General features: G+C 65.3%; 52 protein-coding genes (2 of these 52 only partly in view). 40 read left to right on the forward strand and 12 right to left on the reverse strand.

Annotated features, from left to right (window positions below; genetic code table 11):
* The 4 genes from AABA86_RS14055 to AABA86_RS14070 all read left to right on the forward strand — a co-directional run.
* On the forward strand, positions 1-56 hold the end of the coding sequence (locus AABA86_RS14055) for an alpha/beta fold hydrolase (protein WP_338307240.1). The gene continues 709 nt to the left of window position 1, outside the view; the window shows 56 of its 765 coding nt (coding positions 710-765); its start codon lies off the left edge, out of view; it ends in the stop codon at positions 54-56.
* Positions 57-76: 20 nt separating this feature from the next.
* Positions 77-418: a hypothetical protein gene (locus AABA86_RS14060; protein ID WP_338307241.1), complete on the forward strand. Its 342-nt coding sequence runs from the start codon at positions 77-79 to the stop codon at positions 416-418.
* 143 nt (positions 419-561) lie between these two features.
* Positions 562-1,233 carry a dienelactone hydrolase family protein gene (locus tag AABA86_RS14065; RefSeq protein WP_212243590.1) on the forward strand — a complete coding sequence of 224 codons (672 nt, stop codon included), beginning with the start codon at positions 562-564 and terminating at the stop codon, positions 1,231-1,233.
* Positions 1,234-1,459: 226 nt separating this feature from the next.
* A complete protein-coding gene (locus AABA86_RS14070) occupies positions 1,460-1,942 on the forward strand; it encodes a hypothetical protein (RefSeq protein ID WP_338307242.1) in 483 nt (160 codons plus the stop codon).
* 1 nt (position 1,943) lies between these two features.
* On the opposite strand, the gene AABA86_RS14075 is transcribed toward AABA86_RS14070, so the two are convergent.
* From AABA86_RS14075 to AABA86_RS14085, 3 genes are all read right to left on the reverse strand, one after another.
* On the reverse strand, positions 1,944-2,690 hold the full coding sequence (locus AABA86_RS14075) for a polysaccharide biosynthesis/export family protein (protein WP_212243588.1): 747 nt from the start codon (positions 2,688-2,690) through the stop codon (positions 1,944-1,946).
* Between the two features lie 247 nt (positions 2,691-2,937).
* Positions 2,938-3,594 (reverse strand): peptide-methionine (S)-S-oxide reductase MsrA, encoded by a 657-nt coding sequence (msrA, locus tag AABA86_RS14080; protein ID WP_212243585.1) that lies wholly within the window; start codon positions 3,592-3,594, stop codon positions 2,938-2,940.
* 174 nt (positions 3,595-3,768) lie between these two features.
* Complete coding sequence (locus AABA86_RS14085) at positions 3,769-4,086, reverse strand: hypothetical protein (RefSeq protein ID WP_338307243.1); 318 nt, start codon at positions 4,084-4,086, stop codon at positions 3,769-3,771.
* Between the two features lie 378 nt (positions 4,087-4,464).
* On the opposite strand from AABA86_RS14085, the gene rpsT reads away from it, so the two are divergent.
* The 13 genes from rpsT to AABA86_RS14150 all read left to right on the forward strand — a co-directional run bounded on the left by rpsT (position 4,465) and on the right by AABA86_RS14150 (position 21,660).
* Positions 4,465-4,731 carry a 30S ribosomal protein S20 gene (rpsT, locus tag AABA86_RS14090; protein ID WP_018319466.1) on the forward strand — a complete coding sequence of 89 codons (267 nt, stop codon included), beginning with the start codon at positions 4,465-4,467 and terminating at the stop codon, positions 4,729-4,731.
* 1,249 nt (positions 4,732-5,980) lie between these two features.
* Positions 5,981-7,390 carry a chromosomal replication initiator protein DnaA gene (gene dnaA, locus AABA86_RS14095; RefSeq protein ID WP_212243580.1) on the forward strand — a complete coding sequence of 470 codons (1,410 nt, stop codon included), beginning with the start codon at positions 5,981-5,983 and terminating at the stop codon, positions 7,388-7,390.
* A 257-nt stretch (positions 7,391-7,647) separates the two neighbouring features.
* Positions 7,648-8,766: a DNA polymerase III subunit beta gene (gene dnaN / locus AABA86_RS14100; protein WP_018319464.1), complete on the forward strand. Its 1,119-nt coding sequence runs from the start codon at positions 7,648-7,650 to the stop codon at positions 8,764-8,766.
* A 124-nt stretch (positions 8,767-8,890) separates the two neighbouring features.
* Positions 8,891-10,027 carry a DNA replication/repair protein RecF gene (gene recF, locus AABA86_RS14105; RefSeq protein ID WP_212243578.1) on the forward strand — a complete coding sequence of 379 codons (1,137 nt, stop codon included), beginning with the start codon at positions 8,891-8,893 and terminating at the stop codon, positions 10,025-10,027.
* 118 nt (positions 10,028-10,145) lie between these two features.
* On the forward strand, positions 10,146-10,889 hold the full coding sequence (locus AABA86_RS14110) for a hypothetical protein (protein WP_212243575.1): 744 nt from the start codon (positions 10,146-10,148) through the stop codon (positions 10,887-10,889).
* Between the two features lie 140 nt (positions 10,890-11,029).
* Positions 11,030-13,186, forward strand: coding sequence for a hypothetical protein (locus AABA86_RS14115; RefSeq protein WP_338307244.1), 2,157 nt, complete (start codon positions 11,030-11,032; stop codon positions 13,184-13,186).
* Positions 13,187-13,201: 15 nt separating this feature from the next.
* Entirely contained in the window at positions 13,202-13,960 is a 759-nt protein-coding gene (locus AABA86_RS14120) for a hypothetical protein (RefSeq protein WP_445083466.1), read from the forward strand.
* Between the two features lie 283 nt (positions 13,961-14,243).
* Positions 14,244-16,679, forward strand: a complete 2,436-nt coding sequence (gyrB, locus tag AABA86_RS14125) for a DNA topoisomerase (ATP-hydrolyzing) subunit B (protein ID WP_338307245.1) — start codon at positions 14,244-14,246, stop codon at positions 16,677-16,679.
* 273 nt (positions 16,680-16,952) lie between these two features.
* Entirely contained in the window at positions 16,953-17,420 is a 468-nt protein-coding gene (locus tag AABA86_RS14130) for a hypothetical protein (RefSeq protein WP_212243568.1), read from the forward strand.
* A gap of 140 nt (positions 17,421-17,560) precedes the next feature.
* Positions 17,561-18,856: a UDP-N-acetylglucosamine 1-carboxyvinyltransferase gene (gene murA, locus AABA86_RS14135; protein WP_212243565.1), complete on the forward strand. Its 1,296-nt coding sequence runs from the start codon at positions 17,561-17,563 to the stop codon at positions 18,854-18,856.
* A 262-nt stretch (positions 18,857-19,118) separates the two neighbouring features.
* Positions 19,119-20,513, forward strand: a complete 1,395-nt coding sequence (locus AABA86_RS14140) for an MATE family efflux transporter (protein ID WP_338307246.1) — start codon at positions 19,119-19,121, stop codon at positions 20,511-20,513.
* Positions 20,510-20,998 (forward strand): DUF2867 domain-containing protein, encoded by a 489-nt coding sequence (locus tag AABA86_RS14145; protein WP_212243559.1) that lies wholly within the window; start codon positions 20,510-20,512, stop codon positions 20,996-20,998. Before AABA86_RS14140 ends, AABA86_RS14145 begins: the two co-directional genes overlap by 4 nt.
* Entirely contained in the window at positions 20,995-21,660 is a 666-nt protein-coding gene (locus AABA86_RS14150) for a 2-hydroxychromene-2-carboxylate isomerase (protein WP_338307247.1), read from the forward strand. The genes AABA86_RS14145 and AABA86_RS14150 overlap by 4 nt, the downstream gene beginning before the upstream one ends.
* A 13-nt stretch (positions 21,661-21,673) precedes the next feature.
* Here AABA86_RS14150 and AABA86_RS14155 read toward each other — a convergent pair whose 3' ends face one another.
* Both AABA86_RS14155 and AABA86_RS14160 read right to left on the reverse strand, forming a co-directional pair.
* Positions 21,674-22,168, reverse strand: coding sequence for a septal ring lytic transglycosylase RlpA family protein (locus AABA86_RS14155; protein ID WP_212243556.1), 495 nt, complete (start codon positions 22,166-22,168; stop codon positions 21,674-21,676).
* A gap of 307 nt (positions 22,169-22,475) precedes the next feature.
* The gene (locus tag AABA86_RS14160) at positions 22,476-23,591 is read right to left on the reverse strand and encodes an FUSC family protein (RefSeq protein ID WP_212243555.1); all 1,116 of its coding nucleotides are present in this window, start codon (positions 23,589-23,591) and stop codon (positions 22,476-22,478) included.
* Positions 23,592-23,738: 147 nt separating this feature from the next.
* Here AABA86_RS14160 and AABA86_RS14165 point away from each other — a divergent pair, with 147 nt between their 5' ends.
* A complete protein-coding gene (locus AABA86_RS14165) occupies positions 23,739-25,106 on the forward strand; it encodes an MmgE/PrpD family protein (RefSeq protein WP_212243553.1) in 1,368 nt (455 codons plus the stop codon).
* A gap of 63 nt (positions 25,107-25,169) precedes the next feature.
* Here the strand turns inward: AABA86_RS14165 and AABA86_RS14170 are convergent, their stop codons facing one another.
* On the reverse strand, positions 25,170-26,597 hold the full coding sequence (locus AABA86_RS14170; protein WP_338307248.1) for a serine hydrolase domain-containing protein: 1,428 nt from the start codon (positions 26,595-26,597) through the stop codon (positions 25,170-25,172).
* Between the two features lie 144 nt (positions 26,598-26,741).
* On the reverse strand, positions 26,742-27,803 hold the full coding sequence (locus AABA86_RS14175) for an AraC family transcriptional regulator (protein ID WP_338307249.1): 1,062 nt from the start codon (positions 27,801-27,803) through the stop codon (positions 26,742-26,744).
* Positions 27,804-28,129: 326 nt separating this feature from the next.
* Between AABA86_RS14175 and AABA86_RS14180 the strand changes: the two genes are divergently transcribed.
* The 3 genes from AABA86_RS14180 (at position 28,130) to AABA86_RS14190 (ending at position 32,593) form a co-directional block, all read left to right on the forward strand.
* Positions 28,130-29,047, forward strand: coding sequence for a pirin family protein (locus tag AABA86_RS14180; RefSeq protein ID WP_338307250.1), 918 nt, complete (start codon positions 28,130-28,132; stop codon positions 29,045-29,047).
* A gap of 77 nt (positions 29,048-29,124) precedes the next feature.
* Positions 29,125-30,039 (forward strand): phosphoribosylaminoimidazolesuccinocarboxamide synthase, encoded by a 915-nt coding sequence (locus AABA86_RS14185; protein ID WP_338307251.1) that lies wholly within the window; start codon positions 29,125-29,127, stop codon positions 30,037-30,039.
* A gap of 337 nt (positions 30,040-30,376) precedes the next feature.
* A complete protein-coding gene (locus AABA86_RS14190) occupies positions 30,377-32,593 on the forward strand; it encodes an SLC26A/SulP transporter family protein (RefSeq protein ID WP_338307252.1) in 2,217 nt (738 codons plus the stop codon).
* A 61-nt stretch (positions 32,594-32,654) separates the two neighbouring features.
* On the opposite strand, the gene AABA86_RS14195 is transcribed toward AABA86_RS14190, so the two are convergent.
* The 3 genes from AABA86_RS14195 to AABA86_RS14205 all read right to left on the reverse strand — a co-directional run bounded on the left by AABA86_RS14195 (position 32,655) and on the right by AABA86_RS14205 (position 35,767).
* Entirely contained in the window at positions 32,655-33,740 is a 1,086-nt protein-coding gene (locus AABA86_RS14195) for an SbmA/BacA-like family transporter (RefSeq protein ID WP_338307253.1), read from the reverse strand.
* Positions 33,741-33,845: 105 nt separating this feature from the next.
* Positions 33,846-35,339 carry an NAD-dependent succinate-semialdehyde dehydrogenase gene (locus AABA86_RS14200; protein WP_338307254.1) on the reverse strand — a complete coding sequence of 498 codons (1,494 nt, stop codon included), beginning with the start codon at positions 35,337-35,339 and terminating at the stop codon, positions 33,846-33,848.
* A 107-nt stretch (positions 35,340-35,446) separates the two neighbouring features.
* Positions 35,447-35,767, reverse strand: a complete 321-nt coding sequence (locus AABA86_RS14205; protein ID WP_212243538.1) for a hypothetical protein — start codon at positions 35,765-35,767, stop codon at positions 35,447-35,449.
* 347 nt (positions 35,768-36,114) lie between these two features.
* Between AABA86_RS14205 and AABA86_RS14210 the strand changes: the two genes are divergently transcribed.
* On the forward strand, positions 36,115-37,308 hold the full coding sequence (locus AABA86_RS14210; protein WP_212243535.1) for a serine hydrolase domain-containing protein: 1,194 nt from the start codon (positions 36,115-36,117) through the stop codon (positions 37,306-37,308).
* A gap of 115 nt (positions 37,309-37,423) precedes the next feature.
* Positions 37,424-39,118 carry an AMP-binding protein gene (locus AABA86_RS14215; RefSeq protein ID WP_338307255.1) on the forward strand — a complete coding sequence of 565 codons (1,695 nt, stop codon included), beginning with the start codon at positions 37,424-37,426 and terminating at the stop codon, positions 39,116-39,118.
* A gap of 150 nt (positions 39,119-39,268) precedes the next feature.
* Here AABA86_RS14215 and AABA86_RS14220 read toward each other — a convergent pair whose 3' ends face one another.
* Positions 39,269-40,270: an adenosine kinase gene (locus tag AABA86_RS14220; RefSeq protein WP_212243531.1), complete on the reverse strand. Its 1,002-nt coding sequence runs from the start codon at positions 40,268-40,270 to the stop codon at positions 39,269-39,271.
* Between the two features lie 125 nt (positions 40,271-40,395).
* Between AABA86_RS14220 and murJ the strand changes: the two genes are divergently transcribed.
* From murJ to trmB, 16 genes are all read left to right on the forward strand, one after another.
* Positions 40,396-41,928, forward strand: a complete 1,533-nt coding sequence (gene murJ / locus AABA86_RS14225; protein WP_338307256.1) for a murein biosynthesis integral membrane protein MurJ — start codon at positions 40,396-40,398, stop codon at positions 41,926-41,928.
* Between the two features lie 93 nt (positions 41,929-42,021).
* Entirely contained in the window at positions 42,022-43,074 is a 1,053-nt protein-coding gene (gene trpS, locus AABA86_RS14230; protein WP_212243528.1) for a tryptophan--tRNA ligase, read from the forward strand.
* A gap of 92 nt (positions 43,075-43,166) precedes the next feature.
* Complete coding sequence (locus tag AABA86_RS14235; protein ID WP_212243527.1) at positions 43,167-43,661, forward strand: universal stress protein; 495 nt, start codon at positions 43,167-43,169, stop codon at positions 43,659-43,661.
* A gap of 291 nt (positions 43,662-43,952) precedes the next feature.
* Positions 43,953-44,522 (forward strand): NifU family protein, encoded by a 570-nt coding sequence (locus AABA86_RS14240; RefSeq protein ID WP_212243526.1) that lies wholly within the window; start codon positions 43,953-43,955, stop codon positions 44,520-44,522.
* A 158-nt stretch (positions 44,523-44,680) separates the two neighbouring features.
* On the forward strand, positions 44,681-45,376 hold the full coding sequence (gene tsaB, locus AABA86_RS14245; RefSeq protein ID WP_212243524.1) for a tRNA (adenosine(37)-N6)-threonylcarbamoyltransferase complex dimerization subunit type 1 TsaB: 696 nt from the start codon (positions 44,681-44,683) through the stop codon (positions 45,374-45,376).
* Positions 45,373-45,858: a ribosomal protein S18-alanine N-acetyltransferase gene (gene rimI / locus AABA86_RS14250; RefSeq protein WP_212243522.1), complete on the forward strand. Its 486-nt coding sequence runs from the start codon at positions 45,373-45,375 to the stop codon at positions 45,856-45,858. Before tsaB ends, rimI begins: the two co-directional genes overlap by 4 nt.
* A 39-nt stretch (positions 45,859-45,897) precedes the next feature.
* On the forward strand, positions 45,898-46,353 hold the full coding sequence (locus AABA86_RS14255) for a Fur family transcriptional regulator (RefSeq protein ID WP_018319430.1): 456 nt from the start codon (positions 45,898-45,900) through the stop codon (positions 46,351-46,353).
* Positions 46,354-46,357: 4 nt separating this feature from the next.
* On the forward strand, positions 46,358-47,038 hold the full coding sequence (locus AABA86_RS14260; RefSeq protein WP_212243520.1) for an HAD family hydrolase: 681 nt from the start codon (positions 46,358-46,360) through the stop codon (positions 47,036-47,038).
* Between the two features lie 139 nt (positions 47,039-47,177).
* Positions 47,178-48,572: a tRNA (N6-isopentenyl adenosine(37)-C2)-methylthiotransferase MiaB gene (gene miaB, locus AABA86_RS14265; RefSeq protein WP_212243517.1), complete on the forward strand. Its 1,395-nt coding sequence runs from the start codon at positions 47,178-47,180 to the stop codon at positions 48,570-48,572.
* 64 nt (positions 48,573-48,636) lie between these two features.
* A complete protein-coding gene (locus AABA86_RS14270; RefSeq protein WP_212243516.1) occupies positions 48,637-49,632 on the forward strand; it encodes a PhoH family protein in 996 nt (331 codons plus the stop codon).
* Between the two features lie 62 nt (positions 49,633-49,694).
* Positions 49,695-50,204: an rRNA maturation RNase YbeY gene (gene ybeY, locus AABA86_RS14275; RefSeq protein ID WP_338307257.1), complete on the forward strand. Its 510-nt coding sequence runs from the start codon at positions 49,695-49,697 to the stop codon at positions 50,202-50,204.
* A 1-nt stretch (position 50,205) separates the two neighbouring features.
* On the forward strand, positions 50,206-51,324 hold the full coding sequence (locus AABA86_RS14280; RefSeq protein WP_246549918.1) for a hemolysin family protein: 1,119 nt from the start codon (positions 50,206-50,208) through the stop codon (positions 51,322-51,324).
* Positions 51,321-52,934, forward strand: a complete 1,614-nt coding sequence (gene lnt, locus AABA86_RS14285) for an apolipoprotein N-acyltransferase (protein WP_338307258.1) — start codon at positions 51,321-51,323, stop codon at positions 52,932-52,934. The genes AABA86_RS14280 and lnt overlap by 4 nt, the downstream gene beginning before the upstream one ends.
* Positions 52,935-53,156: 222 nt before the next feature.
* The gene (locus tag AABA86_RS14290) at positions 53,157-53,570 is read left to right on the forward strand and encodes a helix-turn-helix domain-containing protein (protein WP_008131807.1); all 414 of its coding nucleotides are present in this window, start codon (positions 53,157-53,159) and stop codon (positions 53,568-53,570) included.
* A gap of 84 nt (positions 53,571-53,654) precedes the next feature.
* Positions 53,655-54,812 carry a M20 family metallopeptidase gene (locus tag AABA86_RS14295; protein WP_338307259.1) on the forward strand — a complete coding sequence of 386 codons (1,158 nt, stop codon included), beginning with the start codon at positions 53,655-53,657 and terminating at the stop codon, positions 54,810-54,812.
* Positions 54,809-55,519, forward strand: a complete 711-nt coding sequence (trmB, locus tag AABA86_RS14300; protein WP_338307260.1) for a tRNA (guanosine(46)-N7)-methyltransferase TrmB — start codon at positions 54,809-54,811, stop codon at positions 55,517-55,519. Before AABA86_RS14295 ends, trmB begins: the two co-directional genes overlap by 4 nt.
* Here trmB and AABA86_RS14305 read toward each other — a convergent pair.
* Positions 55,516-56,598: a DUF2336 domain-containing protein gene (locus AABA86_RS14305; RefSeq protein ID WP_212243500.1), complete on the reverse strand. Its 1,083-nt coding sequence runs from the start codon at positions 56,596-56,598 to the stop codon at positions 55,516-55,518. The genes trmB and AABA86_RS14305 overlap by 4 nt on opposite strands.
* 374 nt (positions 56,599-56,972) lie before the next feature.
* On the opposite strand from AABA86_RS14305, the gene rimP reads away from it, so the two are divergent.
* Positions 56,973-57,671 carry the 5' portion of a ribosome maturation factor RimP gene (gene rimP, locus AABA86_RS14310; RefSeq protein WP_212243499.1) on the forward strand. 60 nt of this gene lie beyond the right edge of the window, so the window shows 699 of its 759 coding nt (coding positions 1-699); the start codon lies at positions 56,973-56,975; the stop codon falls past the right edge of the window.

Raw genomic sequence — 57,671 nt, forward strand, 5'->3', positions numbered from 1 at the left:
AGCCCAAGGCTTTTGTTGACGCCGTCGCGCCTTTCCTGAAGAACTTGCCGGCATAGGCAATCAGGGACGCAAGACCATGATGCGAGCGATCTTCGCGGTGGGCGCAATCGCGGCGCTGCTGTCGTCGGCGGCGCAGGCCGAGCCATTCGGAGCGGTGCCGCCGCGCCAGCCCTTCGTCACGACCTTGTCGAACAACACGCCGCTCGCCTTCGGCATGGACGCCGAGCAGACCGCCCGTGCCCTCGGGCAGCCGCTGCAATATGTGCGGGGGCGGCCCGGCAACGAGATCTATCTCGCGCTGCGCAACATCGGCGGCAGCGGCTTGATCCCCTACCGCCACCGCCTGTTCCTGCAATTCCGTCACGGACGGCTGGCAGGATGGAAGGAGGATTACGGCGAGAACTGGATGTGGGAGTGAGGGATGCCGCTCACGGCCTCAGGCCACGGCGCATGACGAGCGGAGATTTACGCTGAAGTTTCGGCTTCGTCATGGCCGGGCATGACGAGATTGTGGAACGAGCGAATTTCCGCATCGACGACCAACCAAGAAGGACAACCCGCGTGGGACAAGACATCAAGCTGACGGCGTCCGACAACTTCCAGTTCGGCGCCTATCGCGCCGACCCCAGTGGCACGCCGAAGGGCGCGGTGGTGGTGATCCAGGAGATCTTTGGCGTCAATCACCACATCCGCTCGGTCTGCGACCGCCTCGCCGGGGAAGGCTACGTCGCGATCGCGCCGTCGATCTTCGACCGCACCACGCCGGGCTTCCAGTCGGGCTATTCGCCCGATGAGATCGCCGAAGCGCGCAAGTTCGTCGCCAGCCCCGATTGGGCCGCGATGCTGCGCGACACCCAGGCCGCAATCGATGCGGTGAAGAGCGTGGGTCCGGTCGGCATCATCGGCTTTTGCCTGGGGGGCAGCATCGCCTTTGTCGCGGCGACGCGGCTATCGGGATTGAAGGCTGCGATCGGCTATTACGGCGGCGCGGTCGTGCGCTTCGCCGAGGAGACGCCGAAGGTGCCGACGCAACTGCATTTCGGCGAGAAGGACGCGGGCATCCCGCTGACCGACGTCGAGACCATCAAGTCGAAGCGGCCGGAGGTGGAGGTGTTCGTCTATCCCGGCGCACAGCACGGCTTCCATTGCGACGAACGCGCCAGCTACGACAAGACCAGCGCCGACATCGCCTGGCCGCGCAGCATGGCCTTCTTCGCGGCGCATTTGAAATAGGGCGCGTCTCTTTCGTCTGTCATTCCGGGGCGACGCGTCAGCATCGAACCCGGAATCCATCGGGCGTCAGCGATGGTGGCGCGATGGATTCCGGGCTCGCGCTATCGCGCGCCCCGGAATGACAAGAGGAGAGAGTTGCGCCATCTCGAAGCAGGAATCGGGTGGCCGCATCCCGGCGCGCGGCGATAGAGCTGGCTGGTCAAGCCAACTCACGCCGGAGCTCGCCATGCAACAGGCCATCACGCACCTCGTCATTCGCAATCCGTTCGGAACCATGGATGTTCCCGCGCCCGATGATTCCGAAGTGATGGATTATGCCGCGACGGCCACGCTGCCCGGCGATGCCGCGGACGGCAATGCGGCGGCGTGGGCAGCGATCGCCGCGCCATCCGATCCGCTCGAAGGCATCTGGGCGAGCCGCTGGAATGGCGGCGCCGATCCGACCATTGCCGGCGATACGCCGGACAAGTGGAAGGAAGGGCGCGCGGAAATGCGCATCGCGGGCAGCCGGATCTATCTGCGCTTCGACTGGGACAACGGCCGCCGCCACGGCCTGATCGAGGCCGCGCGCGACGGCGCGGATCGGCTGGTCGGAAAATACATCAACCTGACCACGCCAGCGATCACGCGGCCATGGATCGGACACGTGGTCGACACGATGCGGATCGACGGATGTTTTCCGGACGGACGGCTGGATTTCAGACGGTGAGCTAGAACCAGCGCTCGCCGACAAACACGGTGTCGCCGGGGCTCAAGGGGGTGCCGAGCGGCACCACGGCGCGCATGGAGCCGCCGTTCTCGGTGTGCGTGATGGTGACCACGTCGCGCTTGGCACGGGGCGAGAAGCCGCCGGCGATCGCGACGGCGCTCTCGACCGTCATGTTCGGCACGTAAGGATATTGGCCGGGCGCCGTGACTTCGCCGAGGATGAAGAACGGGCGATAGGCCTCGATCTCGACGGCGACCGAGGGCTCGCGGATATAGCCATTGCGCAGGCGCGCGGCGATTTCACCGGCGAGTCCCGCTGGGGTGCGGCCGCGGGCCGGCACGCCACCGATCAGCGGCATGGTGATGGAGCCGCCGGCATCGATGGCGTAGCTGTTGGTGAGGCCTTCCTGGCCGTAGACCACGACGCGCAGCTTGTCGCCGGCATCGAGATGATAGGAGGAGTCGTAGCGGACGGGAGCCGCCATCGGCGCGGCGTAGCCGACCGGCATGGGCGCGGGCGAAGAGGCAAAGGAATTGCGCAGCGCGCCGATGGCGCCGCCGCCGTCAGCGACGACGACCGGCTGCGGCGCACTGTAGGGCTGGCCATAGGCCATGGAATCGAGATCCGCGCGCGGCTGCATCACCGCGACGGGGCCGGCGGTCTGCATGCAGCCGCCAAGGGCAAGCGCGGCGGACGCTGCCAGGGACGCTGCCAAGATCGACCATCGAAACGCGCGTGCAACCGGCACCGGACCAATCCCTCGAAACGAGACGGCTTAAGTGATGCACCGGTTATGGTTAATAAAGCGTTGAGCGGGGGGGGGGTGCGCTGCGGGCGCGGTGCGCGCCCTCTCCCGCTTGCGGGAGAGGGCGGGGGAGAGGGTGTCTCCACAACGGGACAATCCCCCAGAGGAAAGAGCCCTCACCCGCATTGCATCTGCGATGCAATGCGACCTCTCCCGCAAGCGGGAGAGGTGCACCACCTTCGTGGCTGGCTTACGCGCTCACACCGACGCCGATCGGGCAGGACACGCCGGTGCCGCCGAGGCCGCAATAGCCGGCGGGGTTCTTCGCCAGATATTGCTGATGATAGTCCTCGGCGAAATAGAATTCGCCGGCCGGCGCGATCTCGGTGGTGATGGCACCGAGGCCCTTGGCTGCGAGCGCCTTCTGATAGAGCGCCTTCGACTCGTCGGCCGCCTTCTTCTGCGCATCTGAATAGGTGTAGATCGCGCTTCGGTACTGCGTGCCGACATCGTTGCCCTGACGCATGCCCTGCGTCGGGTTGTGGCTCTCCCAGAACGTCTTCAGGAGCTTCCCGTAAGACACCTTCTTCGGATCGAACACGACCAGCACAACTTCGGTGTGACCGGTGCGGCCCGAGCAGGTCTCTTCATAGGTGGGGTTCGGCGTGTGGCCGCCGGCGTAGCCCACGGCCGTCGCATAGATGCCGTCGCCGAGCTCCCAGAACTTGCGCTCGGCGCCCCAGAAGCAGCCCAGCCCGAACACGGCCTGCTCGAGGCCGGCGGGATAAGGCGGCTGCAGCTTCGCGCCGTTGACGAAATGGATGGTCGCGGTCGGAATGGCTTGCGCACGGCCCGGCAGCGCCTCAGTTGCGCTCGGCAATGCGGTGGTCTTGCGCATGAACAGCATGATTGCATCTCCGCGGACGAGCTGTCGTCGCCCGAGCCAGATACTCAGGCGGCGTGCTCGCGATCAGGTGGGAATATAGGGATCTACGCTGGCGTGGGCAGCCTTGTTACGCCGCACGCCTCGTGAGCGCTCAATCCGGGGAATTGAGGATCAATCCCGGCGGGAATTGAAAGATCAATCCCGGGAATAGCCGATCAGCGGTTTCCGCGGACGGAACAGGAGCATCAGCAGGATGCCGAGAATGCCGAGGACGGCGAACACCGGCTGATCCAGCAGCAGGCGGATCACCGAGGTCCAGAGCCAGGGCGCCTTGGCCTCGACCCAGGTGCGGAAAGCCGACTGGCTGGCCTGGTTGATGTCGTTCCAGAACTGGCCGAACCGGGTGAACCGCAGGGTCTGGTCGGCCACCCAGCGGGCGCCGTCATAGACCATGAAGATGAACCCGCCGGCGAGCAGCAACAGCCCAATCAGTCGGAAAAAGCCGCGGATCATGCCTCACCTTATATGGTCGTCCGATCGGAGGAGCTGACAAAACGCCGCCAGCCAATAGCCGGGAGACGGCAGAAATTCAACCTCTTCAGGGCGTTACGATGCCCCCTGGAGGGCCCCAAGGCCGCTTTTCCGGCCTGGAAAGCGTTGACGGTGCCGAAGACCCTCTCTATAAGGGCGCCAACTGGCGGCGGGCGCAATCCTGCCGCCGCTGTTCTTTGAGCAGTTGCAGGCTCCTTGAGCTTAGAGCTCCTTGAGGCCTCATGTTCCGGGGACAGCCCAGCAACCGAACACCCTAAATCCGAGCGTCGATTACGCGGTCAAGCAAGCCGGCGCTACCCGACCAAGACGCGACCGGTACCCGCAAAGGACATTGAGACCATGGCCAATACCACTTCCGCCAAGAAAGCGACGCGCAAGATCGCCCGCCGCACCGCCGTCAACAAGTCGCGCCGCACCCAGATGCGCGGTGCCGTGCGTAACGTCGAAGAAGCCATCGCGACCGGCGACCGCGCCGCTGCCGTGAAGGCGCTGGCGAATGCCGAGCCCGCCTTGATGCGCGCCGCCCAGCGCAACATCATTCACAAGAACAACGCCAGCCGCAAAGTCTCGCGGCTCACCGCGCAGATCGCCAAGCTCGCCAAGTAACGAGCCAGGTAACGGCGAACCAATCGGTCGGCGATCCGATCGAACATCGCACGCGTCAAACAGCCCGGCATCGCGCCGGGCTTTTTTGTTGCCCGTCATATTCACGCAAGCGGTCACGCCACAGTCGACCATCGATCGGAAGGTTTGTACTGCCTGCGCTATTCTTCGTTCCGTAGTTCTACCTGCCGATGTCTTGCAACAGTGGAAACTTTCACCGCGTTGCAAAAACCCCTGTGCTGCCGGGCTAAGATGAATTCGCGCACGCAAGAGTTCTGCACACCGTAGATTCACCGGAACGCGCGCGGCGGTGGAGTTACCCTGTGAAACGAGACTCAAAAAACGATGTCTCGCTAATCACTTATCGACATAGCGACCGCAAGCATTTGGAAAATTCGCCAGCGCGTCCGATGCGTGACGAATTTGTAAAAATTTTTTGGCGGTGACTGAGAATTGTCACATGATGCCCGGCATTCTCGATTCTGTGCACGAATCCAAAAACTTGCTTCCGAGCCTGTGAACAACTCGCGCGCGGCGTTAACCGAGGTCAAGTTTTTTGACGCCTCAAGTGTGAATCAATTTCGTTGCGAGTCTTTCCGCATAGTGTATTCCTTAAGTCGTCAGCGGCGCCCACGATCTTCAGACCAGCGCGGTTTAGGAAACGGGGCGAGCGTGCAAATCGGCGGCGATGTGCACGTAGGCGACGCTTCAAAAAGCGATTGTCGGATCAAAAACCCATAGCAATATGGGAAGGGTAGCTCTTTGCCTGAATGTCTCCAAGCGGGATCTTGCGTATCCCGCACGCATGAGGCGCACAGGCATCGCAAAGCCACCCCGACACAAGCGACGGCGAAGCCGAGCGGACGACACGTATAGACGGGCGGGACATTCGCGACTGGAGCGTTTCAGGAGCGGCTGTCTTTCACACGCAGGACCTTGTCGTGAGCAATCACGGCGGGACGGGGAGGTATCATGTCCTACGGATTCAACGCGGTATTGACACAAGTTCCATCGTTCACCGATGCCGTCTCCGATCCGTCCAGCGTTCAGCCTCCGACATGCGAGGGCGCGTCGAGTACGCGCTGACCTCGCGAACTCTCCATCTCCGACATCGCTGATCTGACCCGCGGCGCATTCGCCGAACGGTCGAGCTGTGCCTGACGATGGACTCGCTTGAGGTCGCGCCATGACCAGGGAACCCCTGCATGGCGCTCACAACGCAACCTTATCTCTCAAGAGAAGTTTTTTGACGATGACAATGGAACAGGATCGCTGGTCACGCGTGAAGGGTCGGCTGCGCTCGACCGTTGGCGAAGACGTTTACACGAGCTGGTTTGCGCGCATGGATCTGGAAGGCGTGCAGGATGAGAGCGTGCGCCTCTCGGTGCCGACCCGGTTCCTGAAGAGCTGGATTCAGGCCCATTATGCCGAGCGCGTGCTGTCGTGCTGGCAGGCCGAGATGCCGGAAGTGCATCGCATCGACCTCACGGTGCGTTCGGCCGTGCGCCCGGTCGTGCAGCCGAAGGAAGCCCCCGCGCCAATCGAGACGCGACGCACGCCCACACCGGAGCTGCGCTCGACCGCGACCGCGCCGGTCTCGGCCAATCATGACGCGCTCGGCGGCTCGCCGCTCGATCCGCGCCTGACTTTCGCGAGCTTCGTGGTCGGCCGTTCCAACACGCTGGCGCATGCGGCCGCGCGTCAGGTCGCCGAGGGCCGCCGCGGCGATCCTGTGATGTTCAATCCGCTCTACATCCATGCTGGTGTCGGCCTCGGCAAGACGCATCTGCTCCAGGCGGTGACCTGGGCCGGCAATTCCGGCAACGAGCGCAAGGTGCTGTACCTCACGGCAGAAAAATTCATGTACGGCTTCGTCGCCGCGCTGAAGACGCAGACGGCGCTGGCGTTCAAGGAAGCGCTGCGCGGCATCGACGTGCTGGTGATCGACGATCTCCAGTTCCTGCAGGGCAAGTCGACGCAAGCCGAGTTCTGTCACACGCTGAACGCGCTGATCGATGCCGGCCGCCAGGTCGTGATCGCGGCCGACCGTCCGCCGTCCGATCTCGAAAGTCTCGATGACCGCGTCCGCTCGCGGCTCGCCGGCGGCCTCGTGGTCGAGATGGGCTCGCTCGGGGAAGAGCTGCGCCACGGCATCCTCAAGTCGCGCGTCGCCGCGGCCCGCGCCCATCACGCGACCTTCGAGGTGCCGGAGGAGGTGCTGCATTATCTGGCGCGCACCATCACCCATAACGGCCGCGACCTCGAAGGCGCGATCAACCGCCTGCTGGCGCACTCGAAGCTCAACAACCGGCCGGTGACGCTGGAGATGGCCGAGCACGAGGTGCGCGACCTGGTTCGGCCGCAGGAGCCCAAGCGGATCAAGATCGAGGACATCCAGCGCGTGGTGGCGCGGCAGTATAATGTCAGCCGCTCCGACCTGCTCTCCTCGCGCCGCACCGCCAACGTGGTGCGCCCGCGCCAGGTGGCGATGTATCTCGCCAAGACGCTGACCCTGCGCTCGCTCCCCGAGATCGGCCGCCGCTTCGGCGGGCGCGACCACACCACGGTGCTGCACGCCGTGCGCAAGATCGAGGCCCTGGTCTCCAAGGACACCGCACTGTCCGAGGAAGTGGAGTCGCTGAAGCGCCAGCTTCAGGAATAAACGCCTAGACCTCCCGCCATTCTGCCGCCGCCCCGGCCATGCCTGGGCGGCGGCTCCGTTTTTGCCTGTAAATCGTGGGGAACTGCCCGGCAATCCCTTGAAACGGATGGTTTTCCGCGCCACCTTGCGCGACCCTGACGGCTTTGGTCATATCGGCTGGATGATCCGGCTTTCCGGGGTCTTCGGTGCCGTGGCGCGCGTCCCGCCGCCCGGCTTTTCCAACGTTGTGTTTCCTTGGGGATCGGGCGAGTAGTGCAATGAAGGTTACGGTCGAACGCGCGCAACTCCTGAAGTCGCTGGGCCATGTCCACCGCGTGGTCGAGCGGCGCAACACGATTCCGATCCTCGGCAACGTGCTGGTCCGCGCCGAGAACGCAAAGCTGTCGCTGAAGGCGACCGACCTCGACCTCGAGGTGACGGAGACGCTGCCGGCGGAAACCGCGACCGCGGGCTCCACCACCGTGCCGGCGCACATGTTCTACGACATCGTGCGCAAGCTGCCTGATGGTTCGCAGATCGTGCTCGAGGCCGACGGCGACCGCGCCGTGCTGGCGATCCGCGCCGGCCGCTCGCGCTTCACGCTGCAGACCCTGCCGGAGAATGATTTCCCGGATCTGGCCGCCGGCGACATGTCGCACTCGTTCTCGCTCGCCGCCAAGGACGTCAAGCGGCTGATCGACCGCACCCAGTTCGCGATCTCCACCGAGGAGACCCGCTATTACCTCAACGGCATCTACCTGCACGCCGCCGGCACGCCCAAGGCCGCCACCCTGCGCGGCGTCGCCACCGACGGTCACCGCCTCGCCCAGCTCGACCTGGTGCAGCCCAAGGGCGCCGAGGGCATGCCCGGCGTGATCGTGCCGCGCAAGACCGTCGGCGAGGTGCAGCGCCTGATCGAGGATACCGACGCCGAGATGACGATCGAGCTGTCGCAGGCCAAGATCCGCTTTACGATCGGTAACGTCGTGCTGACCTCGAAACTGATCGACGGCACCTTCCCCGACTACGGCCGCGTCATTCCGCAGGGCAACGACAAGGAGCTCGTGGTCGACAAGAAGGACTTCGAGAACGCCGTCGACCGCGTCTCGACGATCTCCAGCGAGCGCGGCCGGGCGGTGAAGCTGTCGCTGTCGCCGGGCAAGCTGGTGTTGTCGGTAACCAATCCGGATTCCGGCAGCGCGACCGAAGAGCTGGAGGTCGAATACGCCTCCGACGCCCTCGATATCGGCTTCAACTCCCGCTATTTGCTCGACATCGCCGCCCAGATCGAAGGCGACGTCGCAACGCTCCGGCTCGCCGATCCCGGCTCCCCGACCCTGGTGCAAGACCGCGACGACAAGAGCGCGCTGTATGTGCTGATGCCGATGCGGGTGTGAGACTTACCGGCATCCATACCTGTCACTACATCGTCATGGCCGGGCTCGTCCCGGCCATCCACGTCTTCGGAGCAAAGAACGTGGATGCCCGGCACAAGGCCGGGCATGACGGAAAACGGACCTCATGACCCCCTCCCGCATTCATCGCCTGACGCTGACGCATTTTCGCAATTATCGGGCGGCGGGGCTCGAGACGGCGGCTGACATGGTGGCGCTGGTCGGGCCGAACGGGGCGGGCAAGACCAATTGCATCGAGGCGATCTCGTTTCTGTCGCCGGGCCGGGGCTTGCGGCGGGCGACGCTGGAAGACGTCGCCGACAACCAGGGCGACGGGTCCTGGGCCGTCTCCGCGCAGGTCGAGGGCGCACTGGGGCTGGCCACGCTCGGCACCGGCATTGATGCGCCGCGCGCTGACGCCGCCGTAAGCCGGCGCTGCCGCATCGACCGCGAGCCGGTGGGGTCGGCGGCCGCCTTCGGCGACCATATCCGCATGGTGTGGCTGACGCCGGCGATGGACGGGCTGTTCATGGGCGCAGGCTCGGAGCGACGGCGCTTCTTCGACCGCCTGGTGCTGGCGATCGACAATGAGCATTCCAGCCGCATCAACGCGCTGGAACGCTCCTTGCGCTCGCGCAACCGCCTGCTCGAAACCCGCAATTACGACGACCATTGGTGCGACGCGATCGAGCGCGAGACCGCGGAGCTTGCGGTCGCGGTCGCGGCAACACGTGGCCAGACCGCGGCAAGGCTCACCGGCATGCTGAATGCGCGCGCGCAGGCCTCCGCCTTTCCCTCGGCGCAGATCGCGCTCGACGGCTGGATGGAGAACGCGCTGCTGACCGAGACGGCGACGTCGGTCGAGGACCGCTACCGCCAGATCCTGCGCGACAACCGTCCGCGCGATGCCATCGCCGGCCGCACCACCGACGGCCCGCATCTCACCGATCTGCAGGTGATCTATGCGCCGAAAAGCATGCCGGCGCGCGATGCGTCCACGGGCGAGCAGAAAGCGCTGCTGATCGGTCTGGTGCTGGCGCATGCGAGCCTGGTCGCCGAGATGACCGGCATCGTGCCGCTGCTGCTGCTCGACGAGGTCGTCGCCCATCTCGATCCGAACCGACGCGCCGCGCTGTTCGACGAGCTGCGCAAGCTCGGCGCGCAGGTGTGGCTGACCGGCGCGGACCCGGCGGCCTTCGCCGAGATCGGCGCTGGAGGCGAAGTCTTCGACGTCGAGAGCGGACAGGTCTCGTCGCGACGCTAGGCCTCCGGGTTGAACCCGCTCTGTTCCATCAGCGACTAGCTGTCTGAAGCGGCGCCGACGGTGTCGCCGTTGTGCAATCGCGCGGTATTTCCCACGCGCGCGATGCTTGGAGCGTAGCATGACGACGGTAAGGCATGGGGCAAGAGCTCCTGCGCGATGGCAACTTCTTGCGTGCGGCCTCGCTCTGCTCGCGAGCTGCCTGCTCGCCGCAAGCGCCGGGGCCTTGGTATCGAATTTGTCGCCATTGTTCTCGGTCGCGCTCACACCGGATCCGGATGCGCGGCTGCCCGCGCCGACCCGCTACAGCTATCGAGGGACCCACACCACCGTGATGCCCGGCGTCGAAGCCCCGCTCCGCACCAGGCTCGAAACCACCGTGCCTGCAGAGCTCGGCGACGTCCTCAGCTTCTATCGCACGGAGCTCGGAAAACTCGGCTGGCAGGAACAGCCCGATGGCGCGGTGATCGCAACCGATCACGCCCAGCTCGCTTTCGCCTCCCCGCTGGGGCCGGCCGCACTGCAGCTCGCCCGCAAGGACAGCAGCACCTCGATTCATCTCGTGCAGAAGAACGCCGATGCGGCGACCCGGGCCAATATCATGCCCGAACCCGGCCAGGCCAAACTGGTGTTCAGCAATATCAGCGGGAGGGACGCGGCGCTCACGATCAACGCACGAACCGTCAAACGCGCCGCCGGCGCCAATGCGGTATCGCTGGATCTGGCGCCCGGCAAGTATTCCTACGAACTGACCCTACCGGACCATTCGGCTACCACGAACGTCCTCAACCTTGCCGCCGGCGATACCTGGGAGCTCACGATCGGGCGCGACGGCGACGCCTGGCCGCCGCTCCAGCTGTACTGAGCAGCAATATCGAGGCCTGCGCGATCTTTGAACCTGACGGGTTCCTGCCGCGACTTCTCGTCAGAGGCCGCGCCGGCGGTGTCGCAGCCTGCAATTGCGCGCGAGCCGATGCGCCGCGCCACGCCCCTGGAGAAGTGACGATGTCGAGGATGACGCGCGGGACGCAGGTCCCGGCACGCTGGCGGCTGCTTGCATGCGGCTTCTTCCTGATGGCGAGCTGCGGGGTCGCGGCGGCCGCCGACGCAGGTATCGTCGACGTCCACGCGCTGCCGCAGCTCGAGGGCGCGGTGGAGGACACCTCGCGCCCCGACCCCTACCGCGTCGAATATCGCGTGCCGACGCCGCAAGCCGTGACGTCGCAGGCGGTGCGAAAACTCCTGAGCACCGAGGGCTGGGTGCCCTATGTGCTGCCGCTGGAAGAGAAGAGCACCACGTTGAAATTCAAGAAGGGGCGGCAGGGCCTGTCCGTTCACTTCACGCAAGCGCTCGGCCGGCCCGATCAATCCGTGGTGTATTACACGACCGACCGGATCTATTCGAACGTGCCATTCCCCGACGGCGCGAGCGACCTCGTGTTCGACGGCACCAGGCCCTATCTCGGCTGCATCGCGCCCGGCGCGCTCGATGCCACCTCGGATTTCTACACCAGCCAGATGGAGGCGATCGGCTGGCGCAAGCTCTCGGCGGAAACGGCTGCGCGCTGGACCAATGCCAGCCTCGACGAGACCGTTCCGAACGGCGTGCGCGCGTTCTACGACCATCCCGAGGGCGACACGACGCAGTTCTACAAGCAGAAGCCGGTGATGCTGACGCTGACGCGACGCGACGACGGCCGGACCAATGTCGACATCCGGATCGCGCCCTTCGTGGCGCCCGCCGACCTCAATGCCGATAGCGACGTCGCCGGCCTGCCGCGACCGAACCCGACCAAGTCGGCCAGAGGCCTCGGCAGCGCAAGCTCCAACAAGCGCGAGATGAGCGCCGCCGCAATGGCGGAGCTGCCCGCCGTGCTCGCCTTCTATCATCGCGAATTCGCCGCGCGCGGCTGGCAGGAAGACGGCAGCGCGCCGCTCGCTCCCGGCGACGACGTCGCGCTCAAGATCTCCAACGCCGAGGAAACCGGCGTGCTGCGGCTCGGCCGCAAATACGACTTCACCATGGTCAATCTGACCGCGCAGCTGAAGGAATCCGCGCTGGCCGCCCGCGCCAAGGCGAAGAAGGAAGCCGACGAGAAGTTCATGAGGGACGCCGAGGCGATGGCCAAGCAGGTCATCGCCGCCGACGAAGCGAGGCGAAAGGTGCAGGCGGCCGCCCTGTCCGACGCGCCGCTCAATACGCTCGCCGACAGCAAGACGCCGGTGCCGCTGCCCGAGACCGCCGAAGGCGTGAAGTTCGAAGGCAATGACGGCCATCTCGAATTCTCCTCCACCTCGAGCGTCAAGGCGCTCACCGCCTTCTATCGCGCGTCACTCAAGCCCGCAGGCTGGAAGGAGCAGCCCTCCGTCATCAACCAGCCCAACATGGCGATGATGGAATTCTCCAAGAGCGGCAAGTCGATCTCGATGACCGTGATGCAGATGGGCCCGAAGGTGAATGTCCGCGCCGACGGATCGGGGCTGGTGATGGCCGCCGCGAAGCCGATGGCCACCACGGAAGTGCAGGCCAAATCCTCCGAGCCGCTCAAGCCCGACCCTGAATCCCAACTCCCCGTGCCGACGCAGCGGTCGTCGACCTCGCTCGCCACCACCAAAATGCCGGGTAGCGAGACGCCGTTCCGCCGCGAGCTGGCAGCCAGCATCCCGGCCCCGCTCGGCGATGTCCTGGCCTTCTACCGGGCCGAGCTTTCCAAGCTCGGCTGGCAGGAAAAGGCCGACGGCGCCACCGTGTCCGCCGAACGCGCACAGATCGACTTCACCTCGCCGCAAGGCCCGGCCGTGCTTAAGCTCGGCCGCGCCAAGGGCGAGACCACGGTCAGCCTGGCGCAGAAGAATCCGGATGCCGCTGTTAAGGCCGACATCATGCCGAAGCCCGGCCAGGCCAGGCTGATGCTTGGCAATATCGGGGCGAAGGAAGCCTCGCTGACGATCAACAAGCAGACGGTGAAGATCGCCGCCGGCGCCGGCGGTCCGCAATCGCCCAAAGGCCCGATGCTCGACCTGCCGCCGGGCACCTACCAGTACGCCCTGCGCATGCCCGGGCGCCCGGCCCACACCGAAACCCTCACCGTCGCCGCAGGCGATGCCTGGGGCCTGATGGTGGGTCCGACCGGCGAAGTGCTGCCGTTGCAGATGTACTGATCCACCGGGCCCCTGATGCCGGGAACGAACATGACGACGATAAAGCCTGTGATGCGAGGTCCGGCACGCTGGTTGCTGCCGCTGTGCGGTCTCGCCCTCCTCGCGGGCGGCCTGATCGCCGCAAGTGCCGGCGGATGGATGCCGCATCTATCACCGCACACTTCGGCTGCACTCACGCCGGCGGATCCCGACGCCGACATGCCAGTGCCGAAGCAACACAGCTCCTCCAGCTCCAACACCACCCATGTGACCGGCATCGAAATCCCGCTGCGGGTCGGACTCGAAGCCCATGTGCAGGCCCCGCTCACTGCTGTGCTCGCCTTCTACCGCACGGAGCTCGCAAAGCGCGGCTGGCAGGAAAAGCCTGACGGCACTGTGGTTGCCGCCGATCACGCTCAGCTCGCCTTCGTCTCCCCGAAGGGCCCGGCAACATTGAAACTTGGCCGTGCGAAGGACGAGACCATTGTCGAGCTGGTGCAGCGGAATACGGAGGCTGTGGCCAAGGCCAATTTCCTGCCGATGCCAGGACGAGCGCGGCTGATCTTCGGCTATCTTGCGCCCGGCGTGGCTTCGCTCGCGATCAACGATCAGACCATCAAGATCGCGGGCGGCGAAAATCACCCACAAACGCTGGATCTGCCGCCCGGCACGTATTCCTACCAGCTGGTCGTGTCGGGCCATACGTTGCGCACCAATACCATCACCGTGGCCGCAGGCGAGACCTGGTCCCTCCAGTTGGGTGACGACGACAGGAAGCCGGATCAGATCTACTGACCCCACAGACCTGTTCCCGGGCGCCACAGCACGTCGGAGCAGGTCGCTGCGACCCCGCAAAATCCACGCCTTTGAAGGCTAGAAAAGGGGTCTCGAATCGGGCTTTTCGCGAGCCCCGGAATCGGCCTTCGAACACCTTGAAAACCGGCCCAAAAACCCCATTTAGTCAAAGGGTTGCTGGAAGATACTTTGCGCTAGGCGCAATCTCTCTTTCATGGCACAAATAGCTCGCAAATCAGCGCCTTTTGCGCGGCTGATTCGGGCGACATCTCGAAGGCCTCTCATGACAGAACCTGCTCGGCAGACACCTGCCGAAAACGAGCCCTCCAATCCGAGCGATTACGGCGCGGAATCGATCCGCGTGCTCAAGGGTCTCGATGCCGTTCGCAAGCGCCCGGGCATGTATATCGGCGACACCGACGACGGCTCGGGCCTGCACCACATGGTCTACGAGGTCGTCGACAACGCGATCGACGAAGCGCTGGCGGGCCACGCCACGCGCGTCGATGTCGTGCTCAATGCCGACAATTCCGTCACCGTGCGCGACGACGGCCGGGGCATTCCCGTCGACATCCACAAGGGCGAAGGCATCTCGGCGGCCGAGGTCATCATGACCCAGCTCCATGCCGGCGGAAAGTTCGACCAGAACTCCTACAAGGTCTCCGGCGGCCTGCACGGCGTCGGCGTCTCCGTGGTCAACGCGCTGTCGAGCAAGCTGGGTTTGCGGATCTGGCGCGACAACAAGGAGCATTACATCGAGTTCGCCCATGGCGATGCCGTCGCACCGCTCAGAATGGTCGGCGATGCGCCGGGCAAGCGCGGCACCGAGGTGACGTTCCTCGCTTCGGGCGAGACCTTCAAGAACATCGAATATGATTTCGCCACGCTGGAGCATCGCCTGCGCGAGCTCGCCTTCCTCAATTCCGGCGTCAACATCGCCCTCTCCGACATGCGTCACGCGGTCGAGAAGCGCGAGGAGATGCACTATTCCGGCGGCGTCGAGGAATTCGTCAAATATCTCGACCGCAACAAGAAGGCGATCGTGCCGGCGCCGATCATGGTGCGCGCGGAAGCCAACGGCATCGGCGTCGAGGCCGCTTTGTGGTGGAACGACAGCTACCATGAGAACGTGCTGTGCTTCACCAACAACATCCCGCAGCGGGACGGCGGCACCCATCTGGCCGGTTTCCGCGGCGCGCTGACGCGCCAGGTCAACGGCTATGCCGAGGCCAATGCGAAAAAGGAAAAGATCGCGCTGACCGGCGACGACTGCCGTGAAGGCCTCACCGCCGTGCTGTCGGTGAAGGTGCCCGATCCGAAATTCTCGTCGCAGACCAAGGACAAGCTGGTGTCCTCGGAAGTGCGTCCCGTGGTCGAGAACGTGCTCAACGAGGCGCTCCAGGCCTGGTTCGAGGAGCATCCCACCGAAGCCAAGATGATCGTCGGCAAGGTGATCCAGGCGGCCGCAGCCCGCGAAGCTGCGCGAAAGGCGCGCGAGCTGACGCGCAAGAGCCCGCTCTCGGTGTCCTCGCTGCCCGGCAAGCTCGCCGACTGCCAGGAAAAGGATCCGGCCAAGTCCGAACTCTTCATCGTCGAGGGTGACTCGGCAGGCGGCAGCGCCAAGCAGGGCCGCAACCGCGAATTCCAGGCGGTGCTGCCGCTGCGCGGCAAGATCCTCAACGTCGAACGCGTCCGTCCCGACAAGATGCTAGGAAGCGAGCAGATCGGCACGCTGATCACCGCGCTCGGCACCGGTATCAGCGACGAGTTCTCGATCGAGAAGCTGCGCTATCACAAGATCATCGTGATGACGGACGCCGACGTCGACGGCGCTCACATCCGTACGCTGCTGCTCACCTTCTTCTACCGGCAGATGCGCGACATCATCGACGGCGGCTATCTCTACATCGCCCAGCCGCCGCTCTATAAGGTCTCCAGAGGCAAATCCGAGCAGTATCTGAAGGACGAGCGGGCGCTGGAGGATTATTTGATCGAGACCGGCCTCGATGATTGCATATTCACGCCCGGCACCGGCGGCGACCGCAGCGGCCGTGACCTGCGCGGACTGGTCGACGACGCCCGAGTCGTTCGCAGCATCCTGCGCAATCTGCACACCCGCTACAACCGCAAGGTCGTCGAGCAGGCCGCCATCACCGGCGTGCTGAACAAGGACATCTACGGCGATCCCGACAAGGCCGCCCAGGCCGCCCAATACATCGCCGGACGGCTGGACAAGCAGGCCGAGGATGTCGAACGCGGATGGGTCGGCCACTACGTGGAAGGCCAGGGCTTCCAGTTCGAGCGCACTGTGCGCGGGGTCAAGGACGTCGCGATCATTGACTCCGCGTTCCTGGGCTCGGCCGAGGCCCGCAAGCTCGACGAGTTTACGCCCAAGCTGCAGGATGTTTATGCCCGCCCCGGCAACCTGCGGCGCAAGGACGTCGAGCACACGGTCCACGGTCCGGTTGATCTGTTCGAAGCGGTCACCGACGCCGGCCGCAAGGGCATCACCTTGCAGCGCTACAAAGGTCTCGGCGAGATGAACCCGGAGCAGCTCTGGGAGACAACGCTGGATACCAATGCGCGCTCGCTGCTGCAGGTGAAGGTCAAGGAGGTCGACGAGGCCGACGACATCTTCACCAAGCTGATGGGCGACGTGGTCGAGCCGCGCCGTGACTTCATCCAGGAACATTCGCTGAGCGCGACGATCGATATCTGAGGTCCGCGTTTGCCTTGGGTTTGATCTGGTGGCCAAGCACTCGCTGCAACCTCTCCCGCTTGCGGGGGAAGTCGACGCGAAGCGTCGGGTGGGGGCTTTCTCCTCTTGGGGATTGTCCCGTTGTGGCGACACCCTCTCCCCAGCACTCCCCCGCACGCAGGGGAGGGAGCGCACCACCTTCGCGGCAACGCCACCCCCTGAACCTCCCCACCCGCCATTGCGACGAAGTGGCATGATCCCGCAAGGCCAGTTCCGGCCGGGAAGTGTCGTGCCATGACCGCCTCCACAGCGACCAGTTCCGCCCTCCCCTCCCGCCGCCTCGGGGTGATCGGCAGCATCGTCGGCGTGCTGGCGCTGATCGCGGCCGTGCTGCCGCATTGGGTCATACCTGCGATCTACCCGCCGCCGCCGGCGGACAAGGTGATTGTCGACACCGGCCATCGCCTGAAGGATCGCCTGATCGCGCGCGTCAAGGGCGTCGAGTACCAGGCCCCGCCGCGGGAGAAGTCGACGGGGAGCCAATTGAGGGAGGCGTCCTCGATCGCGGCGATCTCACTCGGCCTGCTTGCCATCCTGCTCTCGGTCCTCGCCCTCGTGTTTCGCGAAGAGAGGCTCCTGGCAGGCGTCGCGGCCGCGCTTGGGGCCGGCGCCATTGCCGTCGAAATCTCCTTCCTGGCGATGGGCGTGTTGATGCTGATCGTCATCCTTTATGTGGTGGCCAATATCATCGGCTTGTTCTAAACGCCGGATACAGCGGGCCTATTCAGGCCAACGCGCGGCCTTCCGCCGCGACAAGTGCAGAATTGCTACCCTGCCCAATTCTCGGTAGTTTCCGCTCCCGAAGCAGCCCGCCCCAACGCAACAGGACGGAGAAAACCGACGTGGCGCCCATCCAATATATCGTCGAGGGCGGTCACCGGCTCTCGGGCTCGATCGAGCCGTCCGGCAACAAGAATTCGGCGCTGCCGATCATCGCCGCGGCGCTGCTCACCGAGCATCCGGTGACGCTGGAGAACGTGCCGCGCATCCGCGACACCGAGACGCTGGTCGAGCTGATCCGCTCGGTCGGCGCGGCGGCGGAATGGACCGGGCGCAACACGCTTCACATCCATGCCAAGAGCATCCGCGCCGCCGACCTCGACCCTGAGCTGTGCGTGCGCATCCGCGCCTCGATCCTGCTCGCAGGCCCCCTGCTCGCCCGCTGCGGCGAGGTGATGCTGCCGCCGCCGGGCGGCGACGTCATCGGCCGCCGCCGGCTGGACACGCATGTGCTGGCGCTGGAGCAGTTGGGCGCCAAGGTCACCGCGACCGACCGGCTCGAATTCCGCGCACCCAAGCTTGCCGGCGCGGACGTGTTCCTGGACGAGCCGAGCGTCACCGCGACGGAGAACGCGCTGGTGGCGGCGGTCGCCGCAGACGGCGTCACCTATTTGCGCAACGCGGCCTCCGAGCCGCATGTGCAGGACCTCGCCAACTTCCTGGTCGCGCTCGGTGCGAAGATCGAGGGCATCGGCACCAACACCATGATCATTCATGGGCCGGCAACGCTGGGGGAAGCGACCTATCGGATCCAGCCCGACCATATCGAGGTCGGCTCGCTGATCGGGCTTGCCGCCGTGACGCGCTCGCCGCTTCGCATCACGCGCGCCGGCGTCGAGCATCTGCGCTCGATCCGCATGGGGTTCGAGCGGCTCGGCATCGTCTGCCGCGTCGAGGGCGACGACCTGATCGTGCCGTCGAACCAGACGCTGAAGATCCAGGACGATTTCGGCGGCCACGTGCCGAAGCTGGAGGACCAGCCCTGGCCGGCCTTTCCGGCCGACCTGATGTCGATCGCGATCGTCACCGCCACGCAATGCGAGGGCGTGATCCTGATGTTCGAGAAGATGTTCGAATCCAGGATGTTCTTCGTCGACAAGCTGATCGCGATGGGCGCGCGCATCGTGCTGTGCGACCCCCACCGCGCCATCATTGCCGGCCCCAGCCGCCTGCACGGCGCGACCATGACCTCGCCCGACATCCGCGCCGGCATGGCGATGCTGCTGGCCGCCGTGTGCGCCCAGGGCACCTCCACCATCAACAACGCAGACCAGATCGAGCGCGGCTATGAGCGCATCGACGAACGGCTGAACGCGCTGGGCGCAAAGATCAAGCGCGTGCCGGAGCGGAAGGGCTGAGGGCTCTGTCTTCCTTCTCCCTCGTCGGAGAAGGTGGCGAAGCACACAGTATCGTAGGGTGGGCAAAGCGACTTGTCCGCCGTAGCTCGTAGAGCGAAGGCGGAAGCCTGCCCACGCCTTCTGTTGCAATATTGGAGAGGTGGTGGGCACGGCGCTGGCGCGCCTTTGCCCACCCCGCGAGACCGGGCTAACGGATAGAGCACCTCACCTCTCGCTCTCACGGGCCATGTTTTCGTCGCGGGGCTGTGCTATTGCAGCCGCCATGCTCGACACCGTCCAACATCATTCGCAGCCGCAAGCCGGCGTGCCGCAGAACCATCTCGCCGAAGAGTTCGTCGAGACGCTGCGGCTGGCCGTGCCGATGATGCTGACGCAGCTCGGGCAGATCGCGATGATCACGACCGATCTCGCGCTGATCGGGCGGCTTGGCGAGGATGCGGTGGCCGCGGCGGCGCTGGCGCACACCGTCTATTTCGTCAGCTTCACCTTCGGGCTCGGATTGATGGCTGCGGTGTCGCCGCTGGCGGCGCAGGCGTTTGGCGCCGGAGATGTCAGGCTGATTCGCCGCGCCTTGCGCGTCGGCCTGTGGGTCGCGCTGCTGATCTCGCTGCCGATGATGGCCTCGCCGCTCTATGGCGAGCAGATCCTGATCGCGCTCGGCCAGGCGCCGCAATCGGCCGCGCTGGCGCAACGCTATCTGAACGGGCTGGCCTGGGGCATCGCGCCGGCGCTCGGCTTCATCGCGCTGCGCAGCATGATGAGCGCGGTGAACCGGCCGCAGCCGCCGCTGTGGATCACGCTCGCCGCGATCCCGGTCAATGCCGCGCTGGTCTATGCCATGATCCACGGCCGGTTCGGCCTGCCGGAGCTCGGCCTGTTCGGCGCCGGACTTGCGACCACGATCGTCAACCTCGGCACGTTCGTCGCCGTGCTCGCCATCGCAGGGCTGCGCAAGCCGTTTTCGGACTACCGCCCGCTCGCGCGGTTGTGGCGGATCGACTGGCCCCTGATGCGCCAGCTGATCGCGATCGGCGCGCCGATCTCGTTTTCGCTGCTGCTGGAGTATGGCCTGTTCTCCTCGGCGGCGCTGCTGATGGGGCTCATCTCGACCACCGCGATTGCCGCGCATCAGATCGCGCTGCAGATCACCGCCGTGCTGTTCATGGTGCCGCTCGGCATCGGCATGGCGGCCACCGTGCGGGTCGGCCACGCCTTCGGCCGCGGCGAGCCGGCCGCGGTGAAGCGCGCAGGGCTCGTCGCGGCCGTGCTCGGCGTCGCGCTGGTCTCCGCCCTGACGATCGCCATCATCCTCGGCCGCTACCAGCTGGGCCGGCTGTTCTTCGGCAGCGGCGAGGCGAGCGCGGCCACCATCGAGCTGACCGCGACGCTGCTGCTGGTCGGCGCCACCTTCTTCATCGCCGACGGCCTGCAAACCATCATGGGCGGCGCGCTGCGCGGGATCAACGACACGAGAATGACGCTGCTGTTCGCGGCGATCGGCTATTGGGGCATCGCCTTTCCCATCGCCTGGGTGCTGGCCTTCAACCTCGGGCTCGGCGCGGTCGGCGTCTGGGTCGGGTTTTCGGTCGGGACATTCGTCTATGCCGGGCTCTTGATCTTGCGCTTCCGGATGCTGACGCGCAGACTGGCGGGATGAACGGAGCCGTCCGCGAAGTCACGCCTGAGGTCGATGCCAACACGCTGCTGGCAGGCGCGCAATTCGTCGACGCCTTCCGCGTCGAGATCGGCGCAGCGACGGTAACTGCCCGCGAGGCCTGCACCCGGATGGTGCTGCACGGGCCGCGCTGGATCGACGTGCTGCTGCGCCTCCGCAATATTCTGGTGAGGCCGTTCGGGCTGAAGACATCAGGCGAAGGCCCACCGGCGCCGCACGGATTGATCGGCCTGTTTCCGGTCGTCAGCGAGACGCCGGAGCGGCTGGTCGCGGGCTTCAACGATTATCATCTCGACTTCCGCATCGTTGTCGACGCGGCCGGGGATGCTGCGAGCCGTCGAGTCACACTAACCACGCTGGTGCGGACGCATAATCTCCTGGGCCGAACCTACCTCTGCCTCATCGCGCCCTTCCACAAGCTCGTGGCCCGCGGCATGATGGGACGCATCGCGGAGCCGGCGCGATGACGCTGTCCGTCGACCTGTTCTTCTCCTTTCGCAGCCCGTTCAGCTATCTGGCGCTGCCGAAGACGCTGAAGCTGGTCGAAGACTACGATCTCGCAGTGAACCTGCGGCCGGTCTACCCGCTCGCGGTCCGCGTGCCCGGCTTCTTCAAGAAAGCCAGCCCGAATTTCATTCGCTATGTGGTGCTCGACAGCACGCGCGTCGCGCAGCACGAGGGCATTCCGTTCCGCTTTCCCAGGCCTGATCCGATCGTGCAGGACAAGACGACGTTCGACGTCGCGGCCGAGCAGCCCTACATCCACCGCCTGACCCGCCTGGGCGCCATGGCGCAGCTCGAGGGACGCTCGCTCGCATTCACCTATGCGATCGCGCGCGTGCTGTGGGACGGCTCGGTGGCGGGCTGGAACGAAGGCGAACATCTCGCGCGCGCCGCCGAGAGCGCGGGCTTCGACCTCGCCGCGATGGATGCCGCAATCACCGCTGACGCGGATCGCTACGAGCAGGTGATCGCGGAAAACGAGCGGGTCCACGCCGCCTCCGGCCATTGGGGCGTGCCGACCTTCGTGTTCGAGAACGAGCCGTTCTTCGGCCAGGACCGCATCGATCTGCTCGTGTGGCGTATGCAGGGCAAAGGCCTGACGCCGCGTCCGGGCCGAGATGGATGAACACCGCTCGTGTTCAGCCGACCGGCCCCGGGGTCCAATTGTCCCCTGCAAGCGGACTAACTCTCACATCAGGAATGACTCCGAGGTCCATGCCTGGATCGAAATGGCGCATCGTCCGCTCATTGAGGTCAATGATGCGGCCAGGTCTCAGTGGCCCCACGTCATTTATCTTGACGATGACCTTCTTGCCCACGGCCTCGACGAGCGCATATTTCGGCCTCGCGCCAAATTGGACCCCACCAAATTTCCGACGCAAGCTCGTCCGGATGGCAGCCGTCCAGGCAGAGGGATCATAGCGCTCGCCGGAGGCTGTCTTCGGACCGCCCTCCTCCTTGCCGGGCTTGAACGGATTGTATGTGGACGCCGCGCCAACGATCGCATCGCCAGAGGCGGCATCGACGACACCACTTGAGTGATCCCCACGTGTTTCACTTCGAGCAACGGCAACAGAAACGGCGAGCGCAACCAGGGCGCCGCAAATTGCGGCGCTCGAGCGGAATAGCATCATAAGTCCTGTGATTTTTTGGATTGTCCGGTTCCAGAACCGCAAACGTGGTCAAGCGAACGCAGAAGCGTTCGTGAACTTGCGCCAATCGTTTTGCGGATTCGAGCCGACCGTGGCTACGGAACCGTCGTGGGAACCGGAGTGGCCCTCACGGAGTGTTTTAGCTTCACACCGACTAAGACAGAGATTGCGTCAGCAGCATGACCCATTGGAACCCAGCGCGTGCAACGTCTCAGAGGTCGCATCAGGGCCAAGCCGCGCGACATGCGCATTGCTGTCGAAAGCCGACGTTCACGAGGACGCGCCGAACTCACTCCGCAACGCGCGCGGACTTGTCGGCCGAGGCCTCCGACCATTCGCCGACGACGCGGTCGAGGTCGCAGAGATTCTGGTGCATCTGCTCAAGCGAGAAACCGAGTGCGAAGAAGCGCTCGGCAGTGTCGCCGGCATGGCCGCGGATCAGGCCGTCCTGACGCACGGCGGCGACCGCTTCGGCGTAGTGCTGAAGCGCGACGTGGACGGGATGGATCGGCGGCGCGCCGGCGCCTTCGCGCAAGGCCGCCGCGGCCGACCGCAGGAAGCGCGCGATCACGGTCGAGACTTCCGTCAAGGGCGCTGCGAGCCGCGTCTGCACCTCGATCGGTAGCGGCACCACCGTGGCGCGGCCGATCATCACGACGTCATGACGCAATCGCAGGACGGTTCGCAGCAGCGGACCGGTGTCCGGACCGCTCGACAGCCGCGCGGCGCGCTCGCGCTCGGCTTCAGTGCCGATCGCATTGAGACCGACCATCGCGGTGCCGATCCCGTCCTGGATCCGGTGCAGCGCGTCGTTGTCGCGACCGCGGGTGAGGCCCGCGAGCAGCTCGGTGAAGGCATCGGCGATCAACTCGAGCAGGATCGCCGCGCTGGCACGGATCTGCCGCACCGCGCGCGAGGGCAGCACCAGGAACGAGACCAGCAACCCCGTGATGGCACCGACCCCGACCTCGCTGACACGGTCGATCGCCGAGGTCATGGGATCGGAATGATGCATGGTCGGAACCAAGAGCACGATCACGGCGGTCACGGTGGCGGCGCTGAGGCTCGGATTGATCGCGGCGATGAAAGCGAGCGGGGCGACCGAGAGCACCAGCAGGCCGAGCAGCCCCACCTCGCTGGAATAAGGGATCAGGATCGCGATGGCACCGCCATAGATGGCACCGCCGATGGTGCCGAGCATGTAGTCGCGCGTTGCCTTCAGCGACCGGCCGACACTCATCTGCGTCACGATCAGCGAGGTCAGGACCGCCCAGAGCGGCAACAGCAGATGCAGCGCGGTGGCGAGCGCATAGGCCGCGGTCGCGGCGACCGTGACCCGGATCGCCAATCCCAGTTGCGTCCGCCGCGACCTGATCCGGTCGAACAGCTGTTTTGCGAGTGCCATCGTCGGAAGTCTCGATCCTCTTGAAGCCAAGCTCTTCGGGTCAGGCCTTTGGAGCCTGCCAAAAGCATGGCTGATGCCCGCGGCCCCAAGCCCGCTTGAAAGGCCAAATCAGCCCGCCTAATTTGCGCGCCAAAACGAGGAAACACGATGGCCCACGAAACCGCAACGCTCGCCGCCTATGTCTTCAATCTGAAATACCAGGATATTCCGGCGGAGGTGCTGGATCGCGCAAAAGTGCTGACGCTGGACTTCCTCGGCAGCGCGATCCGGGCCAGGCGCGAGGCGGAATCGACCCCGTCGATGCTGAAAATGCTGGAGGCGCTGGCGCTCGACACCAAGGGCGAATCCACCGTGTTCGGCGACACCAAGACCTGGACGCCGGCGGTGGCCGCGCTGCTCAACGGCGCGCTCGGCCATTCCCTCGATTTCGACGACACGCACGCCGACTCCTCGCTGCATCCGAGCGCGCCGGTCGTTCCGGCCGCTTTCGCCGTCGGCGAGATGGTCGGCGCATCGGGCCGCGACGTGCTGACCGCGATCGTCGCGGGCTATGAGGTGTGCTGCCGGCTCGGCAATGCCCTCGACCCGACCTCGCATTATGCCCGCGGTTTCCACCCGACCGCGACCGCCGGCACCTATGGCGCGGCGGCCGCCGCTGGCAAGCTGTTCGGCCTGTCCGAACAGCAGATCATTGCCGCCTTCGGCGTCTCCGGCAGCCAGGCCGCGGGTTCGCTGCAATTCCTGGTCAACGGCGCCTGGAATAAGCGTTACCAGGTCGGCGCCGCCGCGATGAACGGCGTGATCGCCGCGACGCTGGCGCGCAATGATTTCGTCGGCGCGACCGAATCGGTCGAGGGCAAGCACGGCCTGCTCGCCGGCTACACCGACGATGCGCATCCGGACAAGGCGGTCGCCGAGCTCGGCAAGACCTACGAGACGATGAAGATCGGCGTGAAGCCATATCCGAGCTGCCGCTACACCCATGCGGCGATCGATGCGCTGATCGCGATGCGGCGTGAGCACAATCTGACGCCCGACCAGGTCAAGCGCGTCGAGATCGGCCTGCATCGCAACGGCATCACGCTGACCGGCGACGCCGCGACCAAGCGCCACCCGACCTCGATCGTCGGCGGCCAGTTCTCGATGTTCTTCACCGGCGCGCTCGCGCTCGATCAGGGCTCGTTCGGCTGGGACGACTATAATCGCCTTGGCGACGCCGCGATCGACGCGCTCGCCGACAAGTTCGACGTGGTGCAGGATGACCGGCTCGAGATCGGCCGCACCCATCCGTTCGGCGCCCGCGTCAGCATCACGACGGACGATGGTGTGCATGAGCGGCTCTATGCGGATCCGTCCGGCGAGCCGAATTCGTTCCCGGACGCGCAGGCGATGCAGCAGAAATTCCTGACGCTGGCGCGCCCCGTGCTGAACGCGCGGGCGGAGAAGTTTGCGGACGCGATCATGACGCTGGAGCGTTTCGATCGCGTGGCACAGGCGACGGAGCTGGGGCGGTAAGACTAGCACTGCGGCGCTCTGTTCACCCTCCCCTGGAGGGCCTCTCCAGGGGGTAAGAAGACCTCAATTCGCCCCGGCGAGCTTCCCCTTCTCGCGCGTTGCCGCAACGACATCCCGCACGAGATCGAACACGCCATCGGCTTGCGGCGGCCCGTTCGGTGAGCGGCCAAGGCGGACGATCACCAGCTTCTCCGACGGGATCACGATGGTGTACTGCCCGATCGTGCCCTTGGCGAAGAAGGCATCGCGCGGCCAGCCGTGTGTGATGCGGAAATTTGCGCCAAAACTGTCGCCATGGTTGGTCCAGAAGCCGGCACCGATGCCGACCCATGCATTCGGCGTGGCCGTCGCCGAATAGCTCGCCCAGCCTTCCGGCAAAATGCGTTTGCCGCCGACGACACCGTCATTGAGATAAAGCTGGCCAAAGCGCGCCCAGTCGCGCGCGGATGCGAGCATCTCGCTCGACCCTTCGATCGTGCCGGAGCCATCGAGCTGGAGCGTGACATGGCGCATGCCGAGCGGCGCGAACAATTCGCGGCGCGCGAAGCGCAGCGCGTCCGCAGGATCCTCGCCGGCAGCAACGCGGATCAGGTGCGAGAGAATGAGGATATTGCCGTCGTGATAATTCCACGCGGTGCCAGGCGCGGTCTCGAGCGGGATAGTCTCGGCATAGGCGGCCATGTCGGACTCGACGAACTTCATCCGGTTGACCGGCTCGAAGGCGGAGCCGAGCGAGGCCTCCAGGGAGCTGCCGAGCGCAAGGCCGGCGGTGTGGCGCAGAAGCTGATCGACGGTGATCGCATGGCGCGGGTCGTTGGGGTCCTTCCAGGCGGCAACGGGCGCTGGTCCGTCCAGCTTCAGCTTGCCCTGGCGCACGAGGATTCCGGTGAGAGCCGAGATCACCGATTTCGTCATGGAGAAGCCGAGCAGCGGCGTCTCGGGTCCGATGCCGTCGGCGTAGCGCTCGGCGATGACGCGGCCGGCCTTCATCACGACGACCGCGCGGGTGCGGCGGTAAGGCGGTTGTGCCGGCTCGGTGAAGGCGCGGTCGAGCGCAGCGGCTAGCTCGGGGCTTTGTGACGGCACGATCGCGGGGCCGGCGATCTCGGGCAGTAACGCGGGCTGTTTATCGTCAGGCGGCACCGTCACGTCGGCGAGCGCCGCGCCGTGGTCCAGCGTGCAGCCGATGCCGTCGCGATAGACGGCATGGCTGCGGCCGATGCCGAACAGCGTCACCGTGACATCCTTGCGCGTGCGATCGACCCGGTAGTCCATCGCCCAGGTGATCAGGCCGGTGCCGGGCATGGCGTCGGTGGTCTCGGTGAAGTCGCGCCTTGGATCGAGGCCGGAGACGAACGTCTCCGAGCACAGGATGTCGGCGACGAAGCCGGTGGCAACCTTGGGCATGTCGCGGGCGCGCGCCGCGCCGAGCGCGAGGCCGGCAGCGGCGATGGTGGTAGTGAGGAGGACGATCTTGCGGCGGCGGGTCACGGGCTTTCTCCAACACTGGGACGTGTGTCGCGAGGAAGCCGGAGCAGGCAGAGGAGCGCTCGCCGGATTTGGAAAATGGCCTGGTTGAAGTTTCGAGGACGCTGGTCGATTCTGGAATACTGCAGTGATTACAGCGGCTTAAATCTAAGCTGCATTCACCTTCAGCCGCCGGTATTCCGTCGGCGTCACGCCGGTCACCGCCTTGAAGGCGCGGTTGAACGGGCCGAGCGACTGGAAGCCGGCGTCCATCGCGATGGTGATGACGGGGACCTCGGCCTGGGCGGGATCGGCGAGCGCGGCCTTGGCTTCCTCGATCCGGTGGTTGTTCAGGAACACATTGAAATTACGGTAGCCGAGACGCTGGTTGATCAGCCGGCGCAGCCGGTACTCGGGAATCTTCAGCCGGTTCGCCAGCACGCCGATGGTGATGTTCTCCTGGCGGTAGATCCGCTCGTCCGCCATCAGGCGCAGCAGGGCATCAATGAGCTTTTGGTCGGCGCCATCATCGGCCGCAGGCTGACTGAAAACGTCAGGCGGTGCGGGCTCCGCCGCGGCCGGAAACAGATCCGCCCCATCGACGCGCATCATGGCATGGACGATCGCTGCGACGGTGCAGGCGAGCACGCCGGCATTGATGGTTTCGGCGACATCGCCGACGTGGTGGCCGACGACGGCGATCTGGAGCACCGCGTTCAGCCCGCCATAGAGCGCGACTATGCAGACGATGAAGACGCGAACGCGGCGGCGGCGCTCGACCAGGTCGGCCGGCCAAGAGGCGATCATCTGCCCGACCGCAAGCGCGATGAAACCGAGCACGATCAGATTCACCAGCGTCACCGAGAACCGCACATGGCCGCTGGGTGCAATCCAGACGCAACCCGCGAAGCTGAAGGCCGTCACCAGCGCCCAGACCCATCCGTGCCACCAGCGGAGGCGAAACTCGTCGTCGAACAGGGAGCGTGTGAACAGCCAGAACACCACGATGGTGCCGGTCGACAACGCGATCAGCGGTGCATGCCAGAGCGGGACCCGCGACGTGACATCCACCGAATAGCTCAGCGCATGCGCGGCCGAGCTCAGCGCGAAGGCCGCGCCGAGGCGAGCCGCCAGCACGTTGCGGAAGTCGTGCAACAGCGACGCCGCCAGCATCAGCAGCAACGCGACGCTGGCGGCGCGAAAGGCAAGGTCGAGGGCGGCAAGGCTCATCGGGCGATGCGATCGGTCGCTGTTGAAGTCGGACGAACATCGTTCGTTGCGTCCGTTTTTTCAAGGACCATCCGCGTCCACAACTGTCATCGCCCGGTTTCACGGATCGCAGGATGGGCAAAGCGAAGCCTGCCCACCACTTCTTCTCGATCGGAGAACGCTGGTGGGCACGGCGCTGACGCGCCTTTACCCACCCCACGGCCTGTCATCGCCGACCACGGAGTACGTGCGCTATCACACCTGTGACGTCGGAGCCCGCCTTTGTCGCGACGGCGATGCGGAATTCTGCTACCGTCGCGACCAAGAAAGCCAAAAGGAACCTACTCATGAGCTGGCAACCCTCCAACGATCCCGTGCTCGGCGATCCCATGTCCTGCGATGCGCTCGATCTCGTCATCGTGCCGCGCACGCGCGATCTCGGCGACGGGTTCGCGGTGCGGCGCGCGCTGCCGCATGGCAAGCGGCAGATGGTCGGGCCCTTCATCTTCTTCGATCATTTTGGTCCGGTGCAGTTCGTCTCCGGCAAGGGCATGGACGTGCGGCCGCATCCGCATATCGGGCTCGCCACCGTGACCTATCTGTTCGACGGCGCGATCATGCATCGCGACAGCGAGGGCAACGTCCAGGAGATCGCACCCGGCGCGATGAACCTCATGACGGCCGGGCGCGGCATCGCGCATTCCGAACGCACGCCCGAAGCGCAGCGCGCCTCGGGCCAGAAGATGCTGGGCCTGCAGAGCTGGATCGCGCTGCCGGCGGGATCGGAAGAAATCGCGCCGTCGTTCCAGCATTACGGCGCCGGCGATTTGCCGATGATCTCCGAGCGCGATTTCACCGCACGGGTGATCGCAGGCTCGTCGTTCGGCATCACCTCGCCTGTGACGATGGTGTCGCCCTGGTTCTATACCGAGGTCACCGCCGCCCAAGGCGCGAGCGTGCCGCTTGATCCCGATCATGAGGAGCGCGCGATCTATATCGTCGACGGCGAGGTCGAGATCGCAAACGAGCGTTACGAGGCGCCGCGGCTGCTGATCTTCCGCCCGGGCGATCGCATCACCGTGAAGGCGCTGAAGGCGACCCGGATGATGTTTCTCGGCGGCGATGCACTGGAGGGGCCGCGCCACGTCTGGTGGAATTTCGTATCCTCCAGCAAGGAGCGGATCGAGCAGGCCAAGCAGGACTGGAAAACCGGCCGTTTCGCAGCAGTTCCGCAGGAACATGAGTTCATTCCGCTGCCGGAATAGGCTAATCCGGTTGCCGGCCGTGCTGTCCAGTGCGGCCGGATGTCCCGCCTGAATGCCAAGTCTGCGAAAGCTTTGCGATGACCACCATGCTCTCCAGCGACCTGCCCCTGCCCAAGATCGGCCGCGGCAAGGTGCGCGATATCTACGCCGTCGACGACGACCGCCTGCTGCTCGTCACCACCGACCGCATCAGCGCCTTCGACGTGGTGATGGGCGAGACCATCCCGATGAAGGGCGCGGTGCTGACGCAAATCAGCGCGTTCTGGTTCAACGAGCTCGAAGGCGTGGTGCCGCATCACATGATCAGCGCCGACACCGACGAGATCATCGCCGCCGTGCCGGCATTGAAACCGCACCGCGCCGAGATTCTCGGTCGCACCATGCTGTGTAAGCGCACCACCGTGTTCCCGATCGAATGCGTGATCCGCGGCTATCTCTCGGGCTCGGCCTGGAAGGAATACGCCGCCAGCGGCACGCTCGCGGGCGAGAAGCTGAAAGCAGGCCTCGTCGAGAGCGAGAAGCTGGAGCCCTCGATCTTCAGCCCCGCGACCAAGGCCGAGACCGGCCACGACGAGAACATCACCATTGCGAAGATGCGCGAGGCGGTCGGCGACGAGGTCGCCTACACGCTCGAGAGCATGACGCGCGCGATCTACACGCTCGGCGAGGAGCTGGCGCGCGAACAGGGCATCATCATCGCCGACACCAAGTTCGAGTTCGGCCGCGACAAGGACGACCGCATCATCCTGATCGACGAGGTGATGACGCCGGATTCCTCGCGCTTCTGGGCGGCCAGTGCCTACAAGCCCGGCCAGCCGCAGGCGAGCTTCGACAAGCAGCCCTTGCGCGACTATCTCGACGTCGAGCGCCGCGCCGGCCGCTGGAACGGCGACGCCCCGCCGCCGCCGCTGCCGGCAAGCGTGGTGGCGGCGACCAGCAAGCGGTATCTGGAAGCGTATCGTCGCGTGACGGGGAAAGAGCTGAAGATTTAGGCTCTGAAGATTTAGGCCTCGCTGTTGCGTCTCGCGCCACACTCTCGCTGTCATCGCCCGGCTTGACCGGGCGATCCAGTACGTCGAGACGTCTGTGATTCACCGAGAGGCCGCGGCGTACTGGATTCCCCGCTTCCGCGGGGAATGACAGCGGTGGGTGTGGAGGCTTCGGCTTTTCCCTCAACCATATGGTTGATCATTCACACCTCGTGAACGGCGGTTCTCAACGGATCGCGGCAAAGACCGTCGGATATTTCATAGTTACAAGAATCCTGTTGCGCTAAGCCGGGAGTCGTCTACGTCTCAGACGATATTTTTCAGGGGCGAGCGCAACGGCGTGACCGATCCAGCAATTGCTTTCAGTCCGGCTCCTCGTTTCAATCCGGCCCTCAAACATGCGCTGAACGATATAATGGGCGGCAGCGCCGCCAGCATCCTGACCGTCACTTTCGGGCTGTCCTATTCGCTGCTGATCTTCGCCGGCCCGCTGTCGCCCTATCTGTCCTACGGCATCACCGCGACCTTCGTCAGCTCCGCGGTGCTCGCGATCGTGGTCGCGCTGTGCAGCTCGCTACCCTTCGCGGTGGCTGCGCCCGACAGCTCGACGGCGGCGGTGACGGGAATTCTGGTGGCTTCGCTGGTGGAGCGCATCGAGGCCGCCAACCCGTCCCTGCCGCTGCTCTCGCCGGTCCTCATCACGCTCGGCGTGTCGACGGTGCTGACGGGGCTGGTGCTGTGCGGATTGGGCCTGACGCGGCTGGGGCGCGCCATCCGCTACGTGCCCTACCCCGTGGTCGGCGGCTTCCTCGGCGCCACCGGACTTCTCATCGCGCTCGGTGCCATCAGGGTGATCACCAATCACCCGCTGCAATTCGCAACACTGCCGTATTTCGCCAACCGCACCACGTTGCTGGAGCTGGGGGCCGCCTGCGCGATGGCGCTGGTGCTGTATCTCACCTGGCACCGCTCGCGCAGCCCGTTCGCGCTGCCGATCATTCTGATCGGCGGCGTGCTCACGGCGCATCTGGCATTCTGGATCACAGGGGTGTCGTTCGACAGCGCCCGCACGCTGGGCTGGACCTTCCAGCCACCGCCGCAGGCGGTATTCACGTTGCCCTGGCATACCGACGATTTCGCCCACTATCCCTGGTTCGTCGTGCCCGATCTGATCGGCAACGTCGTCGCCGTCATCTTTGTCACGGCATGCTGCACGCTGTTCAACACCACCGGCATCGAGGTCGCCGTGCACCGCGAGGCCAATCTGGAACGCGAGCTGAACGTCACCGGCATCGCCAACATCCTGACCGGCGTGCTGGGCGGCTACCCCGGCTGCAGCTCGATCAGCCGCTCGATTCTCAATTACAGCAGCGGCGGCCGCGGGCGCCTGTCCGGCCTTACCGTCGCGGCGCTGTCGCTGCTGATGCTCGCGGTGGCGCCCGAGCTGCTCGGCTTCATCCCGAAATTCGTGATCGGCGGCCTGCTGCTCTATCTCGGCGCCGACCAGCTGCACAGATGGATCATCGAGTCGCGCAAGCGGCTTTCGAAGCTCGAATATCTCTCGCTGATCGCCATCATCGCGATCATCGTCGCCTGGGGCTTCGTGCCGGGCATCCTGATCGGCGTGATCATCGGCTGCGCGACGTTCGCGTTCAGCGCCGCGCGAGTCGAATCGATCAAGTACAGTTTCGACGGCTCGGAGTACCGCTCCTCGCTCGACCGCTCGCGCGACGATCAGGAGGTGCTGCTGGCCCATGGCGGCAGCATCCAGGGTCTGAACCTGCAGAGCTATCTGTTCTTCGGCTCCGCCAACCGGCTCTACCAGCATGTCAAACAACTGCTGCAGGAGCGCCCGGAGTGCCGCTATCTGCTGTTCGATTTCAAGCTCGTCACCGGCGTGGATTCGTCGGCGGCCTACAGCTTTGCCCAGATCAAGCGCAGCGCGCATGACCTCGGCGTCGAGCTGATCCTGGTGCATCTGCCGGCCGCGGCGGAGAAGGTGCTGCGCGCCAGCGATTTCATCGGCGACGGCGTCACCCTCATTCCCGAGCTCGATCGCGCGCTGGAATGGTGCGAGAACGAGATCATCTCGCAGCATCAGGGCCTGGCCCAGGAGGAAGCCAGCCTGCATGACTGGTTCGCGCGGATTCTCGACAGCGAGGACGATGCCGACAGGCTGATCCACCGCTGCCAGCGCATCGAGGTCGAGGCCGGCGAGATCATCGTGAAGGCTGGCGACCCCGCCGATTCCATGCACTTCATCCTCGAGGGACGCGTGGGCGTCATGGTCCCCGCCGAGGAGGAGCGCGCCACGCGCGTGCGCAGCCTCGGCCGCTACACCACGATCGGCGAGATGGGCCTGGTGTCGAACACGCCGCGCAGCGCGACGATCAAGGCCGAGGTCGACAGCGTGCTCTACGTGCTGAACACGCACCAGTTCGACGCGATCAGGGACGAGGACCCGGCACTCAGCCACAAGCTGCTGACCTATTTCGTCTCGGTCATGGCGGAGCGGCTGACCTTTGCGAACAGGACGATCGCGGTGCTGCGGAGGTAGCTCGCGGGGAGCCCGCGACGTGACCCAACCTTGCGTCGAGACAGCAGAGGTGGATCCAACCTCAAGCCTCGACCATCCGCTGCTCGTCCAAGGCCAGCAGAAGCTCGGCAACCCGGTTGGCGGACGCCGTCCATTCCGCGAGCTTGGCGTAATTATCCGTGAACCAGTTGAATGCGGTCTGGACAACGACGAAGGCCGCCGAGGCCTGAACCACTTCGCCGAGGGCCATGGTGTCGTCGAGATATTTGGGCAGGCAAAGCAGCAGACCGACCACGGGCGTCACCAGAAGACCCGTATAGGTGACCAGCGTCATCCGCATCAATTGCCAGCAGTAGATTCGCCAGATGGAGATCACGGCTTTCAGGGCGGCGCCCACGGCGTGGCGGCCGTTCATGCCGGCCTCCTGTACCACCTTGCCTTCGCCGCTCTCGCGCACATGCGTTCCGATCGCACGGAGTTCGGCTTCCATGCGCTTGTTCTCCTCGATCACCCGCGTCAGATGACCTGCGGTCAGCCAGATGCCGATCACCAGCAGCGCGGAATACGCGATCACGGCGATGACGAGGTAACCGGGAATCGCAAAGGAGATGCCGTCGAAATGGACCGTCAGGCTGCCGCCGACCGACCATAGCACCCCGACGAAGGTTGCAATCGTGAGCACCGACTGGAGCAGGCCGGTGACCAGATCGATCGGGAGGTCCGTCGCGACCTTGGCATCTTCGGCGATGCGATATTCCGGCGCCTCGTGATGTCCCTCGATGGCGCTACGCCCTGGAAGACGATCATCGGCCAGCCAGTCTTGATAGAGGCGGCTGCTCAGCCACTCGCGCCAGGAGCGCTGCAGGGTCATCCGCGCCCATACCGAGAACACGGTGAGAGCGATGCTCGCCGCCGCCAGCGGCAGAAACCGGAACGCCTGGTACAGGAGCTCTGCCTGATCCTTCCGGCCGATGGCGTTGAAGAAATCCCGATTCCAGAAGTTCAGGCCATATTGGGTCAGGAGCTGCAGGACGACGTTGACGATCAATGCGATCACCAGGAGCCGGGCCGTCCACGCCGTCGCTCCGCGCCAATATCCCGAAGCACTTTGCCAGAAGCGGCCGAGAAGCCGCTTCTCACCCGGAATGAAAGAGCTCCTCGTCAGCATGAGCGAGCCGCAATCCTGCGCGTGCGCCACCCCTATGATGCCGCGCGCGTCAGGTTAGGCAATCTCGCCTGAAGCCTCTTGACCTGCGTCAAGCGATGCTGGCGGCTACACCCCCGCCATCATCACGTATTTGATCTCGACATATTCTTCCATGCCGTGATGCGAGCCTTCGCGCCCCAAGCCGCTTTCCTTGACGCCGCCGAAGGGCGCGACTTCGGTGGTGATGAGGCCGGTGTTGACGCCGACCATACCGGATTCCAGTGCTTCGGCGACGCGCCAGACGCGGCCGAGATCCCGAGAGTAGAAGTAGGAGGCAAGGCCGAACGGCGAGGCGTTGCACATGGCGATGACGTCGGCCTCGTCCTTGAAGCGGATCACCGGCGCCAGCGGGCCGAAGGTTTCCTCCTGCGCCACCAGCGAGTCCGGCTTGACGTCGGCAAGCACGGTCGGCTCGAAGAAGGAGCGTCCGAGCTCGCTGCGCTTGCCGCCGGTGACGACCTTGGCGCCGCGCTTCACCGCATCCGCGATGTGGCGCTCGACCTTGTCAACCGCTTTCAGATTGATCAGCGGGCCCTGCGTGACGCCGCTCTCGGTACCGTCACCGATCTTCATCGCGGCGACCTTCTTCGACAGCTTCTGCACGAACTCGTCGTAGATCTTGTCCTGGGCGTAGAGGCGGTTGGCGCAGACGCAGGTCTGGCCCATGTTGCGGTATTTCGAGACGATGGCGCCTTCGACCGCAGCGTCGATATCGGCGTCGTCGAACACGACGAAGGGCGCGTTGCCGCCGAGCTCCAGGCCAAGCCGCTTCACGCCGACGGAGGCCTGCTGGTAGAGGATCTTGCCGACTGCGGTCGAGCCGGTGAAGCCGACGAAGCGCACCGCCGGATGCTCGCACAGCACCTTGCCGATCGGCGGCGCATCACCGGTGATGATGTTCAGGACGCCCTTGGGGATTCCGGCTTTCTCCGCCAGCACAGCCAGCGCCAGCGCCGACAGCGGCGTTTCATTGGCGGGCTTGAGCACCACGGTGCAGCCGGCGGCGAGCGCCGGCGACACCTTGCGGGTAATCATGGAGTTCGGGAAATTCCACGGTGTGATCGCGCCGCAGACGCCGATCGGCTGCTTGATCGCCAGCAGCCGCGCGTCGGGCCGCTGCGTCGGAATGGTCTCGCCGTAGACGCGCCTCGCTTCCTCGGCGAAGAACTCGATATAGGCCGCACCGATATCGACCTCGCCGAGCGCTTCCGATAGCGGCTTGCCCTGCTCGGAGGTCAGGATCAGCGCGAGATCCTCGCGGTTGGCGACAATCAGCTCGAACCATTTGCGCAGGATGTTCGACCGCTGCTTGGCGGTGTGCTTGGCCCAGGCCGGAAAGGCGCGCTGAGCGGCCTCGACCGCCTTGGTGGTGTCGTCCGCACCGAGCTGCGGCACCTTTGCAAGCTCGGCGCCCGTCGCGGGATTGTTCACCGCGAACACCGGCGTGCCGACCCAGGCGCCGTCGATATAGCAGGCCTCCTTCAGGAGCGAGGGGTCTTTCAACCGGTCGCGCAGGGTGGCGGTGGCTTGCGTGGCGCGTGCGGCAGCGGGCGGGGTCATGGCGTTACTCCCTGGGGCGATCGGATTGGGCCGGAATATAGGGAAAGACGGCGCGCAATGCACCGCCCCGCAATGCACATCTGATGGGAGCTAAGCTGGGAGCGGCCTTACGCCGCGCCGCTCATATAGGTCTCGCGCCGCCCGATCATGCGCTCTTCCGCGGCCTTGGCATCGGCCTTCGACGACGTTGCGCAGGTGCGGTATTCGAGATCCGGGACATGGGAGGTGTCGCGGCGGCCGAACCAGGATTTTGAGCCGACGGGCAGCAGCGCCAGCGCCTGCGCCAGATTGTCGACCGCGCCGAAGGAATAGAGTGCGCCAGTGCCGGCAATGCGAACCTCGTAGATCCCTGGCGAAATCGGCGCTTCCAGGTTTTCGCCGCGTCCCGGACGGGGATAGCGCTTCCATTCACTCCAGGTCGAAATCATCTGAGGTCCCCCTGGCCGCCCATCCACGGCCGGCAACATTTGCATCAAGTCTTAACGGGCCCGTCGATCGGGCCGGGTGCTGAACGCGGCAGCTCACGAAATGTTTCAAGTGCTCGAAAACTCTCGAAACATATCGCCTGGAGCCCATCCAAAGTGAGGGCGAAGTACGCCCATCCACCGCAGATTGCGAAGGAGCATCGCCGTCGGCCGTCTTGTCGTCCTGCGTGGGGCACGGACCGTCAAGTCACGACATCGCGACCTTCGCGAGGGTTGAGACGCTTGCCGCCCGCGACCTCCGGGAGGACAATCAATCACTTCCAAAAATAATCAAACCGGAGGAAACGTGCATGCAAAGCAAAACTGAGATCGACGAGCTTCTGCGCCAGAAGAGCGAGGCCAGGGAGATCCCCGGCGTCGTCGCCATCGCGGCCAGCGGTAACGACGTGCTGTATCAGGGCGCGTTCGGCAAGCGCGACCTGTCCAAGCCCGACGCAATGACGGCGGACAGCGTGTTCTGGATCGCCTCGATGACGAAGGCCGTGACATCGGCGGGCGCGATGCAGCTGGTCGAGCAGGGCAAGCTGTCGCTGGATGCGCCGATCGGTGAAGTGTTGCCCGATCTCGCTGCGCCGCAAGTGCTCGAAGGCTTCGATGCCAAGGGCGAGGCCAAGCTGCGGCCGGCCAAGCGGCCGATCACGCTGCGCCAGCTCATGACCCACACCGCCGGCTTCTGCTACAATATGTGGAACAGCGATCTCGCGGTCTATCTCGACAAGAACGGCATTCCCGCCATCACCACCTGCCAGAACGCGGCGCTGAAGACGCCCGTCATGACCGACCCCGGCACGCGCTGGGAATACGGCACCAATATCGACTTCGTCGGCAAGGCCGTGGAAGCCGTCAGCGGCAAGCGGCTGGATGCTTACCTGCGCGACAATCTGTTCGCGCCGCTCGGCATGAGCGACACGGCGTTCAAGATCACTGACGACATGCGCAAGCGCCTGGTCGGCATGCATGCGCGCGGCGAGGACGGCCAGCTCGCATCGATCCCGTTCGAGCTCGAGCAGGAGCCGGAATTCCACATGGGTGGCGGCGGCCTTTACTCGACCGCGGCCGACTACATCAAGTTCACCCAGATGATCTTGAACAAGGGACGCGGCAACGGCAACCAGGTGCTGAAGGCCGAGACCGTCGCGACCATGGGGCAGAACCACATCGGCGATCTCGCCATGGGCAAGATGACGACGGCTGCGCCGATGTACACCAACGACGTCGACCTTTATCCGGAGCAGGTGAAGAAATGGGGCCTCAGCTTCATGATCAACACCGCCAAGACCGCCGAGGGCCGCAGCCCCGGTAGCCTCGCCTGGGCGGGCCTTGCCAACACCTATTACTGGATCGATCCTGTGCGCGACGTCACCGGCGTGATCCTGATGCAGCTGCTGCCGTTCGCCGACGCAAAGTGCCTGGAGGCATTCGCGGGATTCGAGCGCGGGGTTTATGCCGGGCTCGATGCGGGGAGCGGGCAGAAGGCGGCCTAGCCCCTTAGCGTGAGGCGCGACTTGTCGCGCCTCACGACACAATGGATATTCTCGTGCCCGGCGACACTCCCGGTCTGGGCACGGGAGACAAGGATTTGGGCTGGAGGACATCGACTTGGCAGAGAAGGGCGATAGCTACGTTTGCGGCATCTCGGATACGCCGCTGCTCGGCGACACCATCGGTCGCAGCCTCGACCACGCGGTGCGGCGCTGGAGCGATCGCGAGGCGCTGGTCTCGCCCAGCCACGGCGTCAGATGGACCTGGAAAGAATTCGCCGAGCGGGTCGATGCGCTCGCCGCCGGCTTTCTCGCGCTCGGGCTCGAACGCGGGGAACGGATCGGCATCTGGTCGCTGAACCGGCCGGAGTGGACGCTGACGCAGTTCGCCGCCGCCAAAGCCGGCCTGATCCTGGTGACGATCAATCCGGCCTACCGGCTCAGCGAGCTGGAATTCGCGCTGAAAAAGGTCGGCTGCGCGGCGATCGTCACGGCGACGGCGTTCAAGACCAGCAATTACATGGAGATGCTCAACACGCTGCTGCCGGAGCTGGCGAGTGCCAAACCCGGACAGTTGCAGGCGGCGCGACTGCCGGCCTTGCGGATGGTGATCCAGATCGGCGGCCCGGCGGCCTCAGGCACTGTCGCGTTCGAGGAGGTCGCGCACATGGGCAGAGCGGAGCATCGCGAGCAACTTGCCGCGCTCGGTGCCGCGCTTCAGTTCGACGACCCCGTCAACATCCAGTTCACCAGCGGCACCACGGGATCGCCGAAAGGCGTGACGCTGACCCACCACAACATCCTCAACAACGGCTATTTCACCGGGCGCGCGATGCGCCTGACCGAACAGGATCGCATCTGCATTCCGGTGCCGCTCTATCATTGCTTCGGCATGGTGATGGGCAACCTCGCCTCGGTCACGCTCGGCACCACCATGGTCTACCCGGGCGAGGGCTTCGATCCACTCGCGACGCTACGCGCGATCGAGCAGGAGAAATGCACCGCGCTATATGGCGTGCCGACCATGTTCATCGCCGAGCTCGACCACCCCGAGTTCAAGAATTTCAATTTGAAATCACTGCGCACCGGCATCATGGCGGGCGCGCCCTGCCCGATCGAGGTGATGAAGCGCGTCAACACCGAGATGAACATGCGCGAGGTCACCATCGCCTATGGCATGACCGAGACCAGCCCGGTGAGCTTCCAGAGCGCGACCGACGATCCGCTCGAGCGCCGCGTCTCCACCGTCGGCCGCATTCACCCGCATGTCGAGGTGAAGGTCGTCGATCTCGAAGGCAAGATCGTCAAGCGGGGCGAACGCGGCGAGCTCTGCACCCGCGGCTACAGCGTCATGCTGGGCTATTGGGAGGAGAAGGAAAAGACGTCCGACGTGCTCGATGCCAATGGCTGGATGCACACCGGCGACCTCGCCACCATCGATGACGCCGGTTATTGCAACATCGTCGGCCGCATCAAGGATCTGGTGATCCGCGGCGGCGAGAACCTCTACCCGCGCGAGATCGAGGAGTTTCTGTACCGTCACCCCAAGATCCAGGACGTGCAGATCTTCGGCGTCGCCGACACCCGCTACGGCGAGGAACTCTGCGCCTGGATTCGCGTCAGGCCGGGCGAGACGCTGACGGCCGAGGAGGTCCGCGCCTTCTGCGACGGCCAGATCGCTCACAACAAGATCCCGCGCTACGTCGAGTTCGTCGACGAATTCCCGATGACGGTGACGGGCAAGATCCAGAAATTCATGATGCGCGACGCCGTGGAGCAGCGGCTGGGATTGAAGGCGGCGAAGACGGCGTGAGGGCTCTCACCACACGAAGACTGTCATTCCCCGCGACGGCGGGGAATCAAGTACGCCGCGGCTTCTCCGTAACCCACTAACGCCTCTGGAATACTGGGTCGCCCGGTCAAGCCGGGCGACGACAGCGGAGATTGAGGCGAGAGCAGGACTTTAAGCCGTCAACCCGCGCTGCTGCGCCAGCTCCTTCAGCGACACCAGCGGGCGGGCGCCGATGTGCTGGATGACTTCGGCGGCCGCGAGCGCACCGAGCTCACCGCATTGCTTGTACGCAAGATTGCGCGCCAGGCCATACAGGAAGCCGGCGGCGAAGAGGTCGCCGGCACCGGTGGTATCGATCACCTTGTCGACCGGGAACGCCGGAGCCGCGACGGCGTCTTCCGATGAGACCACCATGCAGCCCTTCTCGCTGCGGGTGACCACGCCGAGATTGACGTCGTTGCGCAGCTGCTTCAGCGCGGTGTCGAAATCCGAGGTCATGTAGAGCGAATGCAGCTCGGACTCGTTGGCGAAGACGATGTCGACGGTGCCGTTGCGCATCAACGAGAGAAACTCGTCGCGATAGCGGTCGACGCAGAAGGAATCCGACAGCGTCAGCGCCACCTTGCGCTTGGCGTCATGGGCGATCTTGGCCGCCTTGACGAAGGCGTCCTTGGCGTTCTTGGGGTCCCAGAGATAGCCTTCGAGATAGACGATGCCGGCGCCGGCGATCTCGGCCGGATCGATATCGGCGGGCGAAAGGTCCTGCGCGGCGCCGAGATAGGTGTTCATGGTGCGCTCGCCGTCATCAGTGACCAGGATGTAGGAGCAGCCGGTGGCGGGGCCGTCCTTCGCGGCGGGCGTGTTGAAGGCGACGCCGGCTGAGCGGATGTCGTGCACGTAGAGCTTGCCGATCTGGTCGTCCTTGACCTTGCCGACATAGGCCGCACGTGCGCCCAGGCTGCCGATGCCGACAATGGTGTTGGCGGCCGAGCCGCCCGAGACTTCCGTGGCCGGCCCCATGTCCTTGTAGATGGCGGCGGCCCGCGCCTCGTCGATCAGGGACATGCTGCCCTTGGTCATGCCGTGCTTGGCCAAAAAGGCCTCGTCGGTCCTGACCAGCACGTCGAACAGCGCGTTGCCGATGCCGAGAACGTCATATTTCACGTCAGCCATTCACCTTGATCCTGTTTGGCGGATTGCGATCCCTGCGAAAATCCGCTTCCTGTCGGCCTGAAATCTGGCTCGCGGCCTATCACGACCGGGCCTGCGCGGGCAAGCAACGGTATGATAAAGAGCCGATGATCCGCTCCTTCCTGACCGTCTCGACGGGAACACTGGCCTCGCGGCTGCTGGGCTTTGCGCGCGACTCCCTGATCGCGGCGCTGCTCGGCACCGGCGCCGTGGCGGACGCATTCCTGGCCGCCTTCCAGCTCGTCAACGTGGTGCGCCGGCTGCTCAGCGAGGGCGCGCTGAACGCGGCGCTGGTCCCGGCCTGGCTGCGCATCCGTGACCGCGATGGCGCGGACGCTGCGGCAGCATTCGCGGGGCGCGTCCTCGGCACGGTCAGTGCGGCCCTGATCGCGATCTCGCTCGCGATTGCCCTGTTGATGCCGCTGATCATGACGGTCATCGCGCCCGGTTTTCTCGGTACCGGCACGCTCGATCTCGCCGTCCAGAACGCACGGCTGATGCTGCCTTATCTCGCCTTCGCCGGTCCCGTCACCGTGCTGATGGGGCTGCTGAATGCGCAAGGACGCTTTGCGCTCACGGCATTCTCGCCGCTGCTGTTCAACATCGCGCTGATCGCTGCGATCGCTTTGCTGCTCGTCTGGCACGCTGACGCCGGCTTCGCCGCATGGCTGCTGGCGGCCACGGTCGGCATCGCCGGCCTGCTGCAGCTCCTGATGCTGCTGTCGCAGCGAAGTGCGCGCCTCGCCACGCCTCTGCGCGTCAGCTTCGACAAGGAGATGCGCAGCTTCTTCGCCAAGGCGATCCCCGGCATGATCGCAAGCTCGGGACCGCAATGGCTGATGGTGGCCGGCGCGATCATCGCATCGGCGACGCCGTCCGCGGTGTCCTGGCTCTATTTCGCCAACCGCCTGATCGAGCTGCCGCTCGGCATCGTCGGCGTCGCCATGGGCACCGTGCTGGTGCCGGAGTTGACGCGCGCGGTGAGTAGCGGTGACCGTGATGCGGTAGCACACGCGCAATCGCGCGCGCTGGAGCTTGCGACCGGACTGGCGCTCCCCGCCACGCTCGGCCTGATCGTGCTGGCCGAGCCGATCGTGCGGCTGTTGTTCGAGCATGGCGCGTTCGGCGCGGAGGACAGCGCGGCGACCGCGCACGCGCTGATGTGGTTGGCGCTGGGCCTGCCGGCGCACGTGCTGATCAAGGCGTTGTCGCCGGCCTTCTATGCCCGCGGCGACACGATGACGCCGCTGCTGGCGACGGCCAAAGGTTTTGTGGTCGCGGTCGCCCTCGCCGTGCTGCTCGGCCATGTCTTTGGCACAAGCGGGATCGCGGCGAGCATCGCGGCCGGCGCCTGGAGCAGCGCGCTCTCGTTGCTGCGCAAGGGCACGGCCGCGTTCGGCTTCTCGGTCGATGCCGCCGCCCGCAAGCGGCTGCCGCGGATCGTGCTCGCCGCGGCCGCCATGGGCGCCCTGCTCTGGCTGACCGCGGGTCTTTTGCCCGCCGGGGCGCACGGCCTCATCCGCTTCCTTGTGCTGGGCGCGCAGATCACGGCCGGGATCGGCGTCTACGGCCTGCTTCTGCACGTCCTCGGCGCCGCCTCCTGGCGCGAGGCGGTTAACGCGCTGAAGCGGCCCGCCTAGCCCGACCCGGGCGCGCAGTACCATCGAATTACCCTTGACGAGGCAGCGCCGCTGTTGGAAACGACGGCCCGAATACCTATGGGAAGGCTCACCATGCCATTCGTTGAACGGGTTTTTTCGGGCGTCCAGCCGACGGGCAATCTGCACCTCGGCAATTACCTCGGCGCGATCGTCAACTTCGTGAAGATGCAGGAAACTCACAACTGCATCTATTGCGTCGTCGACATGCACGCGATCACGCAAGGCGTAGACGTCTGGGGCGGACCGGCCGAGCTTGCGCGCAACACCCGCGAGGTGACCGCGGCGTTCATCGCGAGCGGCATCGATCCGAAAAAGCACATCGTGTTCAACCAGAGCCAGGTCTCCGGCCATGCCGAGCTCGCCTGGATCTTCAACTGCGTCGCGCGCATGGGCTGGCTCGGCCGCATGACCCAGTTCAAGGAAAAGGCCGGCAAGGACCGCGAGAACGCCTCCGTCGGCCTGTTCGACTATCCCGTGCTGATGGCCGCCGACATCCTGCTTTACCGCGCCACCCATGTGCCGGTCGGCGAGGACCAGAAGCAGCATCTCGAGCTCTCGCGCGACATCGCGCAGAAGTTCAACAACGACTTTGGCGACTCGATCCGCAACCTCGGCGCCAATGACGGGCTGTTCTTCCCGCTGCCGGAGCCCCTGATCACGGGCCCGGCGACGCGGGTGATGAGCCTGCGCGACGGCACCAAGAAGATGTCGAAGTCCGATGCGTCGGACAATTCGCGCATCAATCTGACCGACGATGCCGATACCATCGCGCAGAAAATCCGCAAGGCGAAGACCGATCCGGAGCCGCTGCCGACGGAGGAGAAGGGCCTGGAAGCGCGTCCCGAGGCCGACAACCTCGTCGGCATCTTCGCCGCGCTCTCCGGCCGCCCCAAGGCGGATGTGCTGCGCGAATTCGGCGCCGGCCAGTTCTCCAGCTTCAAGAACGCGCTGGCGGAATTGTGCGTCACCAAGCTGGCACCGATCGCCGGCGAGATGAAGCGCCTCGTCGCCGACCCCGGCCATATCGATTCGATCCTGAACGACGGCTCCGACCGGGCCCGCGCCATCGCCGACGAGACGATGAAGCTCTCCAAGGACATCGTCGGCTTCATCCGCCGGCGCTAAAGACGGTCGGCGCCAGCGCGCCGGCCGCATCTCCTCTCCCCAACCTTGCGGGAGTGTGGCAGCATGCCCGCCGTGTACATGCCGGGACATGCATGACCAGCAAGCGACTTTGCTTCGAGCCGGGTCACAAGCCCAAATGCCTCGTCGTCGTCGACGAGACCGCCGAATGGGATCGCGCGGTCTACTATGCCAGCCGCTGGGCGATCCGCGCCGGCGGCGGCGTGGTGATGCTGCGCATCATCGAACCCGAACCGCAGAGCCAGGAATGGTTGGGGGTCGCCGACATCATGCGCGCGGAGGCGCAGGAAGCGGCGGAGGCCGCGCTCGACCGTGCCGCCGGCCGCGCCAACGGCATCGCCGCGATCACCCCGGAGCGGGTGATCCGCGAAGGTGTGCCGATGGAACAGCTGCGCGCCGTGATCGACGAGGACCCCGACATCGCCATGCTGGTGCTCGCCGCCAATCCGGGCGCGGAAGGGCCGGGCCCCCTGGTCGCGCTGCTCGCGCATGGGGTGGGGACGTTCCCGATTCCCGTCACGATCATTTCCGGCGCGCTGAGCGACCAAAGCGTCGATTCGCTGTCGTAGGGCACTTCTGACCCTCCCCTGAAGGGGAGGGTCAGCTCATGTCGAGCGAAGCGAGGCGTGAGGTGGGGTGGGGTGACGGTCTCTCACCATCCAACGGTGCCCGTGTGGAGAGATCACCCTACCCCGCTCGCGCTGCGCGCGATCGACCCTCCCCCTCCAGGGGAGAGCACCTTAACCCGCTGATATAACAACGAAACGCTCGCTTCTCCCCTTGATCGTGCGTTCGTCGTCGCCATCTGCTAGTGGATAGGGCACGCGCCGGCCTTGAACCGGCGACGTCTGGAGAAAACCATGTTCATTCAAACCGAAGCCACCCCCAATCCCGCCACGCTCAAGTTCATTCCCGGCCGCGTCGTGGTCGACGGCAGTCCGATGGAATTTGCCAGCCGCGAAGCCGCCACGCGCTCGCCGCTGGCCGAAAAGCTGTTCGAGGTGCCCGGCGTCACCGGCGTGTTCTACGGATCGGACTTCATCACCGTGACCAAGGCGAACGGTGAATGGCAGCAGCTCAAGCCCGCGATCCTCGGTGCCATCATGGAGCACTACATGTCCGGCGCGCCGCTGCTTGCCGACGGCGCGGCTCAAGGCGATGCCGATCTCGACGACGAGGACGAGTTCTTCGACGAGGCCGATGCCGAAACGGTCGACATGATCAAGGACCTGATCGAGACCCGGGTGCGGCCGGCGGTCGCCAATGACGGCGGCGACATCACTTTCCGCGGCTTCAAGGACGGGATCGTCTATCTCAACATGAAGGGCGCCTGCTCCGGCTGCCCGTCATCGACCGCGACGCTCCAGCACGGCATCCAGAACCTGCTCAAGCACTTCGTGCCTGACGTGGTCGAAGTCCGGCCGATGTGAGTTGCACGGCCTGCGCACCGATTTTCACTCCGTCATGCCCGGGCTTGTCCCGGGCATCCACGTTTTTGGGGCCGCAAAGTCGTGGATGGCCGGGTCAAGCCCGGCCATGACGGCTAGAACCTTAGGCATCATCCAATTGCCGATGCTATGATCACGTCATGCTGATCCTCGCCATCGATACCGCGCTCGACGCCTGCTCCGTCGCCGTACTCGACACCGAAACGGCCGAGCTCGTTGCGCAGGAGCAGCTTCTCATGAAGCGCGGCCACGCCGAGGCCCTGATGCCGATGATCGCGCGCGTGATGCAATCGGCCAATCTCGCCTTCACCTCGCTCGACCGCATCGCCGTCACCGTCGGCCCCGGAAGCTTCACCGGCCTGCGCGTCGGCATTTCGGCGGCGCGCGGCCTTGCGCTTGCGGCTGAGCGGCCGGCGATCGGCCTGACCACCTTGTCGGCCTATGCCGCCGCCATCGTCGGCCAGAGCAAATCGGCACCCGTGATCTCCGCAATCGACGCGCGGCACGACCATGTCTATTTCCAGATCGTCGCCGGCGACGGCAGCCAGCTGGTGCGGCCGAGCGTCGCTCCCGTCGACGAGGCGATCGCAGCCTCGCAATTCGGCGCGCCGCATCTGGTCGGCAATGCCGCGAATATCCTCGCCGAGCGCTGGCCGAAGGATGTCCCGCAGCCGGTCGCGGTCGACGCGCAGCCCGCGCCCGATATCGGCTGGGTCGCATGGCTCGGCGCCGCCGCCGATCCCGAGGCGAATCCGGCGCGGCCGTTCTATCTGAAGGCGCCCGACGCCAAGCCGGCGGCCCAGCCGCCATTTGCAGCACAAGCCCCGACCCCATGATGAGATGGCTATCGGAATGGTGGCGCGGCGGCACCGCCGCCGTCGAGCCCGCATCCGTGCGTGACGCCGCGCAGCTGGCGCAGCTTCACGGCGCCTCCTTCGCGCGCGGCTGGGGCGAGGGCGAATTCGAGAGCATGGTCAGCGAGCGCAACACGCTCGTGCATCGCTTACGCCTCGGCCGCAGGACCGTTGGATTCGCGGTATCGCGGATCGGGGCGGACGAAGCGGAAATCCTTTCGATCGCGGTGGACGAGGCCTATCGCGGCCGCGGCCTCTCCCGCACGCTGCTGATGACCCATCTCGGCCACCTCGCGGGGCGCGGCGTGCGCACAATATTTCTCGAAGTCGAGGAAAATAACCAGCCGGCGCGGCGGCTCTATGACGGGTGCGGATTCATGGTGGTCGGGCGCCGCGAACGCTACTATAAGCAGCCGAACGGGGAACAATTGAACGCCCTTCTGATGCGACGTGACTTGTCGTAACATCGGTGGCAGAAAGCGCCCCCGCCAGGCAGACAAATTATGACCGCACTGAAACCTTCTTCCGCATCCAAGGCGTCCGGCATCGAAGCGCGCTGTGCCGCCACCGGCATGCGCATGACCGAGCAGCGCCGTGTCATCGCCCGCGTGCTCGCGGAGGCGATCGATCATCCCGATGTCGAGGAATTGTACCGGCGCTGCGTTGCCGTCGACGACAAGATCTCGATCTCGACCGTCTATCGCACCGTCAAGCTGTTTGAGGATGCCGGCATCATCGAGCGCCATGACTTCCGCGAGGGCCGCGCCCGCTACGAGCAGATGCGCGACAGCCACCACGACCACCTCATCAATCTGCGCGACGGCAAGGTGATCGAGTTCACCTCCGAGGAGATCGAGAAGCTTCAGGCGGAAATCGCCCGCAAGCTCGGCTACCGGCTGGTCGACCACCGGCTCGAGCTCTATTGCGTCCCCCTCGACGACGACAAGCCGACGTCTTGATTTAGTGCCCGTCGACCTCATCATCTTCGACTGCGACGGCGTGCTCGTGGACAGCGAGGTGATCTCCTGTCGCGCGCATGCGGATGTGCTGACGCGGCACGGCTATCCGATCACGTCGGAGCAGGTGCTGGTCCGTTTCCTCGGCGTATCCGAGAAGGACGCGCGGCTGATGGTCGAACAGGAAATCGGCCGCAGCCTCCCGGCTGATCTGGAGCAGCAGATCAGCGCGGCCACACTGCAATTCTACGCCAGCGATCTGCAGCCGATCACCCATGTCGCTGCGGCGATCAGCGCAATCGATCTGCCCAAATGCGTCGCATCGAGCAGCACGCCGGAGAAGATTACTCACGGCCTGACCTGCGCCGGCCTCTACGACCTGCTCGCTCCCCACATCTTTTCAGCGAGCCAGGTCGCTCGCGGCAAGCCCGCGCCCGATCTGTTTCTGTTCGCCGCCAAGCAGATGAAAGTCACGCCCGAACGCTGCCTCGTGATTGAGGACAGCGTCCCCGGGGTGACCGGCGCGTCCGCGGCCGGGATGACCGTGCTGGGCTTTCACGGCGGCAGCCACTGCCCGCCGGGCCACGCCGAAAGGCTGCGCGCCGCCGGCGCCGGATCGACATTCGATGATATGCGGCAATTGCCGGAGCTGGTCCGGCAGGTCGGGATGAACGCCCTGACGGGCTGAATCTGGTGCCAAAACCTCTCGATTCCGCCATTTGCGACTGCGTCGCGCCCGGATTGACGGGCCCAAGGGGCCCATTCGCTGGATTTTCGTCCCTCCAACCTATATCTGAGGGCCGTCCTCCACCTCAATTCCAGGTTCCATGACGCCGCCGCGCAAGCTGCACATCAAATCATATGGCTGCCAGATGAACGTCTACGATGCCCAGCGCATGGTGGACACGTTGGCTCCGGAAGGATTCGTGGAGACGGCCAGCGCTGAAGACGCCGACCTCGTCATCCTCAACACCTGCCACATCCGCGAGAAGGCCTCCGAAAAGGTCTATTCGGAGCTCGGCCGATTGCGCGTCGCCAAGGACGAGGCTGCGCGCGAGGGCCGCACGATGCAAATTGCGGTCGCGGGCTGCGTCGCCCAGGCCGAGGGCGAGGAGATCGTGCGCCGCGCGCCTGTCGTCGATGTCGTGGTGGGACCGCAGAGCTATCATCATTTGCCGGGGCTGTTGAAGCGCGCCGGCGACGAAGGCCGCGCGATCGAGACCGAGTTTCCTGCCCAGGACAAGTTCGGCTTCCTGGCTCAGCCCAAGCCCGATGCGATTCGCGCGCGCGGCATTTCCGCTTTCGTCACGGTGCAGGAAGGTTGCGACAAGTTCTGCACCTTCTGCGTCGTGCCCTACACGCGCGGTTCGGAAGTCTCCCGTCCTGTCGCCAAGATCATCGACGACGTGAAACGCCTTGCCGACAACGGCGTGCGCGAGCTGACGCTGATCGGGCAGAACGTCAACGCCTATCATGGCGACGGACCGGACGGAAAGACCTGGCCGCTCGGCAGGCTGCTCGAGCATCTGGCGACGATTCCCGGCATCGCGCGGCTGCGCTATTCGACCAGCCACCCGCGCGACGTCGACGACAGCCTGATTGCCGCCCATCGCGATCTCGGTGCCCTGATGCCGTTCGTGCACCTGCCGGTGCAATCGGGTTCGGACCGCATTCTGGCGGCCATGAACCGGAAACATACCGCCGATGATTACCGGCGGGTCATCGACCGTTTCCGCACCGCTCGCCAAGACATTGCTTTTTCATCAGATTTTATCGTGGGCTTCCCCGGCGAGGGCGAGCAAGATTTTCTCGCCACCCTCGCGCTTGTCACGCAAATCGGTTACGCTGCGGCTTATTCGTTCAAATACTCCGCCCGGCCGGGAACGCCGGCCGCGGACATTCAGGAGACGGTGTCCCCCGCCGAGATGGACCAGCGATTGGAGCGGCTCCAGGAACTGATCGACAGCCAGCAATCGGCCTTCAACAAGGCTGCGATTGGCTCAACGGTCGATGTGCTGTTCGAGCGTCCGGCCCGCAAGGACGGCCAGATCGTCGGCCGCACTGCATTCCTGCAGCCCGCCCATGTGATGGCCTCGCCCGACATCATCGGACAAATCCTGCCTGTGCGGATCGACAGCCTCGAACGCTACAGCTTTCTCGGTGAGCTCGTGACGCCGCGTGGGGCGCGCGAGCCCGCTTTATCGCCAGCCATCGGAGCCTGAACCCTTGCCAAAAAGCGCATCGGATTCGTCTTCTCTCGCTCCCAGCCGCAAATTTGACCGCGACATGCAAGTTCCGCCCGAGACCCAGGTCGTCATCGACTTCGACGACAACCGCGCCGCTTCCGCGCTGGTCGGCCCCTACGGCCAGCATCTGGCGCAAATCGAGCGGCGGCTCGGCGTTGTCGTCGATTCCAAGGGCAACCACATCACGATCGGCGGCACGCGCGACGGCTGCGACGCCGCACGCCGCGTGCTGGAGATGCTCTACGCGCAGGCCGTGAAGGGGCAGGATCTCGACCAGGGCGAGGTCGAGGGCGCGATCCGCGCCGTGATCGCCCAGGGTTCCCTGTTCGAGTTCGACGCCAAATCGGCCAAATCCAGCTTCGACAGCATCAATCTGCGCAAGCGCCCGGTGCGCGCGCGGACCGCCGCACAGGATTCCTACATTCGCGCGCTGAAGCGCCACGAGCTGGTGTTCGGCATCGGCCCGGCCGGCACCGGCAAGACCTGGCTCGCGGTCGCGCATGCCGCGCAGCTGTTCGAGCGCAAGGAGGTCGACAAGATCATCCTGTCGCGTCCGGCGGTGGAAGCGGGCGAGCGGCTCGGTTTCCTGCCCGGCGATCTCCGCGAGAAGGTCGATCCTTATCTGCGCCCGATCTACGACGCGCTCTACGACCTCATGGATGCGCGCATCGTCGAGCGCGCGCTTCAGACCGGCGAGATCGAGATCGCGCCGCTCGCCTTCATGCGCGGCCGCACCCTCACCAACGCCGCCATCATCCTGGACGAGGCGCAGAACACCACGTCGATGCAGATGAAGATGTTCTTGACGCGCCTCGGTGAGAACAGCCGCATGATCGTGACCGGCGATCCCTCGCAGATCGACCTGCCGAACGGCCAGACCTCGGGCCTGGCCGAAGCGACCCGCCTCCTGGGCGGCGTCGAGGGCATTGCCCAGGTTCATTTCAAAGCCGAGGACGTGATCCGCCACGAACTCGTGGCGCGGATCGTCGCTGCCTACGAAGGCTCGCCGCAGCGGCCGGCCGCCGGCAAATCCTGACGAGGCAACAGCCGGACCCAGAGGGCGCGGACGAAGGCGCCTCATCGTTCCGAACAAAGACAATGTCGCAACCGAATCTTCCCATGACCGAGGTCCTCGTCGTCGCCGATTGCTGGCAGCACGAGCCCGATTCCGAAGCCGTGATTCAGCGCGCGGTTGCGGCCGCCGCCGAGAGTGTCGACGACGACGTTGCCGACGCGGAAGTGGCGGTGATGCTGACCGATGATGCCGGCATCCGCACCCTCAACAGCAACTGGCGCGGCATCGACAAGCCGACCAACGTGCTGTCGTTTCCCGCGCTCCAGCCGGAGGGTGAATGGAAGCCGGGCGATGCGCCGCGCATGCTCGGCGATATCGCGATCGCCTACGAGACCATGCGGCGCGAGGCGGACGAGGAACAAAAGCCGTTCGACCACCATTTGAGCCATCTTGCCGTGCACGGCTTCCTGCACCTGATCGGCTACGACCACGAGAACGACGGCGACGCCGAGGAGATGGAAACACTGGAGACGCAGATCCTGGCTCACCTTGGAATTCCCGATCCCTATGCAGACCGCGCAGGGACGCACTGAGATGCCGGATTCCGACCCGATCCAGGACAACCCGCGCCACACGGCCAATCTGCCGGCCGTGGTGCCCCAGGGCGAGGTGATGCGCCCGACCGCCGATGGCTGGCTCTTGCGCGCCATCCGCACGCTGTTCGGCTGGAAGGCGGGATCGGTGCGCGACGACCTCCAGGTCGTGCTCGATGCGACGACGCCCGACGACACCGGCTTCTCGGCGGTCGAGCGCACCATGCTGCGCAACATCCTCGGTCTGCACGAGCGCCGCATTGCCGACGTCATGGTGCATCGCGCCGACATCATCGCAGTGAAGCGCGACATCCCGCTCGGCGAGTTGATGGACCGCTTCGAGAGCGCCGGCCATTCGCGCCTGGTGGTCTTCAACGAGACGCTCGACGATCCCGTCGGCATCGTCCACATCCGCGACCTGCTCGCTTTCATGACCGCGCGTGCCCGCGTCTCGGAAGCCACCAAGACCAAGCGCAAGAAGCCGCTGCCGGCCGGGCTCGACCTCCGCACTGTCGATCTCGCGCTGCCGCTCGAGGATGCGCGCATCATCCGCAAGCTGCTCTACGTGCCGCCGTCGATGCGGGCGATCGACCTGCTCGCGCAGATGCAGGCCACGCGCATCCACCTGGCGCTGGTGGTCGACGAATATGGCGGCAGCGACGGGCTGGTCTCGATCGAGGACATCGTCGAGCAGATCGTCGGCGAGATCGACGACGAGCACGACAGCGACGAGCCGCCCTCGATCGTGCGCCTGCCCGACAACGCCTTCATCGCCGACGCCCGCGCCAGCCTCGACGACGTCCGCTCGGTGATCGGCGAGGATTTCGTCACCGGCGAAGCCGGCGAGGAAGTGGAGACGCTCGGCGGCTATCTCGTCAGCTTCGTCGGGCGCCTGCCGGTGCGCGGCGAGGTGATCTCGGGTCCCGGCAATTACGAGATCGAGGTGCTCGATGCCGATCCGCGCCGCGTCAAGCGGCTGCGCATCTCGACGCGGAAGGAGCGTCCCGCGCCGCGCACGCAGCGCGAGAGCCGGCGCCGCGAGGCTGCGCCGGACAGCGGTCAATCGCCGGCCAATGACACGCCCACCCCGCCGCCAAGCGACGGGACCGGCCAGCAGTGAGCCCATTCCAGCGACTTCGGCAGATTGCGCTCGCCATCATCCTCGCCTGGGGATGGAAGCGCGCCGTCATCGCCATGGGGTGCGGAGCGCTGTCGGTGCTGGCGCTGGCGCCGTTCAACCTCTTTCCGGTGCTGTTCATCACCTTCCCGGTGCTGGTCTGGCTGATCGATGGCGCCGGCGCTGGGCGATACAACGGCGTCCCCGCCGCGGCGCTGACCGGCTACTGGTTCGGGCTCGGCTATTTCGTCCCCGGCCTCTACTGGATCGGCTACGCCTTCTTTGTCGAGGCCGATGTGTTCGCCTGGCTGACGCCATTCGCCGTGCTCGGCCTGCCGGCTTACCTGTCCATCTTCACGGCGATCGGCTTTGCGCTGGCCCGCCTGCTCTGGACCAAGAACGCCACGCGCGTGCTTGCGCTCGCAGCAAGCCTCACCATCAGCGAATGGCTGCGCGGCCACGCGCTGACCGGCTTTCCCTGGAACGCGTTCGGCTACGCGCTGTCCGAGCCGCTGCCGCTGGCGCAGACCGCCTCGCTGGTCGGCCTGTGGGGCATGACATTCCTGACGGTTGCGATCTTCGCGAGCCCCGCGACGCTGATCGACCGCACGCCCGATCGCCGCCTGGCGTGGCGCGTGCCGGCGGCCGCAATCGCGCTCCTGCTTGTCATGAGCATCTTCGGCGCGATCCGCCTGTCGCTGCATCCGACCACGATGGTTGTTGGCGCCAAGCTGCGCCTGATGCAGCCGAACCTGCAGCAGGACGCCAAGTTCAACTACGCCGCCAAGTCGGAGGTGATGAGAAGATATTTGGCGCTGTCGGACCGTGCCTCCGGCCCGCAATCGACCGGCGTGCGCGATGCCACCATCCTGATCTGGCCGGAATCTGCCTTTCCGTTCTTCCTGACCCGCGAAGCCGACGCGATGGCGCAGATCGCCGATCTTCTGCCCAAGGGCACGGTGCTGATCACGGGTTCGGTCCGCGCGCCCGACCTGCCGCGAGGCACGCCGATCACGCGTGCCTATAATTCGATCTACGTGATCGATCACGACGGCAGCGTGCTCGCAGTGTACGACAAGTTGCATTTGGTGCCGTTCGGAGAATTTCTTCCCTACCAGGCATTGATGGAGAAGCTCGGTTTCGAGCAACTGACGCGTGTGCGCGGCGGCTTCATTCCCGGCACTGTACGGCATGCGCTGCAGGTGCCCGGCGCGCCGCCCGCGCTGCCGCTGATCTGTTACGAAGCGATCTTTCCCGGCGAGGTGGCTGGACGCAACGAACGTCCGGGCTGGATCGTGAATCTCACCAATGACGGTTGGTTCGGCATTTCGACCGGCCCCTATCAGCATCTGGAGCAGTCGCGCATGCGCGCCATCGAGCTCGGATTGCCGCTGGTCCGCTCCGCCAATACCGGCATCTCTGCGGTGATCGATCCGGTGGGCCGCACCGTCGCCAGCCTCGGTCTCGGAATCGAAGGCATTTTGGATGCAAGCCTGCCTGCCGCGATATCACCGACCGTCTATGCGCGCGTGGGCGACGTGCCGGCCGCCATGCTGGTCGCGCTGGCCGTGATTCTGGCGGTCCGCCGACGTGTCGCCAAGCGGAAGGCCTGATCGCGCCATCGCCGTGGAGGCGGCCGGAAGCTTTTGACAACCGTAGTCCCACGGTTGACAGACTGCACATGGGCTCCCCATTCTGCACCGGCTGCAAAAGACAGCGGTGCATTGCTAAATTTCTCCGCAATGTTTCCCAATAAGAGGGTTTGATTTGACGATGCTTGCACCTGAGGCACTCCAGTTGATTGCGCTGAAGGTGGTGTTTGGAGGGCTGAGGAAATGTCGAAAGCGCCCAACCCTGTTGACAAATATGTCGGCAGTCGCGTGCGTATGCGCCGCATCATGTTGGGCATGAGCCAGGAAAAGCTCGGTGAAGCTTTGGGCCTGACTTTCCAGCAGATCCAGAAATATGAGAAGGGCACGAACCGGGTCGGCGCCAGCCGTATCCAGCAGATCGCCGAGATTCTCCAGGTGCCGGTGTCGTTCCTGTTCGAGGGCGGCCCGAGCGGCGTGGCGGGGCCGGACGGCTTCGCAGAAGGCGCTTCGCCCTCCTATGTTTCGGACTTTCTCGCGACCTCCGAAGGACTTGCGTTGACCAAGGCGTTCACGCGAATCACCGATTCGAAGATGCGCCGCTCGATCGTCGATCTCGTCGAGCAGATTGCGGCTCGCGAAGGTCCCGACAAGCGCTGATCGCCACTCAGTGGCGATTTGAGACTGCGTCAAATCTGGCCTATGTCGTCATTTGTGGCCGCGCTTTGACGCGCGTCCGCTTCGATGATGCGATTCAAAGGCACAGATGCGCCCATGGCCGGCTCCAATTGGTTCGATTCCCAAACTATTCTCGATGGCATCCGCCGCTGGGTGGAGGTCGAGACGCCGACGGAAGCGCCTGAACAGGTCAACAGGCTGATCTCTGTGGTCACGGAGCAATACCGCGATCTGCCGGTCACGCTGGAGCGTGTCGCCGGCGTCGATGGCTGCGGCGATCATCTCGTGGCGCGCTCGAATTGGGGGCAGGACCGGCCGGGCATCCTGGTGCTGAGCCACCTCGACACCGTCCATCCCATGGGATTCATCGAGCGGCTGCCGTTCAAGGTCGAAGGCGACGTCGCCTACGGTCCCGGCATCTACGACATGAAAGGCGGGGCCTATATCGCCCATCACGCGTTTGGTGCGCTGTGCGCGACGGCCGATCGCTCGCCGCTCGGCATCACGCATTTGTTCACCTCCGACGAGGAGATCGGCAGCCCCACCTCTCGCGCACTCATCGAGACCGAAGGGCGCAAGGCCAAATATGTGCTGGTGACGGAGCCGGCGCGCGACGGCGGCAAGATCGTCACCGGACGCAAGGGCGTCGGACGCTTCCGGGTGCTCATCAAGGGCGTGCCCGCGCATGCCGGCTCGCGGCCGGAAGACGGCCGCAGCGCCGTGCGCGAGCTCGCCAACGTCATCCTGGCCCTGGAAGGGATGAACGACCTGACACGCGGCGTCAGCATCAATGTCGGCGTGGTTCGTGGCGGCACGCGCCCCAACGTCACGCCGGAAGAGGCCTATGCCGAAGTCGATCTGCGCGTCGTGAGCCTGAAGGACGCAGAGGAGTTCGTCGGCAAGATCCTTGGGCTGACGTCGAAGACCGAAGGCGTCACCGTCACCGTCACCGGCGAGCTCAATCGTCCGCCATACGAGAAGAGCAACGCAGGCGCCTCGCTGTACGAGCATGCGAAGACGCTCGCCGGCGAGATCGGCTTCGAGCTGGTCGACACCCACACCGGCGGCGGCTCGGACGGCAATTTCACCGCGGCCCATACCGCGACGCTCGACGGTCTCGGCGTCGACGGCAAGGGCGCGCACACCCATTATGAGCAGCTCTATGTCTCGTCGCTCGCGCCGCGCGCGCGGCTGCTCCATCGCCTGTACCAGACGCTGCGATGAGCGAGCGCAAATCGACCCCCGACCGAGACGACAGCGAGCGCGCGTTCTTCGGGCGCCGCAAGGGTCACAAGCTCAGGCAGCACCAGGCCGAGCTGATCGGTCAACTGCTGCCGCATCTGGCGCTCGACATCGACGGTGAGACGCCGGCGGACGCAAGCGAGATCTTCGATCCCGCCGCCGACGATGTGCGGCTCGAGATCGGCTTCGGCGGCGGCGAGCATCTGGCGGCCGAGGCACAAAGCTTCGCCACGACAGGCTTCATCGGCTGCGAGCCCTATGTCAACGGCATGGCCAAGATCCTCGCGCAGATCGAGGCCGCCAACATCGGCAACATCCGCCTGTTTGCAGGCGACGCCGCCGAGCTGCTGGCCTGGCTGCCCGAGGCATCGCTGTCGCGGATCGACCTGATCCATCCGGATCCCTGGCCGAAGCGGCGGCACTGGAAACGGCGCTTCGTCCAGGACAGGACCATCGCCGCGATGGCACGCGTGCTGAAGCCGAACGGCGAATTCCGCTTTGTCTGCGACATCGACGATTACTGCGCCTGGACGCTGTCGCATCTTGCGCGTTCGCAGGATTTCGTCTGGCTTGCCGAACGCGCCGATGACTTCAGGCAACCATGGGCGGGCTACACCATGACGCGCTACGGCCGAAAGGCCGCACGCGAGGGACGGAAGGCGGCGTATTTGCGATTCAGACGACTCTAGATCGTCTGCCGGTTGCGCCAGAAATTGACGACGCGCTCGGCGGTCGTCGGCATCAGGCGCGTGAAGTTCACGCGCGCGGCCTCGATATCGGCATCGGCCGGCGTGCGGTGCGGACCGTACCAGAGCAGGATGAGCGCGCGCACCGTGGGCCAGCCGAGATTCAGCACGCGGCCGAGAATGAGGATCGGATCGTAGCGGTCGCCTGCAATCAGGCGGTCGAGGACCGAGAGCCGAACGCCGGACATCGCCGAGAGCGAGGCGATGGATTCCTCGTATTTGTTCGCCTTGGCGAAGCCGAGCAGCGCGCTCTCGCCGAGATGGCCCTCGCGATGCAGGGTGAGCACCGTGCGCTGGGCCGCGGAGAAATCGCGCCGTGGCCCCGGCGGCAGCGCGGCCTCCTCGATGGCCACCATCGCGCGCTTGATCTCGACCTGGCGCGCGGGATTGACCACGCTGGAGAGCCGGCGGCGGATGACGTCGAGCGTACCGTCGAGAAGCTGTTTCAGATTCTCGCCCGAGAGATCACTGCGCTGGCCGATCTTGAGCGTCAGCACGCCGTCCTGCGCCGCACGCTTGATCAGCTCGGAATAGCTGCCAGGCGAGAACACCGCGCCGGCATTGCCCGCGGCGCGCCGCACCACGTCGCGGTCGCCGCGCTCCACCAGCACGTCGGTGATGACGGGAGACAAAGCGGGGCGCTCCGTCATCGCCAGCAGATGCCCCTGACCTTTCAACCGCGCAATCTCGACCAGCGCGGCGTCGTCGAGCACGGGGGAGCTGCGCAGCACTGGACCTGCGACCGCGATTTCGTTTTCGCGCGCGAGCTGATTCACCAGATGCGGCGGGGCATTGTTCAATCGCGAGAACCGCTCGGCGAGATCGACGCGCGAGGCAAGCTCCGCATGCGGGACGAGATCGATCAGGAGGTTGTCGAACAGATCGATGAGCTCGGGCCGAAGTCTTGCGGGATCCTGGAAGAACAGCTCGGAGATGGCGCGCGCGATTTCGCCGCGTCGCCGCGGATCGCCGCGTTTGACGATATCGTCCAGTCCGGGAATGAGCGACGTGGCAACGGTCATGAAAACGCAACTCGTACGGGGCACGCCGCGGGCGCGCCCTTGGTCCAAGCCGCCCCACAATCAGGGAATTTAGCCCCCCGAGGTGAAGGAAGCGTTAGGCCCGGGGCGCCGCGAATCGGGCGCAAAAAGCCTCGTCTGGCCTGCGATGGGCCTTGTCCGGGGGGACAGAAAGCGCTATATCAGCGCCAATTCATCTTCTCATACGATCCGCGTAGTGAGAGTGGGCCCGAAAGGACCCGCTCTTTTTTATTACCCGAACGCGGCTTGGCGGAAGATGCGGCCCGACGCGCTGTCGGGGAGTTCCGAAGCGGGCTTTGAAAATCTTAACCAAGCCTTAACCCAAGCCTTATCCAACGAGCGCCTTGACCCCTGATATGACCGAACCGAACACTGGTTCCACGGATGCCGAGTTGCTGGCCGAGCCGAGGCTCGTGGTCGAGCCGGGCGTGGCGGCACGTGTGTCCGCGGTCGCAGCGCCGGTGCTCGAGGGCATGGGCTACCGCCTGGTGCGGATCCGTATTTCCGGGGAGGCCGGCTGCACCGTGCAGGTCATGGCCGAGCGGCCGGACGGCTCGATGCAGCTCGAGGATTGCGAGGCGATCTCGCGGGCGCTGTCGCCCGTGCTCGATGTCGCCGATCCCATCGATCGCGCCTATCGGCTGGAAATCTCCTCGCCCGGGATCGACCGGCCGCTGGTCCGCCGCTCGGATTTCGAGCGCTATTCCGGCCATCTGGTGAAGATCGACATGGCGGTGGCCCATGAGGGACGCAAGCGGTTCCGCGGCACGCTCGGCGCCGTCGAGGGCGACCGCGTGCACCTGCGTCGCGACGACGCCAAGGCGAGCGATAATCCCGACGTTCTCCTGACGATGGAAGATATCGGCGAAGCCCGCCTGGTGCTGACCGACGATCTGATCGCGGAATCCATGCGCCGCGGCAAGGCCGAGGAGCGCCAGATGCGCCGGGACCTCGGCATCGAGCCGCCGGCAGCACCGCACGCGGAGATCAGTGCGAAGATCACCAAGAACACCAAGCCGCAAAAAAAGAAGCCGGCCCCGACCAATACGAAGAAA

The sequence above is a fragment of the Bradyrhizobium sp. TM233 genome, assembly GCF_036247965.1.
Classification (GTDB): Bacteria; Pseudomonadota; Alphaproteobacteria; order Rhizobiales; family Xanthobacteraceae; genus Bradyrhizobium; species Bradyrhizobium ottawaense.

What these genes read in the sequence shown, in the direction of transcription:
- AABA86_RS14200 (WP_338307254.1), bottom strand. Translation starts at nt 35,339, where the DNA reads ATGACCCCGCCCGCTGCCGCACGCGCCACGCAAGCCACCGCCACCCTG.
- ybeY (WP_338307257.1), top strand. Translation starts at nt 49,695, where the DNA reads ATGTCGCAACCGAATCTTCCCATGACCGAGGTCCTCGTCGTCGCCGAT.
- AABA86_RS14290 (WP_008131807.1), top strand. Translation starts at nt 53,157, where the DNA reads ATGTCGAAAGCGCCCAACCCTGTTGACAAATATGTCGGCAGTCGCGTG.
- recF (WP_212243578.1), top strand. Translation starts at nt 8,891, where the DNA reads ATGACCCCCTCCCGCATTCATCGCCTGACGCTGACGCATTTTCGCAAT.
- trpS (WP_212243528.1), top strand. Translation starts at nt 42,022, where the DNA reads ATGCCATTCGTTGAACGGGTTTTTTCGGGCGTCCAGCCGACGGGCAAT.
- rimI (WP_212243522.1), top strand. Translation starts at nt 45,373, where the DNA reads ATGATGAGATGGCTATCGGAATGGTGGCGCGGCGGCACCGCCGCCGTC.
- AABA86_RS14295 (WP_338307259.1), top strand. Translation starts at nt 53,655, where the DNA reads ATGATGCGATTCAAAGGCACAGATGCGCCCATGGCCGGCTCCAATTGG.
- AABA86_RS14195 (WP_338307253.1), bottom strand. Translation starts at nt 33,740, where the DNA reads ATGCTGACGAGGAGCTCTTTCATTCCGGGTGAGAAGCGGCTTCTCGGC.
- AABA86_RS14070 (WP_338307242.1), top strand. Translation starts at nt 1,460, where the DNA reads ATGCAACAGGCCATCACGCACCTCGTCATTCGCAATCCGTTCGGAACC.
- AABA86_RS14060 (WP_338307241.1), top strand. Translation starts at nt 77, where the DNA reads ATGATGCGAGCGATCTTCGCGGTGGGCGCAATCGCGGCGCTGCTGTCG.
- AABA86_RS14115 (WP_338307244.1), top strand. Translation starts at nt 11,030, where the DNA reads ATGTCGAGGATGACGCGCGGGACGCAGGTCCCGGCACGCTGGCGGCTG.
- AABA86_RS14175 (WP_338307249.1), bottom strand. Translation starts at nt 27,803, where the DNA reads ATGAGCCTTGCCGCCCTCGACCTTGCCTTTCGCGCCGCCAGCGTCGCG.
- AABA86_RS14205 (WP_212243538.1), bottom strand. Translation starts at nt 35,767, where the DNA reads ATGATTTCGACCTGGAGTGAATGGAAGCGCTATCCCCGTCCGGGACGC.
- trmB (WP_338307260.1), top strand. Translation starts at nt 54,809, where the DNA reads ATGAGCGAGCGCAAATCGACCCCCGACCGAGACGACAGCGAGCGCGCG.
- tsaB (WP_212243524.1), top strand. Translation starts at nt 44,681, where the DNA reads ATGCTGATCCTCGCCATCGATACCGCGCTCGACGCCTGCTCCGTCGCC.
- AABA86_RS14240 (WP_212243526.1), top strand. Translation starts at nt 43,953, where the DNA reads ATGTTCATTCAAACCGAAGCCACCCCCAATCCCGCCACGCTCAAGTTC.
- AABA86_RS14120 (WP_445083466.1), top strand. Translation starts at nt 13,202, where the DNA reads ATGCCGGGAACGAACATGACGACGATAAAGCCTGTGATGCGAGGTCCG.
- rpsT (WP_018319466.1), top strand. Translation starts at nt 4,465, where the DNA reads ATGGCCAATACCACTTCCGCCAAGAAAGCGACGCGCAAGATCGCCCGC.
- AABA86_RS14235 (WP_212243527.1), top strand. Translation starts at nt 43,167, where the DNA reads ATGACCAGCAAGCGACTTTGCTTCGAGCCGGGTCACAAGCCCAAATGC.
- AABA86_RS14280 (WP_246549918.1), top strand. Translation starts at nt 50,206, where the DNA reads ATGCCGGATTCCGACCCGATCCAGGACAACCCGCGCCACACGGCCAAT.
- AABA86_RS14140 (WP_338307246.1), top strand. Translation starts at nt 19,119, where the DNA reads ATGCTCGACACCGTCCAACATCATTCGCAGCCGCAAGCCGGCGTGCCG.
- AABA86_RS14185 (WP_338307251.1), top strand. Translation starts at nt 29,125, where the DNA reads ATGACCACCATGCTCTCCAGCGACCTGCCCCTGCCCAAGATCGGCCGC.
- AABA86_RS14130 (WP_212243568.1), top strand. Translation starts at nt 16,953, where the DNA reads ATGACCGCCTCCACAGCGACCAGTTCCGCCCTCCCCTCCCGCCGCCTC.
- AABA86_RS14210 (WP_212243535.1), top strand. Translation starts at nt 36,115, where the DNA reads ATGCAAAGCAAAACTGAGATCGACGAGCTTCTGCGCCAGAAGAGCGAG.
- AABA86_RS14180 (WP_338307250.1), top strand. Translation starts at nt 28,130, where the DNA reads ATGAGCTGGCAACCCTCCAACGATCCCGTGCTCGGCGATCCCATGTCC.
- murJ (WP_338307256.1), top strand. Translation starts at nt 40,396, where the DNA reads ATGATCCGCTCCTTCCTGACCGTCTCGACGGGAACACTGGCCTCGCGG.
- gyrB (WP_338307245.1), top strand. Translation starts at nt 14,244, where the DNA reads ATGACAGAACCTGCTCGGCAGACACCTGCCGAAAACGAGCCCTCCAAT.
- AABA86_RS14085 (WP_338307243.1), bottom strand. Translation starts at nt 4,086, where the DNA reads ATGATCCGCGGCTTTTTCCGACTGATTGGGCTGTTGCTGCTCGCCGGC.
- miaB (WP_212243517.1), top strand. Translation starts at nt 47,178, where the DNA reads ATGACGCCGCCGCGCAAGCTGCACATCAAATCATATGGCTGCCAGATG.
- AABA86_RS14255 (WP_018319430.1), top strand. Translation starts at nt 45,898, where the DNA reads ATGACCGCACTGAAACCTTCTTCCGCATCCAAGGCGTCCGGCATCGAA.
- AABA86_RS14270 (WP_212243516.1), top strand. Translation starts at nt 48,637, where the DNA reads ATGCAAGTTCCGCCCGAGACCCAGGTCGTCATCGACTTCGACGACAAC.
- AABA86_RS14220 (WP_212243531.1), bottom strand. Translation starts at nt 40,270, where the DNA reads ATGGCTGACGTGAAATATGACGTTCTCGGCATCGGCAACGCGCTGTTC.
- dnaA (WP_212243580.1), top strand. Translation starts at nt 5,981, where the DNA reads ATGACAATGGAACAGGATCGCTGGTCACGCGTGAAGGGTCGGCTGCGC.
- AABA86_RS14150 (WP_338307247.1), top strand. Translation starts at nt 20,995, where the DNA reads ATGACGCTGTCCGTCGACCTGTTCTTCTCCTTTCGCAGCCCGTTCAGC.
- msrA (WP_212243585.1), bottom strand. Translation starts at nt 3,594, where the DNA reads ATGCTGTTCATGCGCAAGACCACCGCATTGCCGAGCGCAACTGAGGCG.
- AABA86_RS14160 (WP_212243555.1), bottom strand. Translation starts at nt 23,591, where the DNA reads ATGGCACTCGCAAAACAGCTGTTCGACCGGATCAGGTCGCGGCGGACG.
- dnaN (WP_018319464.1), top strand. Translation starts at nt 7,648, where the DNA reads ATGAAGGTTACGGTCGAACGCGCGCAACTCCTGAAGTCGCTGGGCCAT.
- AABA86_RS14155 (WP_212243556.1), bottom strand. Translation starts at nt 22,168, where the DNA reads ATGATGCTATTCCGCTCGAGCGCCGCAATTTGCGGCGCCCTGGTTGCG.
- AABA86_RS14165 (WP_212243553.1), top strand. Translation starts at nt 23,739, where the DNA reads ATGGCCCACGAAACCGCAACGCTCGCCGCCTATGTCTTCAATCTGAAA.
- AABA86_RS14145 (WP_212243559.1), top strand. Translation starts at nt 20,510, where the DNA reads ATGAACGGAGCCGTCCGCGAAGTCACGCCTGAGGTCGATGCCAACACG.
- AABA86_RS14305 (WP_212243500.1), bottom strand. Translation starts at nt 56,598, where the DNA reads ATGACCGTTGCCACGTCGCTCATTCCCGGACTGGACGATATCGTCAAA.
- AABA86_RS14110 (WP_212243575.1), top strand. Translation starts at nt 10,146, where the DNA reads ATGACGACGGTAAGGCATGGGGCAAGAGCTCCTGCGCGATGGCAACTT.